We start from the raw sequence: 42612 nt of genomic DNA, 5'->3' as shown, positions 1-42612 counted from the left end.
CTTCCCGAACTCAGAGGTGAAACGCTGCTGCGGCGACGATAGTTTAGGGGTAGCCCTCCGTGAAAATAGCTCGATGCCAGGTTTATTATTTAACAACAATGCCCCTTCTATTCTTTTAGAGGGGGTTTTGTTTTGGTTATTAAGTACCTGAGTAAAATTAATTGAAGATGAATAAGGTGTCAAGAAAAGGGATGTAACTAGTAGTCTGTCAAATTTATTTTAACGGGTTTTTGGTAGTGCGGGCATCTTGCCCGCGTGAGCGAGACGCTCACACTACAGTCCATCATTTTTATCTTGACAAACTACTAGTTACTGTTCCTTGATTTCAATTATTTTTCTAGTCACAAAAAGCAAAGATAAACTAATAGATAAAATAACCGCAAAGGGAGTGAGATAACTCCAGCGTCCGAACATTTTATCTAAAATATGCCAGGGAAGTATAAACAAACATAGATAGGTTAAATTGTGTATTTTTTTCCAATTTTTTTTAAGTTCTCTAACACTTTCGTCATTAGATGTTATGGCTAAAATAGTGAAAATGATAATTGATGATAAGCCTTGAAAGTATTGGAGGCAAGTATTGAAATCTAAGAAATTTAAAGATTTTTCCCAAATCAATAATGCAGCGTGATTCCAAGCAAAACAAAAAGCAGTAACACCTGTGTAACGTCGGTTTTTCATCAAGCTTTTCCAAATATATTGTTGCTTATAAAAATTCGGAAAAAGTGTTTTTATTATAGTAGGAATAATAGTCAGCGAATAATATATTAAAGACAAAACACCGATAATATTTGCATAATCAATATATGGTATTAAAAAAAACACTGTGGCACTGAAAATGTAATTAATAAATACTAACGTGACAAAACCCAAAATGCCATTTATGTTGTTATGAGTTGTTATGAGTTTTTATGAGATAGAGGCTGCATTTCCAGATTCTTTAGATCGGAGAATACGGTTTCATTTTTCCACAATTAGTAAGAGATAGCAATCTGTCTTAAGATAGTTGACAAAATTTTTTAGTAAGCTGTTACGCATTTACTTTTTTTGCCCGAAAGCCTTACGGCAAGGACTCTAGGCTACGAAATATCAAATTTAGCTGCGTAACAGCTTATGGAATAAGTTTGTATAATTCCATCGGGCAGGATGCCCGCGCCACAAGATTTAGCCCGGGTATTTATTCTGCATTTATCGTCAAAACTTGCTCATTTTCGCGTATATATGTGTAATTTGGGTTAATAAACAAAACCCAACAAAATCTTAGAAATGTTGGGTTTCACTTTGTTCTACCCAACCTACAATTATTTTTAACTGAAATCTATCGGTTTTAAGTCAATTTACTGATTTTAACAAAACAAAAAAAGGCAGATTATACAGAGTCTGCAATTTTTATTCAAGATTCCGATTGCAATATTATCCAACTGAGTCAATTTATGGAACAATGATTTTATTCTCCATGACAACAGTTACAATAGTTGCAGATTTGTATATGATTTTAGTGACCATATATTAGTTTTCAATAATACTAATATATATTTGTTGTTTGCTATTGTCCTCGTCCTGGTTTGCAGTCTGCGAAACCTAATGCTTCGCTATCTAGGAAACTAGCGATCGCCATTTCAATAATAGCTTCTACTGGATAGTCAATTTCAACAGCACGGGCAATTAAAGCTGCTTTGATTTTTTCTGGTAAGCATTCTAAGATAATTTTAGCGTCAGTAGCGGAAAGTTGCTCTAAAAGTTCTACTTGCATAATGTTACTGCTCACTTGGTATTTGAACGTTGTAAGGAGGTTCAGTAGCTCTGAGGATAATTGCTTCTAACTCCAATAATAGCCCAGGATTTTCCCAATGAGAAATTGGTTGTACTGCAATACGCACATCTTCGTCTCTATATTTATCTAGCCATGCCCATAAAAAAGCTTTGTGACCTCCACTGAAACGACTACATAGATTTTGTGCTTTACCAATGTAAAGTAATCCTTCAGTTTTGTGTCTAATAGCGTAAATGCCAGGACTACGGGTATGTTATCAAACCTGCGGTTTAAGGGTTGACATTGCTCAAAGGGAGTAAAAGCTATTGCATCTAATATTACTTGAGCCTGAATTTTTAGATCAGATTCTTTTGCGGACATAAAAACAATTAGGGTAATTCCACAAGAATTATTCCACAGTTTAACGTTATAATAAGTAGTGGTACAAAATAAATTGCATATTTAGGAAAGGGAATGTCAAAATTGATGATGATTTAATAAAAAATATAGGTCGTATTTCTTTATATATTTTTAATCAATTACATAAGTCCTAATTTGACAGATAAAATTGTATTATATTTAAAAAAAAATGCAAATTATACAGAGTCTTCACACTGCTATTCTAGTAACTGATTTAGAACGTTCGGAATATTTTTATAGCCAGGTATTAGGATTAAATAAAGTAGAACGTCCTTTAAAATATCCCGGTGTCTGGTATCAAATTGGTAATTATCAACTGCATCTGATTGTCGCACCTACTGTACCCACAGATAACCAACAGGAAAAATGGGGGCAAAATCCTCATATTGCTTTTGCTGTGGTTGATTTGCAGGTTGTGAAAGATGAGTTAATCACTAAAAATTATCCTTTTCAAGCTAGTGCTTCTGGTCGGGCGGCGATTTTTATTAAAGATCCAGATAGAAATATTATTGAACTTAGTCAACAATGAGATTATTCTCCATGACAAAAGTTAAAATGGATGGATTGTGAAAAGATAAATAGCAAATGTTTTGGGCTGATAAAATCGCTGCTGATGCAGTAGGCTACCAGGTAGTTAATGATTCTAAGACTCCATCAGGAAGAGTACACGTTGGATCTTTGCGGGGTGTGGTTATCCATGACGTGATTTACCGGGCTTTGAAACACGCAGGTAAGCCCGTCAAGTTCTTGTATGGTGTGGATGACTATGACGCACTGGATACAGTTCCAAAATACTTAGATCAGGAAAAATTTTCTCCTTATTTGGGTTTTCCGCTATGTAATGTGCCTTCTCCTGGTGATGATGCTAGTGATTATGCTAAATATTTCATTGGTGAATTTTTTGAAGTTTTCGAGTATTTAGGAATTAAACCAGAAACTTATTTTCTCCGGGATTTATATCGTTCTGGAAAGCTTAATTCCTATATTGATACTTTCTTGAAAAATGCCCATTTGGTGAGAGAAGCATATAAAGAAGTAAGTAAAGCTGACCGTCCAAATAACTGGTATCCCTTTCAAGTTATTTGTGAAAATTGCGGTAAGATTGCCACAACTGTCACTACAGATTATAACGGTTCAGAAGTATTTTACACCTGCAAACCCGATGCAACTGACTATGTAAAAGGTTGTGGACATTCTGGCTGGGTTTCTCCTTTTAATGGTAATGGTAAATTACCTTGGAAGGTTGAATGGGTAGCGAAGTGGGATGTGTTAGGTGTAACTATCGAAATGGCTGGGAAGGATCATTCTCAAAAAGGTGGTTCTCGTGATGTTGCTAATGCGATTAGTCGCAAGGTTTTACAAAAGCAACCTCCTTTCCATTCTCCCTATGAATTTATTCTTGTGAATGGGACAAAGATGAGTTCTTCTAAGGGTGTAGGTTCGGGTGCAAAAGAAATTGCGGCTTTACTTCCTCCTGAATTACTGCGCTTTTTAATGTTGCGGACTCAGCCAAGAACTGTCATTAATTTCGCGCCAAATTATGAAACTACTACTCGTTTATTTAGAGATTACGATACTTTAATCAACAAGTATTCTAAATCTCCCGAATTAACGGAGGAATTAATGCCGTTATTTTACGCACAGCTAGGGGATGAAGTTAAAACTTTCCAACCTTTTGATTTTAGTACCCTGATTTCTTTGTTGCAAGTTCCGCGTTTAAATATTCAGGATGAGGTTGTTCAACGTAGTCCACAGCCTTTAACTGAGTATGATCAGCAAATTATTAATCAAAGGATTGCCGCTGCACAATTGTGGTTACAAGATTATGCAGATGAAGAAGAAAAGTTAGTTCTTTATTTGGAACAAGTTCCCGAAAAAGCTAATGATTTTAATGCGGAACAAGTTGCTTATTTGCAAAAATTGATGGAGAATTTGCAAAATATTCCTAATTGGGAAGCTGAGGAATTACAAACTATAATTTTCTCGACTACTAAGGAGTTAGGGATTCAACAACCAATTGCTTTTAAGGCTTTGTATCTATCTTTTTTAAATAAAGAAAAGGGTCCAAAAGCTGGTGGTTTGTTTTCTTATCTGGAGAAGTCTTTTGTGCTTTCGAGGTTACAAGATGTTGTGGCTTTGAATGCAGGTAAGGAAAAACTAGAAGTTTAAATTATTCTTGTTCCTTGTTCCCTGTCTCTGACAGGGAATACGGTTAATGAGGCTCTGCCTCATATTAATGTTAGCATAAGGCAGAGCCTTTTGATTGCATTCCCAGGTAGAACCTGGGAACGAGGAAACGAGGAATAACCATTAAATCCCTCGACGAAATTCTTTGATTGCTTCTAAGGGGGAAGATAACAAAAGACAACGATTCAATAAAGATAAATCTAATTTTGGCAACAATTCACTATTATTGACTTTCTCATATTCTTCTTGTCGTAAACAGTAAATTCCTAAAGTTCCATCTTCCCAAAACCAAACTTCTGGAACTTGCATTAATTTGTATTTCTTCAGTTTGATAGGACTTCCGCTAGTAATAACAATTTCAATACATAAATCTGGTCTATTTTTATCATTTTCTAAACAATAGGATAAATCGGCTTGATACTCAACTATACCAGGAACAATTTGCGAATAACTACCACTGGGGAAAAATTCAATTTCCTCTATTTCAAAGTGTTTGGTTAGTAGTGCAGCCATTAAACTACTAATTGCTTCATGTGGTTTACTAATACTCACGATTTCTAAAACTCCTTCACAATAAAATAAACGCACTCCTGGGACATTTTCAAATGCTTTTTGAATTGCTTGGAACTTTTCCCAAGTTACTCCACGACGGTAGAATCGTTGTTCTTCTTCTCCTAAATTAAGAGCATTTTCTAAAGTTTGAGTCATGATATCTCTCACTTTCCTTAGTTATTAGGTTGATGTTGTTAAATATTACAAGAAGTACATTTTTAAGGTGCGTCAGATGTCAAAATCTATTTATGGCTGGCTAAGTTATCGAGTCTGACGCACCCTACGATATTTTGGTTTTGGTAATTTCACCGTTTAGCTAATTCAGGAGTTTTTCCCTTTAATCCAATCATTAATTTCAGAGCAAATATTTTAACAATGGGAACTCGTTGCATAATCCATAGACCCAAACGGCGAATTATGACTATTGGTAAGAAGTTGTTGGAAAAAACTCGATCTAATAAATCGGTGAAACCTAAAATTGCGAGGTTTTCTTTTTTTCTCCAACTTTCATATTGCTTGAGAATGGAAATATTGCCAATATCTTGACGATGTTTATGTGCTGTTTGGATAATTTCAGCTAATGCGGCTGCGTCACGAATCCCCAAATTTAAACCTTGTCCACCGACGGGATGACAATTATGGGCGGCATCACCAATTAATGCTAATCTAGGGAGAACATAGCGATCGCTCTGCATTAACTGTACCTGAAAAATAAACCTCTCTCCCAATAATTCCAATTTACCCATTTGCTGACCATAGCGTTTAGTTAGTTCCGCTAAAAATTCCTGATCATTCAACGCACACAAAGCTTTTGCTTCTTCATGGGGTGCAGTCCAAACAATGCGACAACGGTTTCCCGGTAAAGGTAAAATGGCAAAGGGACCACTAGACCAAAATTTTTCGTAAGCGGTGTTATTGTGGGATTTTTCTGGTTTCACAAAGGCCACAATACATGATTGCCAATATTTCCAACCTTTAGTTTTAATTCCCGCAGCTTGACGAATGGGAGATTTTGAACCATCAGCAGCGACTAACAATTTACTGCGAATTATCCGATTTTCGTCGCCAATTTTGATATTAATAGTAACTATATCTCTCTCATTTTGCTTACTTACTACTTCCGCTGGACACAAGATAGTTACATTTGGACAACTTTGCACAAATTCCTGTAACGGTTCTAACAGTGCATAATGTTCCGCTACAAAACCTAACTCTGGTGTCCCTAAATCAGCAGTTTGGAAATTGACTACATCGGGATAATCAGCATCAGAGAGACGAACTTGGTTATATTTGGCAACATTAGGGAGAATTTTATCCCATAAACCAATTCCTTGGAAAATTTGTGCGGACAGCATATGTACAGCATAAGCCTGTCCTTTAGCCACTGCGGCTGATGCCACTCTAGCTTCAATGAGGAGGATATTTAAACCAGAGTCTTTCAAAGCAGCGGCTAAGGTTAAACCGACAATTCCACCACCGACTATAACCAAATCATAATCATATCCCCAGTAGGTTTCTGTGGGGGTGTGGGGAGAGGAAAGAGTGGGGGTAAGCTGGGAGAGGGACATTGTGAAGATAAATTACATAGTTTTAATTATTATTGTGACGCATAATCTGGCATTAATTCCCGCATAGCTTGGATTTCACTGCTGGTTATTTGCATAGCTGATTGATATTTCTGACTGGGTGGTGTCAAAATTAACTACATTACGGAAAGGCTTTAGTCATTAAAAAAAGATAAAATACCCCAAATACATACAAAAAGTTTGTACTTTTATAGGAAAATAGGCTGAAAACCCCGGAATTAACCCCTAAAAATTTTTAGGATTTTTAGGGGTTAATGTCTTTTAAGCCGGGGATGAAAGCCAATTAGAGGCTGTCTTCCTCCAGTGACTTGTGTTACACTACTTGTAACAGGAATGGTAATCAACCTGTATAAAAACCTAACTGCCTAAGGGCAATCTGTACCTTGACAATTAAATCTATGCGGTTCTACTGCATTGTTCTAGCTTCCTCCTAGCAGGCAACTACGGTCGGGCAGACCGAAAGTTAACGCTTGGGGAGAGTCCCACCTCTGAGCTAGATAACGCAAGGAGTCTAGTTTAAGTGGTCTCATTGAACCAGGAATCCCCGTGTCTTTAGACCGGGGAGTGTCAAAAAGTATAATTAAGAAAAAGATCAATAAATCTAGCTAAATAGGCTTATTTCTTCACCTATTGCTCCTAGATCCGGTTAAAGTTTCTTTCTAAACTAAAAAGTACCATTTTCCTGTGCCAACAACTAAGTTAGCATTCATAATCAAGGCGACGGTGTAAATTTCCCAGTTGAAGAGGCAAATAAAGGCGTGGGTCAGTATCAATCTGATGAATTAAAGCAGTATAATCCAGAAGCGTTGCCCTGGGCAAGCGCAGCTACCAATCGTTACTTTCGCTACCGTCCCTGGTTAGTATGGGGGCGACTACTGAGAATAATCTGGTCTTTTGCCGGATTTATATTCAGTCTCAAGTGGGACGACTGGCAAGACGAGGTAGAGGAAAATCAAGGGAAACGCGCTACCCAGTTGCGAACCCTACTTACCGATCTGGGTCCGACATTTATTAAAGTTGGTCAAGCCCTCTCGACTCGTCCCGACTTAATCCGCAAAGATTTCTTAGCAGAACTAATCAAGTTACAAGACCAGTTACCACCTTTTGATAATGATCTGGCATATCAGATCATTGAAACAGAATTAAATCGCTCAATTGGCGAAATCTTTCGGGAACTTTCCCCTCAACCTGTAGCAGCGGCTAGTTTGGGTCAAGTCTACCGGGGTCGCTTACTCAGTGGCGAGGAAGTGGCAGTCAAGGTACAACGCCCCAATTTACGCCCGTTACTGATAAAAGACCTGTATCTCATGCGTTGGGTTGCCAGTTGGCTTGCTCCCTGGCTACCGCTCAATCTCGGTCATGATTTAACTTTAATTGTGGACGAGTTTGGCACAAAGTTATTTGAGGAAATTGATTACATCAATGAAGGTCACAATGCGGAAAAGTTTGCCCATAATTTCCGTAATGACCCCCAGGTAAAAATTCCCAGTATTTACTGGAATTATACCAGCACTCATGTTTTAACTCTAGAATGGATTAATGGCTTTAAACTCACAGATACTCAGAATATTCAATCTGTAGGTTTAGACCCAGAATCAATCATTCAAATAGGTGTAACTACTGGTTTACAACAACTATTAGAGCATGGTTTTTTCCATGCCGATCCTCATCCTGGGAATTTGTTCGCTATGGCCGATGGTCGCATGGCTTACATTGATTTTGGTATGATGGATCAGTTGGAGGAAACCACTAAGGAAAGTTTAGTTGATGCTTTAGTGCATTTGGTAAATAAGGATTACGCTGATTTAGCGGCAGATTTTGTCAAATTGGGCTTTTTGGCAGCTAATACTAATATTGCCCCTATTGTGCCGGCATTAGAAGCGGTATTAGGAAATGCTATTGGTAAAAATGTCCAAGATTTCAACTTCAAAACCATTACCGATGAGTTTTCGGAATTGATGTATGAATATCCTTTCCGTGTACCGGCAAAGTTTGCTTTAATTATTCGTTCTTTGGTGACACAAGAAGGAATTGCGCTGAGTCTAAACCCCAATTTCAAAATTGTGGAAGTTGGTTATCCCTATATCGCCCGACGATTATTAACTGGGGAATCTCCCGCATTAAGGCGACGGCTATTGAATGTGTTGTTTAAAGATGGTAAATTTCAGTGGCAAAGGTTAGAAAATCTGATTACTATTGCTCGCACTGATAGCAATTTCGATGTTTTACCAACAGCGAAGATGGGTTTGGAATTCATCCTTTCCGAAGAGGGTAAATTTATCCGTCGTCAGTTGGTTTTAGCTATCACTGAAGATGACCGTTTGCACACAGAAGAAGTCCAACGTTTGTGGGATTTAGTCAAGGACGATTTACCCCCAAATCGTTTACTAAATGTCGCCATTAGCCTGTTAACAGAGTTCTCTAGAGAAGGTGTAGCAGCTATTTTAGCTAAATAATCTGTTACCAAATAAAAATGAATTTTCATAACAACCAGGAGTTTTAATGTACTATTACCCTCTGCAACCGCCTTATTTTTTACTATTAGTTGGTTTTCTCACTGCTTTCACTTCTGGGTTAGCTTTATCTGGAACATTGAAGGTAATTGTCCAACAATGGCCACAGGATAAATCTCCTAAAGAAAAGACTAATACTCGTTCTTTTTATAAACAATTATTAGTACCATTTATTGGTATTACTGGTGGTTCTTGCTTATTTCTTTGTTCTGGTTTTGAGATATTTGGGTTTCCTTTAGGAATGGCTTTAAGTATCGGTTTACCTATGAGTCTGCTAACTTGTTTCTTTATTTGGCGGCAGTTGGGAGGTTTGTTAGATTATGTTAAAAGCGAAGGAATGCAGTCTTTGGATTTAGATTCTTGGTCTTAGTAAGATTATCTTGTCTGAATCAGGATGTCCATGATTCAAGGATTTACAGGATGGAAAATACATTGTCTGAATCAGGATGTCCATGATTCAAGGATTTACAGGATAAAGAAATTAAATTCATTGTCTGAATCAGGATTTCCAGGATTAAAGGATTTACAGGATGAAGAAAATAGGTATCTTATTACCAATTACCAATCACCAATTACCAACTAGATAACTAGCAACTTACTATTGCTGATGATAGTTTTTGAGGAGAAAAAGCTAATGCAGATAATCCGTTTACCGGTACTTTCAGATAATTATATATTTTTACTGCATGATCCAGTGCGGAATATTGCGGCTGTTGTTGATCCTGCGGAAGCACAACCAGTTTTAGAGGAATTGACGAAACTCAAGGCTGAATTAGTAGCAATTTTTAATACTCATCATCATGGCGATCATGTGGGTGGAAATACAGGGTTGATGAAGGAATTTCCCGATGTGAAAGTTTATGGAGGTGCGGAAGATCGGGGAAGGATTCCGGGACAACAGGTGTTTTTGCAGGAAGGCGATCGCATCCAATTTAGCGATCGCACTGCTAATATATTCTTTGTACCTGGACATACTCGCGCTCATATTGCCTACTATTTCCCCCCAGCAAGTCCAGGAGAGCCTGGAGAATTGTTTTGTGGTGATACATTGTTTGCGGGAGGTTGTGGTCGTTTATTTGAAGGTACACCGGGGCAAATGGTAGATTCTTTAACTAAACTCCGGGCTTTACCTGATCATACTCGCGTCTGGTGCGCCCATGAATACACTTTAAGCAATTTGCGTTTTGCGGTGACTGTGGATGCTGAAAATGCAGATTTACAAAAACGCTACCAAGATGTTAAAGCTCAACGGGATGGGAATGAAGCGACAGTTCCATCAATACTAGGAGTGGAAAAACTCACAAATCCTTTTTTACGTTGGGAAGAACCATCTCTACAAGCAACAGCGAAAAGTAAAGAAGGAGTCCAAACCTTTGCTCGAATTCGAGGGATGAAGGATAATTTTTAGTCATTGGTCAGTTGTCAGTGGTTAAGAATTTTCTGGTTATCTTCTTTGTGTGTCCCTTCTCAACTCCTTTTTTGATATTTCTGACATTTGGTATTGCGATCGCTCCCCAAACTTCGCTAGAATCTTGAGGCTGTGGGTATGTTCAAAGTCGCTGAGGATCAAGCTACAATTTTGTGAGCCACTCTGATGACACCCAAATAACTAAGATTTTACAAAGAAAAGCGAAAAACAATGGCGAAACGTGTGCAATTAGTTTTAACAAAAGATGTTACCAAGCTGGGAAAACTCGGTGATTTGGTGGAAGTAGCTCCCGGTTATGCTCGTAACTACCTCATTCCCCAGAGTTTAGCCGCTCGTGCTACACCTGGTCTGCTCAAACAAGTGGAACGCCGACGCGAGAAAGAATATCAAAGACAATTAGAACTCAAACAACAAGCAACTGAGCAAAAAACAGCTTTAGAAAATATTGCTGGTTTAAAAATTGCCAAGCAAGTTGGGGAAAATGAAGCTATTTTCGGAACTGTTACTACTCAAGATGTTGCAGATGCAATTCAAGCAGTAGCTAGTCTAGAAATAGATCGTCGCGGGATTACTATTCCCGATATTAGCCAATTGGGTACTTACAAAGCTGAAATTAAACTCCATTCTGAAGTAACAGCAGTAATTAACATTGAAGTCGTCTCTAACTAACGGTGACTTAATTAATCACCACAGATGATATATCTGTGGTTATCAATATTTTCCTATCGGTTTTGGATGATTAGGTAAAAATCCAAAATCGCTAAAATTTAAAATTCTATGGCTGAAGAACTAAGTTTTCAAGGTGATGGTAGTAATCGCGTCCCACCTCAAAACATCGAAGCAGAAGAAGCGATTCTAGGAGGTATTCTACTAGATCCAGAGGCAATTGGTCGAGTGAGCGATCGCCTAGTTCCCGAAGCATTTTATATTAGCGCCCATACAACCATCTATCAAGCCGCCCTGCGTCTGCATACCCAGCAAAAACCTACAGACTTACTTTCTATAACTAGTTGGTTGACAGACAATGATCAATTAACACAAATTGGTGGCAGAAACAAACTAGCAACATTAGTGGACCGCACAGTTTCCGCAGTCAATATTGATGCCTTAGCAGGGTTAGTCATGGAAAAATACCTGCGTCGGCAATTAATCAAAGCTGGGAATGAAATTGTTCATCTTGGTTTTGAAACAGAAACAGAATTACCAATTGTTCTTGATAATGCCGAACAAAAAGTTTTTAACGTCACCCAACAAAAAACCCAATCGGGATTAGTTCATATTGGTGACACTTTAACTAATACTTTTCAAGATATTGAAACTCGACATCAAGGAATTGCTTTACCAGGAATACCCTGTGGTTTTTATGATTTAGATGCTATGACCAGTGGTTTTCAGCGTTCTGATTTAATCATCGTCGCTGCTAGGCCGTCAATGGGAAAAACAGCATTTTGCTTAAACCTAGCTCATAATATTGCGGCTGTTTATCAATTACCAGTGGCGGTATTTAGTTTAGAAATGTCTAAAGAACAGCTAGTACAGAGACTATTAGCTAGTGAAGCAGGAATCGAAAGCAGTTATTTAAGAAGTGGACGCATTAGTCAAACGCAGTGGGAACCTTTAATTCGTGCGATTCATCAGCTATCAGAAACTCCAATTTTTATTGATGATACCGCAAATATTACAGTTACCCAAATACGAAGTCAAGCGAGAAGATTGCAAGCTGAACAAAATAAAGATTTGGGATTAATAGTAATAGATTATTTGCAATTAATGGAAGGAGCAGGTGATAATCGTGTCCAAGAATTATCAAGAATCACCCGTTCTTTAAAAGGTTTAGCCAGAGAATTATCTGTACCAATCATTGCGTTATCTCAATTAAGTCGTGGTGTAGAAGCCAGAACTAATAAACGTCCTATGTTATCGGATTTGAGAGAATCTGGTTGTTTAACAGGAGATTCTTTAGTAACATTAGCGGATGATGGAATACCAGTCGCAATTAAAGATTTAGTAGGTAAATCTGGCTTTGCCATTTGGGCATTAAATGAAAATACAATGAAGTTAGAGAAAGCTATTGTTACTAACGCATTTTCTACAGGCATTAAACCAGTATTTACATTAAAAACTCGATTAGGTAGAAAAATTCGTGCTACTGCCAATCATCAATTTTTAACTATTAATGGTTGGAAAAGATTAGATGAATTAAATTTGCAACAACATCTCTGTTTGCCTAGATATATTCCTAGTGCAGCGAAAGAAACGATGACTTATGCTGAAGTTGCATTATTGGGACATTTAATTGGTGATGGTTGTACATTACCACGTCATGCTATTCAATACACAACGAGAGAGATAGATTTAGCAGAAAATGTTGCCTTTTTAGCAAAAGAAGTTTTTGGAGAATCAATTATTCCTAGAATTTCACCTGAACGTGGTTGGTATCAAGTTTACCTGTCAGCATCAAAACACTTAACTCATAATGTAAGAAATCCAATAGCTAAATGGCTGGATTATCTTGGTATTTTTGGATTAAGATCCTATGAGAAATTTGTTCCTCAAGCACTACTTCAACAGTCCGAAGATTTAATAACCTGCTTTTTAAGACATTTATGGAGTACAGATGGGTCTATCAAATTATTAGATGGAAAACGTCCAAGACCGATTGCATATTATTCAAGTAGCAGTGAAAGACTAGCTTTTGATGTCCAGACACTTTTGTTGAGATTGGGTATTAATGCAAAACTCAAAATGATTCCTCAGCCTGGTAAGGGTAGAAATCAATATCATGTAACAATTACTGGTAAGCCAGACCTTGAGTTATTTATTCAAAAGGTTAAGGCAGTAGGAGAATACAAACTAAGTTCATTGCAACAAATTTCTGATCATCTTGGAAAAACTATTCATAACACCAACAGAGATATAATCCCTAAAGAAATATGGAAAACACTTGTTGTACCATCAATGCAAGTTATTGGCATGACAACTAGAGAATTACAATCTTCGTTGGATATGTCCTACTGTGGTACTACTCTTTATAAATCAAATTTAAGTAGAGATAGAGCCTTTAAAGTTGGCAATGTTGTTCAATCTCCAAAATTAATTAACCTTGCCAATAGTGATGTTTATTGGGATGAGATTATCTCAATTGAATTAGATGGAGAAGAAGAAGTATTTGATTTAACAGTTCCTCATTTGCATAATTTTGTTGCCAATAATATCATTGTTCACAATTCAATTGAACAAGATGCAGATATAGTAATGATGTTATACCGCGATGAATATTATTCACCAGATACCCCAGATAGAGGTATTGCAGAAGTACATTTAGCTAAACATCGGAACGGACCAACAGGAACAATTAAACTATTATTTGATCCACAATTTACAAAGTTTAAAAATCTCGCTAAACCAAATAATAATTGGTAATATGTCAAAAAAGAATTATTTCAGCTTGATATTACTATTTGTTTCTATTAATATTGGTAGTATTCAAAAAATAGCTAAGGCACAAACACCAGTTCCAGAAGTTACGAATATAAAATCAATTTGTCCTGCTCAATTATCATCTGCTATTAATACTATTATCAATCATCCTCAATTTAGTCGAGTCCGTTGGGGGATTTTAATTAAAACATTATCATCAGAAAAAATTCTTTATAGTCAAGATTCTCAAAAATATTTTATTTCTGCTTCTAATATGAAGCTATTTACTACCGCAGCAGCATTACAAAAATTGGGGGCAGATTTTCGGATTCGTACCTCTATTTATGATGAAGGTAATGGTGTTTTGCGTGTAGTGGGAAGGGGAGATCCTAGTTTCAAAAATGCTCAATTAACAATATTATCAAAACAACTATATACGCAGGGAATTCGGCAAATTAATCAGTTAATTGCTGATGATAGTTATTTTCAAGGTGAAGTAGTTAATTCCAGTTGGGAATGGGAAGATATACAGGCTGATTATGGCGCACCTGTTAATAGTCTAATTGTCAATGAAAATGCTTCTACTTTAACTTCTTTACCCCAAACTATTGGACAACCATTAAAGATTCAATGGAATGATCCTACAGAAACATATCACTGGAAAGTTGAAAATAATTCCGTCACCACTGAAGCCGATAAACCTGGTTTTGTAGAAGTAAATCGTGACTTAAAAGGACAGATTATCAGAATAAATGGACAATTAGCTGTAAATTCTCAACCAGATATTACGGGTTTAGCTGTATTTGATCCAATTGCCAATTTTATCAGACAGTTTCGCCAAAATTTAGCTAAAGAGGGAATTACAGTTAAAGAAACTGTAAATAGTAATCTGAGTAAAAATGACAAAGAAATAGCCGCAGTAGAATCTCCACCTTTAGCGGAATTATTGATAGAGACAAATGTGAATAGTAATAATTTATATGCTGAGGCTTTATTAAGAAGTTTAGCTATAAAAAAACCAAGAGAAAAAAATCAAAATACGGCCGATATTGGATTACGAGTTGTCAGAGAAACTTTAACTCAATTGGGAGTTGAACCAGAAGGTTATGTAATTGTAGATGGTTCTGGTTTATCTCGGAAAAATTTAACAACTCCAGCCGCATTGGTGCAAGTTTTACAAGGAATTGGTAAATCACCTCAAGCAGAAGTTTTTCGGGCTTCCTTGCCTATTGCAGGTGTAAATGGGACTTTAAAAAATCGGTTTCTTAATACTGCTGCTGCGGGAATGGTGCAAGCAAAAACAGGTTCAATGACAGGAATTTCTGCTTTATCTGGATATATGAATGCACCTAATTATGAACCGTTGGTTTTTAGTATTATCGTGAATCAATCTGAACAACCGGGGAAAGTTATGAGAACAGCAATAGATGAAATTGTAGTTTTATTGGCGCAGTTAAAACGATGTTAAACCTTCAATCAAGTTATTACAAAATCAAGCGATGCTACCCCGTTTTCTCGCTTCTTTGGAGGAAATGCCGACATTTTTTATCCCAGCTTTAATCATTTGTCGTTCTAAAAGGGCAAAGAACCGAGTTCTATCACCACCTCTGACTACAGCCTGATTATGGGCTTCCGCGATCGCTACAGGATAACCATATCCTTTTTGTACCTGTGCCAACATTAATCCTAGTGCTTGATCAAACATGATGGAATTTTCTGCCACCCAAGCGGGAACTTCAATCCGGGCAATTTCTGTCCCGACATGGACGTAACAAAAATAAATAATTTGCTCGTCATACAATTCTAAAATTCGGGCATTACTCCGCCATAATGGTCCGCGTTGTCCAGGTTGAAGTTGGCTTGTCCATAAGGTTGTGTCTCGCAATGTATCAAATTTTTTACAAGGTACGTATTCTAGTTGATTGGGACAATGGGTAATACAATCGGGGACAGGATGAGGACAAGCTAAAAAGCGTAAAAAGTTGGTGGCTTCGGTGCTACGAGAGGCACTAAGATAACCCATGAGGGGGATTTGGGCTTGTTGGAGTTTTTGCCAAGCTTCTAAAACCGGAGGTAAAATCATATCCCTGGCATCCATCGGTAACTGATCTAAAAACCAGTATATCAACGAACCATCTGTCATTGCTAAGACTGGGGCTTCTGTCCTGGTACTACAAGCCAGTTCCGCTAATACGGTAGCCTCAGAGGCTGTGCGCCGATAACCCATCCATTCATCCGTTCTAATGCCCCACTGACGCGATATATATAAATCTTCAGGGCGATAAAATACCTCCGGTAAACTATCGAGAATCGGGTGAATATCTTGACCATAGTGTAAAACAACTCTGCCGATATTCAGTAAGTAACAATACGCAATTTCGTGATGATTTGGGGCAATTTGCGAACCATCTGTAGAAATAACAGTATGAACTTTGGGGGGAACAGGAATAGTAATACAGGTTTCGAGAGGTTCAATGGGTGTAGCATTCGCAAAAATAATCCGATTTCGCCATTCTTCTTGACGTTTAACTAACTCTTCTTGACACTCAAACGCCTTTTTTAAATATTCTTGTGCTAATTCCAACCGCTGATGACTTGCAGCCACTTCTGAATTTAAATGTTGACTGAAACCTTGCATTTGTCTCGATATTTTTGTTAAATCAAGCATATTAGTTGAGTCTATTTGTGTTGATGTAAGTAAATGCCATATAATTAATAACTGTATGCTAATAATTGGAAAAATAGCGTCATGAAAAAATGGAAATTAACAATTACAACTCTCATATTAGGAACTATATTATATAGTCCAAAGGTGAGCGCTAAGAATTTGGCAAATATTTCCGATTTTAGAATAAAATCAGCACTGTTAGCACAATCTGATCCGAAAGAGGCTATAGTATATTTTCATCGAGGCATTAACCGCCATACATCAGGAGATACAAAAGGGGCAATTGAAGAATATAATCAAGCCTTGCAGTTACATCCTAATTTTCCTGAAGTTTACTATAAAAGAGGGATATCTCGCCATAAATTGGGAGACTTGAAAGGAGCAATTTTAGATTATAATAAAGCAATCAGTCTTAATGCTAACTATCCTGGTATCTACAATCATCGCGGATTTACTCGTCATAATTTGGGAGATTTAAAAGGTGCTATTGCGGATTTTAACAAAGCATTAAGTCTTAATCCTAACTTTCCTGAAGCTTACCAGAATCGGGGTATTACTCGCAATGCTTTGGGTGATAAACAGGGAGCAATTACTGATTTGACAACAGCAGCTAACTTATTTCAACAACAAAAAAGAATCACTAATTATCAAGAGGTAATTGATTTAATTCAAAAGATTAAGATCCCCGACTTCTTAAAGAAGTCGGGGATCTAGATTATAACCAAGTGGAAAAATCGTGAGCAAAATGGGAAAGTGATATTAGCTGAATGCGTGGATCATTTTTTCCTGCTTCCCGTTCTGGTTGAGTGTTATAACCCCAATCAGCTAAGAAAAGTTTGACATGATTTAAGTCGGATTGCTGTTGGACTAATTGTAATGTTTTTAATCTATCTTCCACAAACCATAAACTCGCAGGTTGGATATTTGCTTTCTTGATTAATTCGCGCAGAGTTTCATATTTTGGGCGTTTTACTTCCTTCCCAAAAATATTTTCTGGGGGTAAATTAACTCCTTCTTGTTGTAACAATTGCTTGACAAATCGCCCTTCTTTGGTAGTAACAATATATAACTGGACTTCACTTTCAAGAGTTATTTTCAGTCGTTCTATCACACCAGGATAGAATTTATGCAAACTTAACCAACCATTTAAATCTGTCTGAATCCATTCATCTCGCAAATGATCTAATTTGCTAGAAACTGCTTTTGCTTCTAGGTGATCTGCGGCTAAAATTTGGGGAGTGATAGTTGTCCATGATTGCAGAATTTGCTCATCATCAAAACCTTCAATTAAGGCTTTAATTAAAACAGGCATTTCCCAACCAGTTTCAATTACAGGACGTAAGCGATAGAATCTCAAAGCTAAATCATCTGGTGGTGTATCGTTAATCGGCGACCAAATTTGACAGTAGGTACGCCACGCTACCTCAAAATACTCAATTAGTCCATCGCAAACCACTCCATCAAAGTCTAAAGCCAAAATCGTGGGACTATTTGCTGTCATTGTTCTGAGGGTAAAAACTGCTTTTGTTAGCTTACCGCACCTTTATCTATGGATATGTAGCAATTATTAGTTGTAGTGAGAATTAATTACTAACTTTGTTGATATTTTCTATAATAAGATTTATTACAAAAGTTCATTCGCTCAAAAAAATAAGGATTTTACTGTGATTATAGATACTAAGTTGTCAGAGGATATGGGTGAAACCATTAACCAGTTGCAAGAGGATGAGGGACTATTCCAATGGACGAAGCAGTGGTATCCAGTCGCAGTTATAGAATTTTTAGATGCGTCACGTCCTCACGCTATGCAGTTACTAGGTAAAGATATTGTTTTATGGCGAGATGGTTCTAGTAAATGGCGTTGTTTTGAAAATTTTTGTCCTCACCGACTAGCGCCTCTATCAGAAGGGCGTGTTGAACCAGATGGAACGCTGATGTGTGCGTATCATGGTTGGCGGTTTGATGCGGATGGTAAGTGTGTGAGTATACCGCAGTCCATAGATAAAGAAACTGAAGCCAAGCATTGCGCTAATTCTAAATCATGTGCGATCGCTTATCCTACTCAAGAACTGCAAGGACTTCTCTGGATATGGGCTGAATCGGGTAATCAAGCCCAAATTGAAAGTAAATTGAGAAAACCGCGTCTAGTTCCCGAACTTGAGCAAAATTCAGATAGGGTAGTTAAATTATTTTGGAATTTTCGTGATTTACCCTATGGTTGGGATTATTTCATGGAAAATGTGTCAGATCCAGCCCATGTTCCCGTTTCTCATCATGGACTTGTAGGCGATCGCTATCGAGATGCTAAATACTATGACATGATTCGACTTCGAGAAATATCTACCCAGGAGGGGTTTTCTTTTGCAATTCAACCTCCAGCGCCCAATATTCAAGAAGCGGTGCATGACTTCCAGCCACCTTGTCAAATGAGAATTGCTTCCACATTTAAAGATGGGGGACAACTAATTTTAGTCTTATATGCCACTCCAACTCGTCCGGGTTGGTGTCGTCATATAGGTTGTCAAGTATTAGTTAAAAATGAAGCAGGTAAAAAACCAGGTGGTTTAGCAATCTTTGGTTTACCAATGCCAATTTGGTTAGGTCATGTTTTAGCTTCTCTATTTTTACATCAAGATGCAGTATTTCTCCATTACCAAGAAAAGATTATCGCCCAACGTAAAAAAGGTGCATGGTTGAATGAAGTTTTTACCCCAAATCCTCAAGATAAAATGGTGATTACATTTCGCCAATGGCTAGAAAAACGCGCAGGTGGAACTATACCTTGGGCAGAAGAATGTAATTCGGAACTACCATCAGCAGAGTCAGATAAAAAGAAATTATTTGATGTTTGGACAACTCATACTCAACATTGTCAAGTTTGCCAAGATGCTTTAAAAAATATTCAGCGACTCTCTTTATCAGCTTATATAATGAGTGCTGTATGTTTGTGTTTAGCAGTGATTTTAGATGCTAGAAATATAGCCACACAAGGAGAAACAGCATCTATTTTTAGTGTTCTTCCTCCCACACAATTCTGGTTAGCAATTAGTGGAGGAATTCTATTAGCAATTCTGGGATACTTCCTGAAAAAATTCACCAATCTTTTTCACGTTTATGAATTTGAACACGCCAAAAATAATTAAGAAAATTGCTGAAAAGACAACGGCAATATAATTCATGACTAATAGAAAATCCTGATTTTTCAAATCACATAGGTAGCCTTCCCCCAGGGAAGGCACTTTTCGTTTTATCTGTGTGGATGTGATTTATAATCGCCCAGTCTAGTATTAATTGAAATATTTGCGTAAAGATACGTGATAATTGTGATTACTTATCAATAAGTCTACAAATAGGTTAGGAGTATAGAGAATGGGACTGTGGAAATTGTTGACAACCAATGTTCAGGATTTGAAATTGGGACAAGGGGTAGAAGTGGTTAAAACTGGCTCTGAAGCCGCCAAAGCCGTGTTAGACCTGGCAAAGGCTGTAAATGAGCAAAAATCAAAATTGTCCGACCTCAAGCCCTATGTAGAACAAATATCCTCGCTTTTAGATGTCCTCAATAGTCCACTTGGTCAGGTTGCTGGTGCAGTCATTCCTTTTGCACCTATTGCGTTGACTATGATTAAGTTGATTATTGACCAGACGCAAAAAGAGTTAAATTTAGAACAGTGTGTAGCACTTGTCAGCCAAGCTGCTTATTTAGAAAGCTTTCAGGCACTTCTCAAAGAACAGCCAGAATTAATAGATAAATTAAATCAATCTCCTGCTTCTGATGCAGTTGCACGACAGATTAAAAAATTGGGTGAACAGGAATTAGATGAACGGGAAGCGAAAAAAGCCATAGTTTATTTCCATGAATCCAAATTAGCAGCATCATTCAATGAAGTTTTACAACAACGTTTACAAGAAGCAGGTTTAGAAGCAGCAAAAGCCGAAATATTAACTGAACAGGTAGCACGAAAAACCGATGAATATCTGTTATCTTCACTGGTAGAAACGGGAGATAAAGTTAAGCAATTAGTACAATGGTATAGTGCTGGCGGAAAGGAACAGCTAGAGAAATACCTGAGTCTTGAAGATTATTTAGAACAGCAAATTAAACCTAAACCCGAAGAAAAGATTTTTGACGAAAAAGAAATCACCTTTCGAGATTTGTATGTTCCTCTGCAAGTGCGACCAGTAGATGATAATGGTAAACCTGTTGGAGATGAAAAAGAGCAAATAGAGGAATGGGTCATAAAAATGCTTAATGACCCAGATAAAAATCAAAAAGTTTTGTTTATTCAGGGTGAAGCAGGAAGGGGAAAGAGTGTCTTTAGTCGGATGTTTGCTGATAGGGTGCGGCGAGAATTACACCCCAACTTTACACCAATTTTAATCCGCTTGCGGGATTTGCGGGTGTTAGCGAATAATCTGACGGAGACGCTGGAGAACCAACTAGAAACTTTTGATTTTGTTAGTAGTGATTCTGGTTGGTTGACGGATAAAAAAACTCGATTTTTATTTTTGTTAGATGGGTTTGATGAACTTTTGTTAGAAGGACGAGCAACCGGAGGACTACAAGAATTTTTACAGCAAGTAGAGAGTTTTCAAAATAATAGCCATCATCGGTTTTTGGTTACAGGTCGCCCTTTAGCATTGCAAGGAATTGAGCGGTTGCTTACTCAAACTAAAAGTTTGGCACGAGTTGAACTTCAGCCAATGGATGATGCAATTAGGGAAACATGGCTGAATAAATGGAAGGCTAAAGTTGGTAATCAGGAAACAACTGAATTTAAGGAATTTTTACAAGCTTGCCCAGAAGAAATTAAAGACAACCTAGCGCGAGAACCCTTACTGCTTTATCTCTTAGCAAAAATGCACCGGAAAAAACATTTTAATGCTCAGATGTTTGCAGGTGCGGAAGGAATTAAAGCCAAAATTCTTATTTACGATACGTCAATTAACTGGGTGTTGGAAGAACAGCGTCAGGATAAAGAAAACCTGCGTTTAGCTGGACTAGAAAGCGAAGATTTGCGAGAGTTTTTAACTGAGGTGGCTTTGTGTGTGGTGCAGTCTGGTAATGAATCTGCCAATATCAAAATGTTAGAGGCGAGAATTAAAGATAATCCACCCATTGCCAATTTACTTCAGCAAGCCAGAGAGGAGATACCCTACGAAAATCTGAAAGAAGAGAAAGCTTTAAATAACCTAGTAACAGCTTTTTACATTAAACCTGCTTCTGGGAAAGAAGGCGGTTCAATGGAGTTTGTTCACAAAAGTTTTGGCGAGTTTTTATTTGCAGAACGTTTGGTAACAAGTTTCCACAACTGGACAAAGACAATACTTAATGGTAGGCGTGAAAAAGATTTAATTTCAACAGAGGTGATGGATAAACAAATTTATGATTTGTTGGGTTATGGGAATTTAACGCCGGAAATTGTTGAATATTTAATGGGTTTATTAGCTGAAAAATCAGAGTTTGATGCTAAATGCTATGTAAAACTGTTTCAAAGATTGGAGGATTTTTATCTGCGTTGGTGCGATGGGGAATTTATTGATGCACCTCCAGAAACAGAAATCTTGCCTCTGTTTAAAAAAGAGCAGTTGAAGAAACTATTACCGGAGCGAGAAAAACATTTGGGACTGCGACAGGTGGATGTGTACACAGGTCTGAATGTGTTGGTTTTGTTACTGGAGTTGCATCGTTACGCTAAATCAAAGGATGACTTGAAAGACGAAATCAGCTTTCATCCTTGTGGTCAGCCTAATACAGAAGGGTTTGATGACAAACGCTTACTTTGCATCATTGGCTATAGTCTGTGCCTGGGGGCTTATACCTATCAACAAATCCTGAGATTCTTTTTTATCGGTGCAAACCTCAGCAATGCCGACCTCAGCGGTGCTGATCTCAGCGTTGTCGACCTCAGCAATGCCTACCTCAGCGGTGCTGACTTCAGCAATGCCTACCTCAGCGGTGCTGATCTCAGCGGTGTCGACCTCAGCGATGCAAACCTCAACGGTGCAAACCTCAACGGTGCAAATCTCAACGGTGCAAACCTCAGCGGTGTCTACCTCAGCAGTGCAAACCTCAACGGTGCAAATCTCAACGGTGCAAACCTCAGCGGTGTCTACCTCAGCAGTGCAAACCTCAGCGGTGCAAACCTCAGCCGTGCAAACCTCAGCGGTGCAAACCTCAGCCGTGCAAACCTCCAAGAAATTAAATGGAATGATAAGACAAATTGGGTAAATGCTAGAGGTTTACATCAAGTAACTGATATTTCTTCAAAGTTGGTGCAACAACCATTGTTTTCTGCTGCGGTGACGTTAAGTGAGGGGATGAGTTTGGCAGAAGAAGGTAAGGTTGCAGAAGCTATTCAAGCTTACAATCAGGCGTTAAACATAGACCCTAATTTACCGATTTCTGCCCAATCTTGGAATACTTTGGGTTGGTTTGGTTGTCTACATGGTTATACGGGTGATGCTCTTTACGCCTGTGAAAACGCAGTCAGCCTAGAACCTGATAATCCAGAGTATCAAGATAGTCGGGGACTGGCTAGGGCATTAACAGGTGATTTAGTTGCGGCATTGGCAGACTTTCAAACATTTGTAGAAAGCAAGAGATTTAATAATTTGCCCGAAGCTATGAAACAGCGCCGACTTCGTTGGATAGAAGCACTCAAAGCTGGGATAAATCCCTTTACTTCAGATGAATTGGAGGAACTGCGAAGGAGTGAGGGTAACTCTCTTTTCACATCTTAAACTCTAGTTTTGGCGATTTCTATCGCCAGACTTTCTATTTCCTATTCCCACTAGGGATCAAAATCCCATGTCGAGGACTAAACAACAAAGCCAACGTAAACAAACCCGAAACTACTAACACAATCGCTGGACCAGAAGGTAAATTATAAAAGTAGCTGAAATACATTCCGCTAATGCTGGAAATTACCCCAATTACCGCCCCTAAAATCATCACTTCATGTAAACGTTTCACTAATAAAAAAGCAGTTGCCCCTGGAGTAATTAAAAGTGATAATACTAAAATCACGCCTACAGCTTTCATACTGGCAACAATTGTTAAAGCAATTAACAACATTAAACCAAAGTTTAAACGATTAACTGGTAAACCCGCAGCTTGTGCGCCTAAAGGATCAAAAGTGTAAAATAACAGTTCTTTATATAATAGAAAAACTACTATTAAAACAATAGCTGCAATAATAGCTGTATCTCGTACTTCGTCCCCGGTTACGCCTAAAATATTGCCAAAAAGAAAATGATTCAAATCAATTTTATTATCTTTTTGAATAACTGTAATTAAGGTGACACCAAGGGCAAAAAAGGCAGAAAAAACTATGCCCATAGCGGCATCTTCTTTGATAGGAGATCGGGTTTTAATTACGGCGATCGCCATTGTACTTAAAACACCAGCAATAAATGCCCCGACAAAGATATTAGCACCGATCATAAAGGCTATAGCAAGCCCTGGTAAGACTGAATGGCTAATAGCATCTCCCAGTAATGCGAGGCGTTGTACCATTAAATAACTACCGACAATGGCACACAATAAGCCTACTAATATGGCGATGATTAAGGAACGCTGCATGAAGCCATATTGCAACGGTTCTATTAGTGCTTGAAGCATAGATGAAAATGAACCACGAAGGAGCGAAGTAAGCGAAGGAAGAGAGGAAGAAAATACCAATTTTATGTGATGCTGCACAGAATTATAAAACACGACGATTCAGTTAAGCCTAAAAATCTTTTTTAAAACGAACCACAGAGACAGAGAGGACACAGAGACAAGAGAAGAACAAATTCTTAACTGAACTGTATTGAATTATAAAATCAATTAATTCATCCGCGTTTATCTGCGTTTATCTGCGTTCAATTATTCTTGAAATTTTATTCTATGCACCTTCATTAGAATTTGGTATTAGTCGTTATTATGCTGCGTCGGAAAAGTACATGACTTTGCCACTATAAGCACGATATAAGTTTTCTTCTGTTAAGACTTGTTGGCGTGAACCTGTGGCAATTAATTCACAATTAAGTAAGATTAAATCATCAAAATGGGTGATTGATTCACCTAAATCATGATTAACTACTAGGACGATTTTATTGTTTTTTGCTAGTTCTTGAAAAACTTCAAAAATGATAGCTTGGGTTTTTTGATCTATCCCTACAAATGGTTCATCAAAACAGAAAATTTCTGCTTCTTGAGTTAAAGCCCTGGCTAAAAATACCCGTTGTTGTTGTCCTCCTGAAAGTTCACCAATGGGGCGATTTTTTAATTCTCCTATTCCGACTCGTTCTAATGCTTGTTTGGCGATTTGGCGGCTAACTGTGGAAAAACTCCGTAACCATCCTGTTTTTTTGACACGCCCCATCATGACGACATCCCACACGGTAGCGGGGTAATTCCAGTCAATTTGGCTACGTTGTGGTATGTATGCAACTTTTTCTAGTTGCTGCATTAAAGGCTTGTTATCGTATAAAACTTGACCACTAATCATGGGAACTAATCCCAAAAGGGCTTTCATTAATGTACTTTTACCAGCCCCATTTGGTCCAAAAATGCCTGTGATTCTTCCTGGCTTAATTGTGCAATTAACGTCTCTCAATGCTTCTTGTGTGCGGTAATGTACGCCTACATTGGTGATGTTAATTGCTGTTGAGGAATTCATGTCAATGGATTTAATAACTTGTGTCAGTATATCTACTTGATTTTTGGGAGATAGGCTAAATTTTTGGTAAAAAGAAACGTTTTGCATAACCCTAATTAAAATACTTATTTTTTGAGTTTACTATAAAAATGAGAGAAATATGAAAATATATATAATTAGAAGTAATCACTGAGATAAATGAAACTAATGCTTAATATAATGTATGACTTATTACTGAAACCCCTCTCCAAACCTCTCCCCTGTGAGGAGAGAGGCTTTTATTCTTACTCCCCTTCCCTCGCAGGGAAGGGGTTGGGGGTTAGGTTCTCTTTACTTAATCCCCTTTGTCTAGGAATTTTCTTATCTTTGGCTTTAATGGGTTGTACTCCCAACTCCCAACCCCAGGGAAATACTCAGCCACAGGTTGTAGCAACAAGTACCATTATTGCTGATTTAGCTGAAGAAATTGGCGGAGAAGAAGTACAAATTACGGGAATTCTCAAACCAGGTGCGGACCCTCATGTTTACGAACCTGTACCCGCAGATAGTCGGGTTTTGGAAAAAGCTAACTTGATTTTGTATAACGGTTACAATTTAGAACCGGGACTTATTAAGTTAATGAATGCGACTGGAGGGAAAGCGAAAAAAATAGCTGTGGGAGAAGTTGTTAAATCTTTAAAATTAGATAAAGGTAAAGGGCAAATTATCCCAGATCCTCATGTTTGGGGCAGTGCAGAAAATGTTATATCTATGGTAAAAGCGATTCGAGATAGTTTAATTGAATTGTCACCAGAAGATCAAGAAAAATTTACTCAAAATGCCGAAAGGCTAACTGATGAATTACAACAATTACATCTTTGGATTATTCAAGAAATTCAAACTATTCCCGCAGATAAAAGGAAACTCATCACTACCCATGATGCTTTTCAATATTACGGAAATGCTTATAAAATAGCAATTTCTGGAACTTTAATTGGCATTAGTACGGAGGAACAACCAAGCGCCCAAACTGTAAAAAAGTTAGTTGAATCAGTTAAAAAAATAGGTGTTCCCGCTATTTTTGCCGAAACGACAATTAACCCAGCTTTAATTAAAACAGTAGCCGAAGAAGCCGGAGTAAAATTAGCACCTACTCCACTTTATTCTGATTCTATTGGGGCAAAGGGTAGTAATGGTGATACTTATATAAAAATGATGGCAGCAAATACCCGCGCTATTGTTGAAGCATTGGGGGGAAAATATACGCCATTTCCATTAAAGAGTCAAAAATAAGGATTAAATCCCCGACTTCTTAGAGAAGTCGGGGATCTGATTGATTAATTAACAAACTTGTTTACGAGTTGCTTCTGTGTCTATGGGTTTAATCAGAAATAGCTTGAACATATACCAAAAAATCATTAGAGTTAAGGGAATTTTTTGGATAAATTTCGCAATTTTCCAATCATTGATTTGATTGAGATCAATTATTTTCTGATTATAGACAGCACATTGTTCTAAATACCAGAAAAAGTAAGGGTGATTGGTATTTAAAATAATTGGAAATGCTTTAGCTGCGGTTTTGTTAGTTTCTTCAACTACTTGAGTATTGTATTGACGAGGATGAATCCCTAATATTTCATAGAAATTACCTCTTTCAAATACTGTCATAGTGTGGGTAGCAAACACAGTTATCAAGAAAAACCGCACCCATAAGCGAGATTTCCAATTATTCCATAATTGGGGTTGAGAACGTAACAAAGCTTTGAAAAAATCACCGTGTCTATTCTCATCTTGACACCAGCTTTCAAACTTCCGAAATAGGGGATAAAACTGGTATTCGGGATTTTTTTCCATGTGACGAAATACTAAAATATAACGCCAATAACCTATTTTTTCTGATAGGTAAACTGTGTAAATAACCCACTCAATTGGGAAAAATGTATAGGTACGATTTTTAGTGAGATAACTCAAGTCAAGAGAAAGGTTAAAATCTGCCATTGACTTATTCAGAAATCCCGCATGACGGGCTTCATCTCGCGCTAAATAAGCAAATGCTTCTGATAGTAAAGCGTTACTGTCTTTAAGACGACGAGATAATTCTTTAAACAGTAAAAACCCGGAAAATTCTGAAGTACAAGAACGTTCTAAAAAGTCAATGAAAGCCAGTCGTTTTTCACCAACAATGTGATCCCAACCTTGCTTAAATTCATCATCGCGCACAAAGTGATGACGGTTATAATCAGCCTTGAGTTCGTCAATTACAGACCTTAATTCCGTTTCATACCCAGAAATATCCATTTTTGCCACTGTGTCAAAATCAGTGGTATAAAAACGGGGTGTTAATAATGTTTCTTGAACTGGCACTTTTACACCTGATTTCGATAAATCAAGTGGGGGTTTATCGAACGATTTAACCATAAGTAGTCCCTTTACCATTGTCTGCCTTAAAATTATATAAGCATAAATATTTGTTATTAGTCATCAGTTAAATTATTGAAACTAATTCTTACAAAAATACTGAATTATCTTTAATTCTCCCATAGTTTAAATACCTATTTACTAAACAAATGTATTTATGAAACCATAAATAAATATGAATACTCTTATAGTTATACAAAGAATAATAGTTAAATGATTTCAGGAGCAGTAAAACTAGCCGAAATCTGCATCGGTAGTAATTTGTGCTGGAGAAATTATTCTCAAAACCCTATTCCCATAGAATAGCAATTTTTCTGTGATCATAACGACGGTGAACTGATAAACAAGTCGTTGAAATTTGCAAACCCTGACACGTAAAGAAGAAGGAACTAAGAATGAGTAATGATTTGGCAATGAAACTGCGTGTAGGAACTCAACAAGCACATACAGATTCAGAAAATCTGGGTTTCATGAAATGTTTTGTCAAAGGAGTTGTAGATAGAGATTGTTTTATTCAGTTGTTGAGGAATTTCTATTTTGTTTACAGTGAACTAGAAACAGCAATTGAGAAACATAAACAGCATCCTGTCATTAATTTGATTTATTTTCCCGAACTAAATCGCCAATCTTCCCTAGAACAAGATATGTTATTTTACTATGGGAATCAATGGCACAAACGCATCACCCCTTCACCCGCTGCTCAAGCTTATATTGCGCGTATCCAACAAATTTATACTCATGAACCTGCACTATTGTTAGCTCATTCCTATACTCGTTATTTGGGTGATCTTTCTGGTGGGCAAATGCTACAAAAAATTGCTCAATCAGCCTTAAAACTGTCTGGATATGAAGGAACATCCTTTTACAACTTTCAGCAAATTCCAGACAAGCAAGCTTTCAAAGAAAAGTATCGTCAAGCATTAGATAAACTATCTATTGACGATAAAACCACTGACAAAATTGTGGCAGAAGCTAACCATGCTTTCAAGCTAAATATGCAGATACTTAAAGAGTTGGAAAGTATTTTAATCCAAGCTCTGGGTAGAGCTACTTACAACGAATTAACTTGAGTCTCTGCATCATTTACAAAAATATAATTCATCACCCAATTAATTTTGACAATGATGAATTATATAAAAATCCTAAACAAGATGCAAACATCTATTTATTCTCTTCCTCTGTGTTCTCTGTGCCTCTGTGGTTCGTTAAAAATAATACTAACCACAAACAAATAGGATAAAAATATTCTATTTGCTAATAGCTAAATCCTAAATTACAACATTAAATTGGGAAAATTAATTGTGATTATTCCCAACTAGTAAGGGCGAAGCATTCGGATTGAAAATTAATGGTTTTAGCGATAGTTTATCGGCCGAATGCTGATGCTTCCAGCACGCTCCGCGAACGCCCCTACAAGGACATATACCCACATTCATTGGAGGCTGTAATGGTTTTTCTATTACCTGGTGTTAAGTTTGATTTTGATCTAATTCAAAAGTATGATACTCGCGCTCCTCGATATACGAGTTATCCCCCAGCAACGGAATTAAGTGAAAATTTCACTGCAAGAGATTTCCAATCTGCAATTACCGCTTCCAATCAAAGACAAACACCTCTATCCCTATATTTCCATATTCCTTTTTGCCAAAGTGCTTGTTATTTCTGCGGTTGCAATACCGTGATTACCAATAATAAGAAAATGGCTATTCCATATCTAGAACATTTGGAACAGGAAATCAAAAATACCTCAGATTTAATTGACAAAGATAGAAAAGTCCTTCAGATTCATTGGGGTGGAGGTACACCGAATTATTTAGAACTTGATCAAGTAGAATTTCTATGGAAAAATATTACCCGTAATTTCCCAATTGCTTCAGATGCAGAAGTATCCATTGAAATTAATCCCCGCTATGTGACTAGAGACTATATCTTATTTTTGCGAGATATTGGCTTTAATCGCATTAGTTTTGGGATTCAAGATTTTAACCCAGAAGTACAAAAAGCGGTGAATCGGATTCAACCAGAAGCACTACTTTTTGATGTGATGAGTTGGATTAAGGAGGCTAAATTTGATAGTGTCAATGTAGACTTAATTTACGGTTTACCTTATCAAACTCTTGACACTTTTCGGGAAACATTACACAAGACAATGGCATTGGATGCTGATAGAATTGTCGTGTTTAATTTTGCCTATGTTCCTTGGATTAAACCTGTACAAAAAATGATTCCCCAAGCCGCATTACCGGGAGCAGAAGAAAAGTTAGATATTCTCAAAATGACGATTGAGGAATTAACTAATAATGAGTATCTGTTTATTGGGATGGATCATTTTGCTAAAAATAACAATGAATTAGCGATCGCTCAACGTCATGGTACACTAAAACGTAATTTCCAAGGTTATACTACCCACGCGGAAACGGAATTGTTTGGGTTTGGTGCAACATCTATTAGTATGTTAGAAGATGCCTATGCTCAAAACCACAAGGAATTAAAGGATTATTACAAAGCAGTTGCAGCAGGTGTAATTCCTACCAGTAAAGGTATTAAACTCACTCAAGATGACATTATTAGACGGGATGTAATTATGTCAATAATGTCTCACTTTCAATTAAATAAGTCAGAGATTGAGCAGAAATATCATATCAATTTTGATAAATATTTTGGCTATGAACTCAAAGAATTAGCACCACTACAAGCGGATGGATTAGTAAATGTATTAGCAGACGAAATCCATATTACTGATATTGGTAGATTGCTAGTTAGAAATATTGCAGTTGTTTTCGATACTCATACAAGAACTAGAGAGACAAAATTCTCTCGTTCTATTTAATGAGCATTGGTATGTAGTGATGATTTATGAACAGAACAAAACTACATACCTTTTGATTTATACAGTTTATGTCATTAGGTAGAAATAAATAATATTAAGCTTTGATAAATTTGACATAACCTAAGTCAATTTTTTGAGGCAATCAATGAATATTATTACTTGGATAATTTTGGGACTATTAGCTGGTGTAATTGCCAAATCAATCTATCCTGGTTATCAAGGTGGGGGGATGATATCCACCATGATCTTAGGTATTGTTGGTGCTTTTATCGGTGGTACTTTATTTACTCTTCTCCGCACAGGGACTTTACAACTGACATCGGCATCTTTAAGTATTCCTGGAGTAATAGTGGCAGTTCTTGGGGCAATTATTGCCATTTATTTGTGGGGATTATTCCAAAGAGGCAGCAGGGCATAACTTACTAATAGTTATGCTGATGGATTTTGTTGTTTGAGTTGAAATCAAAAGAGCTAAAACTATGTTTTTTCATAAAAAAGAACCGATTCATGCTGTTAAAGTTGATGAAGCAAATCCCCGTTTTGCTCAGTTGATGTTAGAACAATTTGGTGGTGCAACTGGTGAACTTTCAGCAGCTTTACAATATTGGGTACAATCTTTTCATGTAGAAAATCCTGGAATTAAGGATATGCTCCAGGATATTGCTATCGAGGAATTTGGTCATTTAGAAATGGTTGGAAAACTCATCGAAATGCACACCAAAAATACTGACCAAACAGAAGCATATAAAAGTACCTTATTTGCGGTTCGAGGTATTGGACCCCATTTTCTTGATAGTCAGGGAAGTGCTTGGACAGCAAGTTATTTGAATGAAGGTGGTGATGTTGTCCGCGATTTACGTGCTAATATTGCCGCTGAAGCCGGTGCTAGGCAAACTTATGAAGCGTTGATTAAACTAGCAACAGATGAGGGAACTAAACAGACTTTAGTACATTTATTAACGCGAGAAATTTCTCATACTCAGATGTTTATGAAGGCTTTAGATTCTCTAGGTAAGTTGACTGAACCTCTTTTTGGTAATATCAAACCCGATGAAACCGTCTCTCTTTATTATAATTTATCAACAGACGGAGCGACTAAAGATCAGCGTGGTCCTTGGAATTCTGAACCAACATTTGAATATATCTCTAATCCTCTAGAGATGGTAATGAATGCTCAATAAAAATTTTATTGTCTGAATCAGGATTTACAGGATTAAAAGATTAACAGGATGTGATATTTATTAATCCTGTTAATCCTAAAATCCTGGGTATCCTGATTCAGACATTATTATATTCATTAATTCTGTTCGCGTAGCGTGGCGTTAGCCATAAATCCTCAAATCCTGGATATCCTGATATGGCTACGCTATCAGACAATTTCATTTTTCCACAGACTTCGCTATTACCCCTAATTGTAAACCTAGAGGAAAACTCCCTTCTTCCTTGATGCGTTTAATTTCCGCAGCAGTAATTGGTAAATTTAACCTTTGTGCTAATGCTTGGACAATATCCCCTCTATCAATGACACCAGCAACAGCATCCGCAGGAGAAAGAACAGTAATCTGAGGTAATTGTTCAGTTTCTAATTTCTTAATTACCTCTGCTAAAGAAGTAGATTCAATAACAGTAGGAATTGTATTTAGGGGATGAACAATACTTTGTAAAATTTGGGTTTCCCATTCACTTCTTCGGGTAGTTCGCAAATCATTAATATTAACTAAACCGCGATAACGACCATCAGCAGCCGCAAAATAAACTTCTGGTGTAGTAGTTTCTAAAAGATAAGAATCAGCGAATTCTCGCAATGTTTGATTAGCATCAACTACCCGAAAATTACGAGTCATACCATCAGATACTACTAACTTTAGTAAAGTTTCTTGTAATGTAGTTACCCGGTCATAACTGTTAGCATTACGAACCGCAAACCAACCGATCAAAACAATCCATAAACCCGTGATAAATTCTCTGGTGAAGAAATCAATCGCAAATCCCAAAGCGATCGCAGTATAACCTAAAATTTGTCCAGCTTTTGCAGCCCAGTGTACAGCTTTAAAGCGATCGCCTGTAATTTTCCACAAAGCCGCTTTTAACACCTGTCCCCCGTCCAAAGGTAAACCAGGAATTAAATTAAATAAAGCCACAACTAAGTTAATTCTTGATAAATCTCCCATCATTTCATGCAAAGGATTACTATCAGGAATAACACTCGCACCCAGACGCAGTAAGAAAAATAGGATAACACTTACCGCAGGTCCAGCGATCGCTACTTGAAAAGCTTTACCAGGAGTTTTTGATTCCTCCTCGATGGCCGCAACTCCCCCAAACAAAAACAAAGTAATAGAATTCACCTTAATTCCTTGGGACTGTGCCACCAAGCTATGTCCCAACTCATGCAGTAGCACCGAAGCAAATAACAACAGTGCCATAATCAAACCAGCACTCCAACCCGCGACAGTCCCCCATTGTTGGTAAGCAAATCCAAAATTCAGAGTAGTTAACCCCAAAATTACAAACCATAAGGGGTCTAAAAATAAAGGAATACCAAATAAAGAACCTATTTGCCAATTAGTTTGCATAACATCAATTTATCTAGTTTTTCAATACCTTCAACAAAATCCTGAACCCCATTAATATCCTAACGATTTTATTGGTTTTCGGATCTATATTTGCACAGAATCATAAAATCCATTAATTCATCCGTCTTTATCTGCGTTTATCTGCGTTTATCTGCGGTCAATTATTCTGAGAATTTAATTCCTCAAAAACCAAAAATTGTGAAATAATTATTCAATCTTAAATAAAACAGACGAGTCAATATTTTCGGCTCTACCGCTCCCTTTATGATATTTTCGGTAAAATATCCCTGAAACCCCTACACCGATTGGATTTGAGGTCGCTTATTAATTTAGATTAAACCCATGTACACCAATGGTTTTGGATATATTAAAAGGATGTTTGATCATAAGGGGAACGGTAGAACCATATTTTCTAAGCTAAAAAAAGCTGAACAACTTCTAATTACTGCCATAGAATTACCAAATATTTGCGTCCAAAATCTTAATATAATAAAATACAAAGGTGTTTGCTGCGGTTCTTTTTCAGCTAGTCCTTAATTATGAGACAGATCAGTAAATCTAAAAAAAATGCTAATTGCTACCAATAGGATCAATAAAAATTTAACTGGAAAATATTTACTATTCAATTTTGATTTGAACATAGGTATGAATATTAATTATGTCAACCAGCAAAGTGGTTAGGACATTAGCGGTAAGTAATTTGATTTTTACCTACCGCTGAATTTTTACTCTCTATAGCAAGAGAGGATGAAATCGAACTTACAAGCGACCAATATTAGTTAGTCCTAACACAATACCAATACCAATCACATGACCAAAAGCCATTGCCCCAATGAATCCTGGTATACTCACAGGTAATACAGGCATCCTTGGTCCGACTTTAGCAGATTTGAGTGCAAAAGTGAATAAAAGTACAACTGCGCTGCTGGCGCTGATAATGATACCGACTGTAGGACTCCACACTGGTGTAACAGGAACGGATGCTGCGGCTAATAAAACTGATAACATGAAAGTGTGTTCTCCTGATTGAAAAAATGAATATAATCCTACCGAATTATAAAATTACTAAGGACAAAGCAAAAGTTTTTAACTTGAATTAAGATACTTTTGTGATTATTTGTAACTTTTCAGATGAAAATTCGGGTTAAAATTTGCGGTATTACTCAACCAGAGCAGTCTCTAGCTATAACTTCCCTGGGTGCAACAGCGCTAGGATTTATCTGTGTTCCCAGTTCCCCTCGCTACGTTAATATAGCTCAAATTCAGGCAGCTATCGCTCCAATTCCCCCAAATATTGATAAAATCGGCGTTTTTGCTAACACCACTATTTCCGAAATTACTCAAATAGTTAAAAAGTCTCGTTTAACTGGTGTCCAGCTACATGGAGACGAAACACCAGAATTTTGCCATCAATTACGTCAATCTTTATCCCAAGTAGAAATTATTAAAGCTATACGAGTCCGCAGTTTAGAGCATCTACAAACCACCACGCATTATACAGATTATGTAGATACCCTACTACTTGATGCCTACCATCCCCAACACCTAGGAGGAACAGGACAAACCCTAGATTGGCCAATGTTAAATCAGGAATTTAGCCCCTCTCTTCCTTGGTTCTTAGCCGGAGGACTCACACCAGATAATATTTTGACTGCTTTAAGTCAAATTAAACCCCATGGTATTGATTTATCCAGTGGTGTCGAACACTCACCAGGTAACAAAGATTTAGACAAAGTAGCTCTATTATTTCAAAATCTAGGGAATAGGTAATTGGTCAGTTGTCAGTGGGGCGAAGCATTTGGAAGATAAATTATCGGTCATTGCCAAAAATAGTTCTCCAAATGCTTCGCCCGTACAGTTGTCAGTTGTTCGTTGTCAGTGGTCAGTTGTCAGTTAAAAAAATCTGTTCCCTGCTCCCTGTTCCCTGTTCCCCGTTCCCTGTTCCCTGTTCCCTGTTCCCTTTTCCCCGTTCCCTGTTCCCTCATTAAAAGAATGACGGTTGGTGACGAATCAAGCTGAAGAATTCTTCACGGGTTTTCTGTTCTTCCTGGAATACTCCTACCATTGAACTGGTAACTGTCCAAGAACCAGGTTTTTGCACTCCACGCATTACCATGCACATATGACTGGCTTCCATGACGACAGCAACACCTTTAGGTTCGAGAACGGTTTGCAGTGCTTCAGCAATTTGTCGAGTTAGTCTTTCTTGGACTTGTAACCGGCGAGAATACATTTCCACAATCCGTGCTAGTTTACTTAATCCCACCACTTTTTGATTGGGAATATAAGCCACGTGCGCTCTACCCATAAATGGCAACATATGATGTTCGCATAGGCTAAAGAAGTTAATATCTCTAACTAACACCATTTCATCATGTCCTTCATCAAAAATAGCACCATTGATGAGGTCTTCTAAAGATTGATTATAGCCACTGGTAAGAAACTTCATCGCCTTAGCTACGCGCTTGGGTGTTTTCAGAAGTCCTTCCCGTTCAGGATCTTCTCCTACTCCCACAATCATTGTTCGCACCGCTGCCATCATTTCATCCATGATTTCCTCAGATGGTGGATGTATTTGTGGTTCTTTGCCATTATGGGTATTGCGGTCTGGTCGGACATTGATAGCTTCTGCTAAATCAGGAATGAGAGGTGATTGGGAAGTGTTAGAACCGTTTGAACCAGCGATAGTCATGATTGAATTTTAGTAATTTATCAGTTGTCAGTTGTCAGTTGTCAGTAGGGGCGAAGCATTTGGAAGATAAATTATCGGTCATTAGTAGGGGCGAAGCATTTGGAAGATAAATTATCGGTCATTGCCAAAAATAGTTCTCCAAATGCTTCGCCCGTACAGTTGTCAGTGGTAATTAAAGAGATAAATGATAAAATCACCAATTAGAGAACACCAGCATTGGACATAATCGTCAATTCTTGAATTACTGCTTCTTGTGGTAATAAGACAGTGTGCAGAATTGTTGCCGCCACAATTTCTGGAGTTAACATTTGGGAACGGTCAAAGTTAGCTTGGACTGTAGGTGTATCCCAAATTTCTGTATTCACAGAACCAGGACAAATGGCAATGACGCGAATGCCATTAGCACGTTCTTCTTGTGCGAGGGTTTGGGATAGGAAAAGAAGTCCTGCTTTGCTGACGCAGTAAGCGCCCCAACCCGGAAAAGCTTGTTTGCCAGCTATAGAAGCAATATTAATAATTGTGCCTTGGCCTTGTTGGCGCATTCCTGGCAAAATTCCCATCATGCACTGAAAGACACTGGTGAGATTTAAATTAATTACCTGTTGCCAGTCTTCTAAAGGTGTTTCACTCAGGTTGCCCGTATATCCAATCCCAGCGTTATTGATGAGAATATTTATGTTGCCAAATTCCTCAGCTATTCCTTGAATTTTGGATTTAACCTGGGTAACTTCAGCTAAGTCTACACAAAAGGCTTTGGCTTCTACTCCTAACTCCTGTGCAGCTTTAGCTACGGACTCTAGTTTATCCTGAGAACGGCTGACCAATGCTACATCTATCCCAGCCTTGGCAAATGCCAAAGCTGTTGCTTTGCCAATTCCGCTACTAGCACCAGTAATTAAGGCGCGTCTTTTTTGCTCAAAATTCATGATATTTTCCAACTTTTTGGCAATGCTGTCAGCCAACAGATGCTCATAAAACCAAGTAAATACAAATGCTTATAGCTCTTGAAGATTGTTAAAAATCTTTAAGCAGCCATAGGCAATTATAGCATTGCTGTAATTCTATGCCATTTTCTTGAGTATTTTTAGTGAGCAAGTTCTGTGAAAACGCCGATATTACGGAATTTATCATAACGGAGTTGGCGACGTTCAGCAGGTGTCAGACGGTTCAGTTCGTCTAAGTTTTCTAGCAAGGCTTGTTTCAAGTTTGTCGCTGCTGTTAAAGGGTCTGAGTGTGCGCCACCCAAGGGTTCAGGGAGAATTTGGTCAATAATGCCCAAGTTTTTGAGGTCGTGGGAGATAATTTTTAAGGCTACGGCGGCCAGGTGAGATTTACTGGCATCTTTCCACAAAATTGCAGCGCAGGCTTCCGGGGTAGCGACGGTATAAACTGAGTGTTCAAACATCAATAGGCGATCGCCTACACCAATACCTAACGCCCCACCAGAACCACCTTCACCAATAACTGTGCAAATGATGGGTACGTCAAAGCTGAACATTTCCCGCAGGTTATAGGCGATCGCTTCTCCTTGTCCTTGGTGTTCGGCTTCTATGCCTGCCCAAGCCCCAGGAGTATCAATAAAGGTCAAAATTGGCATACTAAACTTATTGGCGTGTTCCATGAGGCGCAGAGCCTTACGATAGCCACCAGGAGCAGCCATGCCAAAGTTACGAGCCACGTTATCTTTAGTATCCCGGCCTTTTTGATGTCCTAACATCATCACAGGTTGTCCAGCTATGCGCCCGACACCACCCACTAAAGCCGGATCATCTCCGCCACAGCGATCGCCATGCAACTCCATCCATTCATCACTAATAGATTGAATATAATCTAAAGTGCTAGGGCGGCGGGGATGACGGGCTACCTGCAATCGTTGAGATGGTGTCAGACTACTAAAAATCTCTTCCCGTAATTGCGTCGCCCGTGTCTCTAGTTGGCGAATTTGTCCAGAAACATCAACACCATTTTCTTCAGCCAGTTGGCGAATTTGGTCAATGCGAGTGGCCAGTTCTGCTAAAGGCTTTTCAAAATCTAACAGTAGCGGTTTGCGCTCAGTGGTTGCCATAGTTATCTTAGTTGTCAGTTGTCAGTTGTTGGTTGTCAGTTGTCAGTCGTCCGTTGTCAGTTGTTAGTTGTCTTTTCTTTGCCACTGACCACTGACCACTGACTAATGACTAAACTAGCAATGGTCTAAAACCGTGTTTAATGGACACACGACCAATTTGCTCCATTTTGTCTACGGTAATCTGATTACGCCCCCAAGAAAAGTTTGTATATAACTTCTCAAATTCCAATAACATTGATTCTGCAAAACAAGCAAATAATTGCCGACCTGGCACATCCATATTGACAATTTTCATAATTTTCCAGTCAATATCTAGGGAATGCTCCACAATGCCACCATTTAACACATACACCCCTGGGTGCTGAATTTTTGTGCCTAAGTTTTTAGGATAGCCACCATCAATCAATAGACAGGGTTGTTTTAATGTTGTCGGGTCAATTTCTACGCCTTTGGGCATACTCGCCACCCAGACGACAATATCTGCTTGGGGTAATGCTTCCTGTAATCCCATGATTTTACCGCGTCCTAGTTCTGCTTGCAGTTCTTGGAGACGTTCTTGATTTCTAGCAATTAATAGTAATTCTTGGACATCTGTTTTTTTATCTAGCCAGCGGGTGACTGCGCTACCAATATCCCCCGTTGCACCGCACACAGCTACAGTTGCTTTGGACAATTCAATCCCTAGTTGTTTAGAGGCTTCTTCTACTTGCCGACAAATAATGTAAGCTGTATGAGTATTGCCTGTGGTGAAGCGTTCAAAATCTAGGTTAATATTGCGGACTTGTTTGAACTGCTCTAAATTAAAGTTCTCAAAAATAATTGAGGAAAATCCTCCCAAAGCTGTAATATCAATGCCATGCTTTTGAGCATGAGCCATAGCGTTGAGAATTTTCCGCGTGGCAGCTTTAATACGACGATTGGCCAGCATTTCTGGCAAAAAGCAAGATTCTACATACTTTCCTTCTATTTTCTGCCCGGTGATACTGGTGACAGTGATATGATCAACTATTTGCGGCGGGGCGCTACACCAAAAGTCTAGCCCTTGATCGGCATATTCTGGATATCCCAATTCTTGAGCTACTGATTGAGCGTGTTCTAAACTAGTCAGATGTCCAATTAAACCAAACATGGAGTGATATATTAGGCGTGTGCTGTCGTGCAAAACTGTGGAATTAGTGGGCAATACCAACTTTGGATTTGAGATTTTGGATTTTGGAGAAATCGCAAACTATAGTATCTAATTATTAAAAATACTACATAAGGGGTCAATGTTCACAGTTGACGGTTGACTACAGAACTATTACTCCCCTACCTCCCCTACCTCCCCTACTTCCCCTACTTCCCCTACCTCCCCTACCTCCCCTACTTCCCCTACCTCCCCTACCTCCCTGGGGTAACAAAGTCGTCACCCCTGTGGGCAGTTATTAAACGGTTGCCAGTCCGTAGGCAGAAAGACGCATGATGTCACGGGTGGTAAAGCCAATGTTACTTAATGCTTCACCGTATTGAATCATAAAGTCTTCTACTAAAGCATCTTTTTCCATTGCTAAGACTTTGGCATCGTCTGCTACTTCGTTCAGCATTTTCCAGACAATGGGCAGATTTTGGCGGTTTGCTGCTTCTAATTCGGCTTGAGATTCTGTAAAGTTTTCTTGCAACCACACTTCACCAAAGTTAAGATGGCTGTATTCTTCTTTTACAACTCCTTCTGTGATTTTACGAGCAAAATCATCAGCTACGGGAATGTAGATATTATAGGCAGCGATCGCAAAACATTCGATAATTAAAGATTGAATCAAAAGGCAAGTAACTACTTTACCTTCTTTGGCTGCGGCTTGGAAATTCTCATGTAGTCCCAAGAAAAACTTTTTCGCAAATTCTAAATCTGGAGTCACTTTTAAATTCCGTCCACAGGCTTCAAAACCTTTTTTGTGGCGACTTTCCATTTTCGAGAGACGAATTAATTCCTCTTCCTGTGCTGGCAGCAGTTTCGCTAATGTAATGTAATTTTCGTGGGCTTCTTGTTCCCCTTCAATGACAATGGCATTGATGCGGCTATAAGCATCTTTATATATTTCGCTTTGGAAATCAATTTTTTCAATTTGGTCTACAAGCTGCTGCATATTCGGTGTTACTCCGTTGTCCATGAATCATTTAATACAAAAACTTAAATTACCCGATCAATTTGGGGTAATTATCACTGTGATTTAATTTAACTTAACAAGAAACTATAGTTATTAAATTAGTTTTTACTGATGGTTGTACCAACAGAAAAACAAATGTATGGAGTCATAGCCAATGTCCAAGCTAAACTGGAATCTAAAAAAATGCCAATTTGTTGAGCCTGTTAGTAGCGCTAACAAGTGCATTTATAGGGTTACTGCCGCTAATTGTGGTTTTTCTGACCTCTTTGGGGGGGTGAGAAACAGCAGGGGGTTGCCACAATAATTGGACTTTAGCCAATTACCGGGGGGTAGGGACAAGGGAAGTTTTTACTGGCCCTTGCTAATTCTACCTTAGTAGCGATCGCAGTTATGGCTTTTCCAATTTTCACTTTCAGTTCTAAACTTGATATAGCGGTATGCACTTGTATGAGATACATCATAGTCTCCTCGCACCCCCTCAATCCCCCCCGCGGCGGGGGGAAGAAAAGGATAAACTTGTATCTTACTCAACCTATAACCGCTATAAGCCATTCTTTGTCCGTCTGGGCGAGACAAAATTCTAAAGACTGTAGATTAAATCACTCCAGCCACAGATATAAAAATACTAAACTCAGATTCCGTCATCATCATCAAATATGCAAAAGTTTGGTTTAGTGTTAATTATCATCTCATTTTTACCGTGGCTGATCATTGCTGTAATTGTACCATTTATACCAATTTCTCTCGCCCAAAAAGCTATATTAGTCCCAGCGTTATTAGTTTTAGCTGAAGTTCTTTTTTGGTTAGGTGCATTGCTGGTAGGAAAAGAAGTAGTGCAAAAGTATCGCCGTTATTTAAATTTCCGTTATCTAAATATACTCGTCAAAAGATGGAAGCGGAAAAATAGAAAAAGATGATAATTAGATAGAATCAGTATTTATAAATCTCTATGTAGGTTAGGAAAATGGCAGCACAAAAACTCAGCGAAGCAGAACTAAAATTAGCCCTCAATAGTTTACCAGGATGGCAAATTAAAGAAGGCAAATTATACAAAGAATATAAATTTAGCTCCTTTGCAACTGCGTTAGGTTGGATGGTTAGTGTGGGTGTTCACGCGGAAAAACTTGGACATCACCCGGAATGGTTTAATGTTTACAGTACAGTCAAGGTAAATCTTATTACTCACGACATCGGTAATGCTATCAGTGATTTAGATTTAGAATTAGCGCAGAAAATGGAAGAATTAGCGCCGTAAGATTGGGGAAGTTGGGGAAGTTAAGTTGGGGAAGTTGGGGAAGTTGGGGAAGTTGGGGAAGTTGGGGAAGTTGGGGAAGTTGGGGAAGTTGGGGAAGTTGGGGAAGTTGGGGACTGAGAAAGAGTTTGACTAATTACCAATTACCAATTACCAATTACCAATCACCAATTACCAATTACCAATTACCAATCACCAATCACCAATCACCAATCACCAATTACCCATTACCCATTACTTAACTCGTTTCCTGAATTTGTAAGCGGATAGTGTGTTCTGTTGTACCGCTTAATTGCAGTTCCATGATTTCCCCTCCTAGAGGTTCTATGCAGGTGAGGAGCGATCGCAAATTGGGCGTACTTGCACCAGTATCCACATATAACCTATCCGCTAAACTACTAATTTTTTTCCAGGTCATGTACAATTTGCCAATGGTTTGTTCAATTTGTGATGCTTGATTTACCAAGTCAGCGGCGATACTTAAACAACCGACTCGTTGAGCTTCTTCTAGTGCAGTTTCAATATCTACATCTTCCGCTATTAACGCTTGCACTTGGGCAGCAGATTTGAGATATTTGGCTAATTGTCGGGCTTCTGAGGTAGCTTGTTTAACAGTATCAACATCAGGATTGGCGGCTATATCCCTTTGTAAGGCCTTTTGGTGCAATTCGGGTAGTTTTTCCATTTCCTTGACCAGAGGGGCAATGTAGCGCGGTGGCAGACTGTTATCTGCGGCTTTTTCCCTAACTTCTTCTGGTAATAAATCGGAGGACATGGCTGTCCATTCGTCACTGAGTTGACGGACTTCTCTGCGGGTAATGCGATCGCCTTTCTCCGCAGCTTCACTGACCATCTGTTGTACTTCTGGAGACGCTTTGGCGGTTTCTACAAATGCCCGTTTACTAAAGTTATTAACCGTGTCTGGGTTCAGTTTGCCATCTGATATCAAGGTATCAGCACTATTGGCTAATTGAATCCAACTATAGGCTTGAGTCTTACTGATTTCGCGCTCTTTGAGCCATTTAAGAAAACCCGCACCGCGTCCATCTCCGCCCTTTTTCTCTCGGTCACGGATAGAGCGTAAAATGCGACCACGCCAAATTTCTGTTTGTAAATCAAAGCGATCGCATACCTGCCATGCTACATCAAGTTGTTGTAAAAAATCGGACTCAGGAATTTGTTCATCTTCTGGATCAGGTAATGCAAAGTCTAAATCTGCTGGCTGTTGGAGTGCAGCAGCAATGTCATTCATAGAGTCGGTATCTTGCACGATGGATAGCTGGTTGGGGTATGCGATTTAGCTTATATTCACGCAATTTACTATTTTGACAATTGGTGAATCAAGCAAGTAAGTATTTTACTTTAAAAATTAAATTTTAGGGGACTGGGAAATTGACACTCTCAGGGAGCCAAGCCACTGAGATTCTACTGACAGAATTAGATTAAAGGTTTAGCCTAATCTAATCTCGCTGCGACCGTCAAA

Annotated in this window: 41 protein-coding genes; 22 read left to right on the top strand and 19 right to left on the bottom strand. The window is 38.2% G+C overall.

What is annotated here, in order from left to right; translation table 11 throughout:
* Positions 1 to 309 precede the first annotated feature (309 nt).
* The 3 genes from AN490_RS08780 to AN490_RS08770 all read right to left on the bottom strand — a co-directional run bounded on the left by AN490_RS08780 (position 310) and on the right by AN490_RS08770 (position 1970).
* The gene (locus AN490_RS08780; protein ID WP_300001874.1) at positions 310 to 873 is read right to left on the bottom strand and encodes a ferric reductase-like transmembrane domain-containing protein; all 564 of its coding nucleotides are present in this window, start codon (positions 871 to 873) and stop codon (positions 310 to 312) included.
* A gap of 673 nt (positions 874 to 1546) precedes the next feature.
* The gene (locus AN490_RS08775) at positions 1547 to 1753 is read right to left on the bottom strand and encodes a hypothetical protein (RefSeq protein ID WP_213711729.1); all 207 of its coding nucleotides are present in this window, start codon (positions 1751 to 1753) and stop codon (positions 1547 to 1549) included.
* Positions 1754 to 1757: 4 nt separating this feature from the next.
* Positions 1758 to 1970, bottom strand: coding sequence for a hypothetical protein (locus AN490_RS08770; RefSeq protein ID WP_300001894.1), 213 nt, complete (start codon positions 1968 to 1970; stop codon positions 1758 to 1760).
* A 372-nt stretch (positions 1971 to 2342) separates the two neighbouring features.
* Between AN490_RS08770 and AN490_RS08765 the strand changes: the two genes are divergently transcribed.
* Together AN490_RS08765 and lysS are read left to right on the top strand one after the other, a co-directional pair.
* Positions 2343 to 2702, top strand: a complete 360-nt coding sequence (locus AN490_RS08765; protein ID WP_300001869.1) for a VOC family protein — start codon at positions 2343 to 2345, stop codon at positions 2700 to 2702.
* A gap of 56 nt (positions 2703 to 2758) precedes the next feature.
* Complete coding sequence (gene lysS / locus AN490_RS08760; RefSeq protein WP_300001866.1) at positions 2759 to 4342, top strand: lysine--tRNA ligase; 1584 nt, start codon at positions 2759 to 2761, stop codon at positions 4340 to 4342.
* Positions 4343 to 4483: 141 nt separating this feature from the next.
* Here the strand turns inward: lysS and AN490_RS08755 are convergent, their stop codons facing one another.
* Positions 4484 to 5068 (bottom strand): Uma2 family endonuclease, encoded by a 585-nt coding sequence (locus tag AN490_RS08755; RefSeq protein ID WP_300001863.1) that lies wholly within the window; start codon positions 5066 to 5068, stop codon positions 4484 to 4486.
* A 149-nt stretch (positions 5069 to 5217) separates the two neighbouring features.
* Entirely contained in the window at positions 5218 to 6480 is a 1263-nt protein-coding gene (locus AN490_RS08750; RefSeq protein ID WP_300001860.1) for an FAD-dependent hydroxylase, read from the bottom strand.
* Between the two features lie 776 nt (positions 6481 to 7256).
* Between AN490_RS08750 and AN490_RS08745 the strand changes: the two genes are divergently transcribed.
* From AN490_RS08745 to dacB, 6 genes are all read left to right on the top strand, one after another.
* Complete coding sequence (locus AN490_RS08745; protein ID WP_300001858.1) at positions 7257 to 8954, top strand: AarF/ABC1/UbiB kinase family protein; 1698 nt, start codon at positions 7257 to 7259, stop codon at positions 8952 to 8954.
* 46 nt (positions 8955 to 9000) lie between these two features.
* Positions 9001 to 9381, top strand: a complete 381-nt coding sequence (locus tag AN490_RS08740; protein ID WP_015079123.1) for a hypothetical protein — start codon at positions 9001 to 9003, stop codon at positions 9379 to 9381.
* Between the two features lie 264 nt (positions 9382 to 9645).
* Positions 9646 to 10419 carry a hydroxyacylglutathione hydrolase gene (gloB, locus tag AN490_RS08735; RefSeq protein ID WP_213717840.1) on the top strand — a complete coding sequence of 258 codons (774 nt, stop codon included), beginning with the start codon at positions 9646 to 9648 and terminating at the stop codon, positions 10417 to 10419.
* Positions 10420 to 10650: 231 nt separating this feature from the next.
* Entirely contained in the window at positions 10651 to 11109 is a 459-nt protein-coding gene (gene rplI / locus AN490_RS08730; RefSeq protein ID WP_015079125.1) for a 50S ribosomal protein L9, read from the top strand.
* Positions 11110 to 11217: 108 nt separating this feature from the next.
* On the top strand, positions 11218 to 13863 hold the full coding sequence (locus tag AN490_RS08725) for a replicative DNA helicase (protein ID WP_300001855.1): 2646 nt from the start codon (positions 11218 to 11220) through the stop codon (positions 13861 to 13863).
* 1 nt (position 13864) lies between these two features.
* Positions 13865 to 15328 (top strand): D-alanyl-D-alanine carboxypeptidase/D-alanyl-D-alanine-endopeptidase, encoded by a 1464-nt coding sequence (gene dacB, locus AN490_RS08720; protein ID WP_300001852.1) that lies wholly within the window; start codon positions 13865 to 13867, stop codon positions 15326 to 15328.
* Between the two features lie 24 nt (positions 15329 to 15352).
* On the opposite strand, the gene AN490_RS08715 is transcribed toward dacB, so the two are convergent.
* Positions 15353 to 16528, bottom strand: coding sequence for a DNA double-strand break repair nuclease NurA (locus AN490_RS08715; RefSeq protein ID WP_300001849.1), 1176 nt, complete (start codon positions 16526 to 16528; stop codon positions 15353 to 15355).
* 81 nt (positions 16529 to 16609) lie between these two features.
* On the opposite strand from AN490_RS08715, the gene AN490_RS08710 reads away from it, so the two are divergent.
* On the top strand, positions 16610 to 17242 hold the full coding sequence (locus tag AN490_RS08710; RefSeq protein WP_300001845.1) for a tetratricopeptide repeat protein: 633 nt from the start codon (positions 16610 to 16612) through the stop codon (positions 17240 to 17242).
* Between the two features lies 1 nt (position 17243).
* Here the strand turns inward: AN490_RS08710 and AN490_RS08705 are convergent, their stop codons facing one another.
* The gene (locus AN490_RS08705) at positions 17244 to 18029 is read right to left on the bottom strand and encodes an HAD hydrolase-like protein (protein ID WP_300001842.1); all 786 of its coding nucleotides are present in this window, start codon (positions 18027 to 18029) and stop codon (positions 17244 to 17246) included.
* Between the two features lie 193 nt (positions 18030 to 18222).
* Between AN490_RS08705 and AN490_RS08700 the strand changes: the two genes are divergently transcribed.
* Together AN490_RS08700 and AN490_RS08695 are read left to right on the top strand one after the other, a co-directional pair.
* Positions 18223 to 19671: a Rieske 2Fe-2S domain-containing protein gene (locus tag AN490_RS08700; RefSeq protein ID WP_148766935.1), complete on the top strand. Its 1449-nt coding sequence runs from the start codon at positions 18223 to 18225 to the stop codon at positions 19669 to 19671.
* 226 nt (positions 19672 to 19897) lie between these two features.
* Complete coding sequence (locus AN490_RS08695; RefSeq protein WP_300001839.1) at positions 19898 to 23272, top strand: pentapeptide repeat-containing protein; 3375 nt, start codon at positions 19898 to 19900, stop codon at positions 23270 to 23272.
* A gap of 34 nt (positions 23273 to 23306) precedes the next feature.
* Here the strand turns inward: AN490_RS08695 and AN490_RS08690 are convergent, their stop codons facing one another.
* A complete protein-coding gene (locus AN490_RS08690) occupies positions 23307 to 24152 on the bottom strand; it encodes a metal ABC transporter permease (RefSeq protein WP_300001836.1) in 846 nt (281 codons plus the stop codon).
* A 301-nt stretch (positions 24153 to 24453) separates the two neighbouring features.
* Entirely contained in the window at positions 24454 to 25281 is an 828-nt protein-coding gene (locus AN490_RS08685; protein WP_300001833.1) for a metal ABC transporter ATP-binding protein, read from the bottom strand.
* Between the two features lie 267 nt (positions 25282 to 25548).
* On the opposite strand from AN490_RS08685, the gene AN490_RS08680 reads away from it, so the two are divergent.
* The gene (locus tag AN490_RS08680) at positions 25549 to 26445 is read left to right on the top strand and encodes a metal ABC transporter substrate-binding protein (protein ID WP_300001890.1); all 897 of its coding nucleotides are present in this window, start codon (positions 25549 to 25551) and stop codon (positions 26443 to 26445) included.
* Positions 26446 to 26493: 48 nt separating this feature from the next.
* Here the strand turns inward: AN490_RS08680 and acsF are convergent, their stop codons facing one another.
* Positions 26494 to 27570: a magnesium-protoporphyrin IX monomethyl ester (oxidative) cyclase gene (gene acsF, locus AN490_RS08675; protein WP_300001830.1), complete on the bottom strand. Its 1077-nt coding sequence runs from the start codon at positions 27568 to 27570 to the stop codon at positions 26494 to 26496.
* Between the two features lie 395 nt (positions 27571 to 27965).
* Here acsF and AN490_RS08670 point away from each other — a divergent pair, with 395 nt between their 5' ends.
* The 4 genes from AN490_RS08670 (at position 27966) to AN490_RS08655 (ending at position 31581) form a co-directional block, all read left to right on the top strand.
* Positions 27966 to 28640 (top strand): heme oxygenase (biliverdin-producing), encoded by a 675-nt coding sequence (locus AN490_RS08670; RefSeq protein ID WP_300001827.1) that lies wholly within the window; start codon positions 27966 to 27968, stop codon positions 28638 to 28640.
* A gap of 377 nt (positions 28641 to 29017) precedes the next feature.
* The gene (gene hemN / locus AN490_RS08665) at positions 29018 to 30400 is read left to right on the top strand and encodes an oxygen-independent coproporphyrinogen III oxidase (RefSeq protein ID WP_300001887.1); all 1383 of its coding nucleotides are present in this window, start codon (positions 29018 to 29020) and stop codon (positions 30398 to 30400) included.
* 145 nt (positions 30401 to 30545) lie between these two features.
* On the top strand, positions 30546 to 30818 hold the full coding sequence (locus tag AN490_RS08660) for a GlsB/YeaQ/YmgE family stress response membrane protein (protein ID WP_148762930.1): 273 nt from the start codon (positions 30546 to 30548) through the stop codon (positions 30816 to 30818).
* Positions 30819 to 30879: 61 nt separating this feature from the next.
* Positions 30880 to 31581, top strand: coding sequence for a manganese catalase family protein (locus AN490_RS08655; RefSeq protein WP_300001821.1), 702 nt, complete (start codon positions 30880 to 30882; stop codon positions 31579 to 31581).
* Between the two features lie 198 nt (positions 31582 to 31779).
* Here AN490_RS08655 and AN490_RS08650 read toward each other — a convergent pair whose 3' ends face one another.
* Positions 31780 to 32976 (bottom strand): site-2 protease family protein, encoded by a 1197-nt coding sequence (locus AN490_RS08650; RefSeq protein ID WP_300001818.1) that lies wholly within the window; start codon positions 32974 to 32976, stop codon positions 31780 to 31782.
* 342 nt (positions 32977 to 33318) lie between these two features.
* Here AN490_RS08650 and AN490_RS08645 point away from each other — a divergent pair, with 342 nt between their 5' ends.
* Positions 33319 to 33513 (top strand): hypothetical protein, encoded by a 195-nt coding sequence (locus AN490_RS08645; RefSeq protein WP_300001815.1) that lies wholly within the window; start codon positions 33319 to 33321, stop codon positions 33511 to 33513.
* A 222-nt stretch (positions 33514 to 33735) separates the two neighbouring features.
* Here the strand turns inward: AN490_RS08645 and AN490_RS08640 are convergent, their stop codons facing one another.
* Positions 33736 to 33984 carry a photosystem I reaction center subunit PsaK gene (locus AN490_RS08640; protein ID WP_300001812.1) on the bottom strand — a complete coding sequence of 83 codons (249 nt, stop codon included), beginning with the start codon at positions 33982 to 33984 and terminating at the stop codon, positions 33736 to 33738.
* A gap of 129 nt (positions 33985 to 34113) precedes the next feature.
* On the opposite strand from AN490_RS08640, the gene AN490_RS08635 reads away from it, so the two are divergent.
* Positions 34114 to 34746 (top strand): phosphoribosylanthranilate isomerase, encoded by a 633-nt coding sequence (locus AN490_RS08635; RefSeq protein ID WP_300001884.1) that lies wholly within the window; start codon positions 34114 to 34116, stop codon positions 34744 to 34746.
* Positions 34747 to 34960: 214 nt separating this feature from the next.
* Here AN490_RS08635 and folE read toward each other — a convergent pair whose 3' ends face one another.
* The 4 genes from folE to AN490_RS08615 all read right to left on the bottom strand — a co-directional run bounded on the left by folE (position 34961) and on the right by AN490_RS08615 (position 38862).
* On the bottom strand, positions 34961 to 35668 hold the full coding sequence (gene folE / locus AN490_RS08630) for a GTP cyclohydrolase I FolE (protein ID WP_015079151.1): 708 nt from the start codon (positions 35666 to 35668) through the stop codon (positions 34961 to 34963).
* A gap of 200 nt (positions 35669 to 35868) precedes the next feature.
* Positions 35869 to 36594, bottom strand: a complete 726-nt coding sequence (locus tag AN490_RS08625; protein ID WP_300001808.1) for an SDR family oxidoreductase — start codon at positions 36592 to 36594, stop codon at positions 35869 to 35871.
* Positions 36595 to 36752: 158 nt separating this feature from the next.
* Entirely contained in the window at positions 36753 to 37733 is a 981-nt protein-coding gene (locus tag AN490_RS08620; protein ID WP_015079153.1) for an acetyl-CoA carboxylase carboxyltransferase subunit alpha, read from the bottom strand.
* Between the two features lie 109 nt (positions 37734 to 37842).
* Entirely contained in the window at positions 37843 to 38862 is a 1020-nt protein-coding gene (locus tag AN490_RS08615) for a long-chain acyl-[acyl-carrier-protein] reductase (RefSeq protein ID WP_015079154.1), read from the bottom strand.
* A gap of 149 nt (positions 38863 to 39011) precedes the next feature.
* Between AN490_RS08615 and AN490_RS08610 the strand changes: the two genes are divergently transcribed.
* Positions 39012 to 39161, top strand: coding sequence for a hypothetical protein (locus AN490_RS08610; RefSeq protein WP_300001804.1), 150 nt, complete (start codon positions 39012 to 39014; stop codon positions 39159 to 39161).
* Here AN490_RS08610 and AN490_RS08605 read toward each other — a convergent pair.
* Together AN490_RS08605 and AN490_RS08600 are read right to left on the bottom strand one after the other, a co-directional pair.
* Complete coding sequence (locus AN490_RS08605; protein WP_271823539.1) at positions 39158 to 39856, bottom strand: aldehyde oxygenase (deformylating); 699 nt, start codon at positions 39854 to 39856, stop codon at positions 39158 to 39160. The genes AN490_RS08610 and AN490_RS08605 overlap by 4 nt on opposite strands.
* Positions 39857 to 40188: 332 nt before the next feature.
* Positions 40189 to 40338 (bottom strand): hypothetical protein, encoded by a 150-nt coding sequence (locus AN490_RS08600; protein WP_271823531.1) that lies wholly within the window; start codon positions 40336 to 40338, stop codon positions 40189 to 40191.
* A 195-nt stretch (positions 40339 to 40533) separates the two neighbouring features.
* Between AN490_RS08600 and AN490_RS08595 the strand changes: the two genes are divergently transcribed.
* From AN490_RS08595 to AN490_RS08585, 3 genes are read left to right on the top strand one after another with little or no spacing between them, the layout of a single operon-like run.
* Positions 40534 to 40794: a transporter suffix domain-containing protein gene (locus AN490_RS08595; protein ID WP_300001799.1), complete on the top strand. Its 261-nt coding sequence runs from the start codon at positions 40534 to 40536 to the stop codon at positions 40792 to 40794.
* A gap of 47 nt (positions 40795 to 40841) precedes the next feature.
* Positions 40842 to 41132, top strand: a complete 291-nt coding sequence (locus tag AN490_RS08590) for a 4a-hydroxytetrahydrobiopterin dehydratase (RefSeq protein WP_300001796.1) — start codon at positions 40842 to 40844, stop codon at positions 41130 to 41132.
* 11 nt (positions 41133 to 41143) lie between these two features.
* A complete protein-coding gene (locus AN490_RS08585; RefSeq protein ID WP_300001793.1) occupies positions 41144 to 41371 on the top strand; it encodes a hypothetical protein in 228 nt (75 codons plus the stop codon).
* On the opposite strand, the gene AN490_RS08580 is transcribed toward AN490_RS08585, so the two are convergent.
* The gene (locus tag AN490_RS08580) at positions 41368 to 42399 is read right to left on the bottom strand and encodes a hypothetical protein (RefSeq protein ID WP_168634303.1); all 1032 of its coding nucleotides are present in this window, start codon (positions 42397 to 42399) and stop codon (positions 41368 to 41370) included. The two genes, AN490_RS08585 and AN490_RS08580, sit on opposite strands and share 4 nt — an antisense overlap.
* Positions 42400 to 42612 lie beyond the last annotated feature (213 nt).

Source organism: Anabaena sp. AL09 (genome assembly GCF_001672255.1).
Taxonomy (GTDB): domain Bacteria; phylum Cyanobacteriota; class Cyanobacteriia; order Cyanobacteriales; family Nostocaceae; genus Dolichospermum; species Dolichospermum lemmermannii.
Note: the sequence above shows the minus strand (reverse complement) of the source record. Positions and strands in the feature narration are given on the sequence as shown.

Excerpts from the sequence above, each read along its gene's own strand:
- hemN (WP_300001887.1), top strand. The coding sequence starts at position 29,018 with ATGGTTTTTCTATTACCTGGTGTTAAGTTTGATTTTGATCTAATTCAA.
- AN490_RS08755 (WP_300001863.1), bottom strand. The coding sequence starts at position 5,068 with ATGACTCAAACTTTAGAAAATGCTCTTAATTTAGGAGAAGAAGAACAA.
- AN490_RS08775 (WP_213711729.1), bottom strand. The coding sequence starts at position 1,753 with ATGCAAGTAGAACTTTTAGAGCAACTTTCCGCTACTGACGCTAAAATT.
- AN490_RS08710 (WP_300001845.1), top strand. The coding sequence starts at position 16,610 with ATGAAAAAATGGAAATTAACAATTACAACTCTCATATTAGGAACTATA.
- AN490_RS08595 (WP_300001799.1), top strand. The coding sequence starts at position 40,534 with ATGCAAAAGTTTGGTTTAGTGTTAATTATCATCTCATTTTTACCGTGG.
- gloB (WP_213717840.1), top strand. The coding sequence starts at position 9,646 with ATGCAGATAATCCGTTTACCGGTACTTTCAGATAATTATATATTTTTA.
- AN490_RS08660 (WP_148762930.1), top strand. The coding sequence starts at position 30,546 with ATGAATATTATTACTTGGATAATTTTGGGACTATTAGCTGGTGTAATT.
- AN490_RS08655 (WP_300001821.1), top strand. The coding sequence starts at position 30,880 with ATGTTTTTTCATAAAAAAGAACCGATTCATGCTGTTAAAGTTGATGAA.
- AN490_RS08620 (WP_015079153.1), bottom strand. The coding sequence starts at position 37,733 with ATGGCAACCACTGAGCGCAAACCGCTACTGTTAGATTTTGAAAAGCCT.
- AN490_RS08615 (WP_015079154.1), bottom strand. The coding sequence starts at position 38,862 with ATGTTTGGTTTAATTGGACATCTGACTAGTTTAGAACACGCTCAATCA.
- rplI (WP_015079125.1), top strand. The coding sequence starts at position 10,651 with ATGGCGAAACGTGTGCAATTAGTTTTAACAAAAGATGTTACCAAGCTG.
- AN490_RS08700 (WP_148766935.1), top strand. The coding sequence starts at position 18,223 with ATGGGTGAAACCATTAACCAGTTGCAAGAGGATGAGGGACTATTCCAA.
- AN490_RS08590 (WP_300001796.1), top strand. The coding sequence starts at position 40,842 with ATGGCAGCACAAAAACTCAGCGAAGCAGAACTAAAATTAGCCCTCAAT.
- AN490_RS08695 (WP_300001839.1), top strand. The coding sequence starts at position 19,898 with ATGGGACTGTGGAAATTGTTGACAACCAATGTTCAGGATTTGAAATTG.
- AN490_RS08765 (WP_300001869.1), top strand. The coding sequence starts at position 2,343 with ATGCAAATTATACAGAGTCTTCACACTGCTATTCTAGTAACTGATTTA.
- AN490_RS08740 (WP_015079123.1), top strand. The coding sequence starts at position 9,001 with ATGTACTATTACCCTCTGCAACCGCCTTATTTTTTACTATTAGTTGGT.
- AN490_RS08690 (WP_300001836.1), bottom strand. The coding sequence starts at position 24,152 with ATGCTTCAAGCACTAATAGAACCGTTGCAATATGGCTTCATGCAGCGT.
- AN490_RS08625 (WP_300001808.1), bottom strand. The coding sequence starts at position 36,594 with ATGAATTTTGAGCAAAAAAGACGCGCCTTAATTACTGGTGCTAGTAGC.
- AN490_RS08640 (WP_300001812.1), bottom strand. The coding sequence starts at position 33,984 with ATGTTATCAGTTTTATTAGCCGCAGCATCCGTTCCTGTTACACCAGTG.
- AN490_RS08725 (WP_300001855.1), top strand. The coding sequence starts at position 11,218 with ATGGCTGAAGAACTAAGTTTTCAAGGTGATGGTAGTAATCGCGTCCCA.
- AN490_RS08670 (WP_300001827.1), top strand. The coding sequence starts at position 27,966 with ATGAGTAATGATTTGGCAATGAAACTGCGTGTAGGAACTCAACAAGCA.
- dacB (WP_300001852.1), top strand. The coding sequence starts at position 13,865 with ATGTCAAAAAAGAATTATTTCAGCTTGATATTACTATTTGTTTCTATT.
- acsF (WP_300001830.1), bottom strand. The coding sequence starts at position 27,570 with ATGGTTAAATCGTTCGATAAACCCCCACTTGATTTATCGAAATCAGGT.
- AN490_RS08650 (WP_300001818.1), bottom strand. The coding sequence starts at position 32,976 with ATGCAAACTAATTGGCAAATAGGTTCTTTATTTGGTATTCCTTTATTT.
- AN490_RS08750 (WP_300001860.1), bottom strand. The coding sequence starts at position 6,480 with ATGTCCCTCTCCCAGCTTACCCCCACTCTTTCCTCTCCCCACACCCCC.
- AN490_RS08705 (WP_300001842.1), bottom strand. The coding sequence starts at position 18,029 with ATGACAGCAAATAGTCCCACGATTTTGGCTTTAGACTTTGATGGAGTG.
- lysS (WP_300001866.1), top strand. The coding sequence starts at position 2,759 with ATGTTTTGGGCTGATAAAATCGCTGCTGATGCAGTAGGCTACCAGGTA.
- AN490_RS08600 (WP_271823531.1), bottom strand. The coding sequence starts at position 40,338 with ATGATGTATCTCATACAAGTGCATACCGCTATATCAAGTTTAGAACTG.
- folE (WP_015079151.1), bottom strand. The coding sequence starts at position 35,668 with ATGACTATCGCTGGTTCAAACGGTTCTAACACTTCCCAATCACCTCTC.
- AN490_RS08605 (WP_271823539.1), bottom strand. The coding sequence starts at position 39,856 with ATGCAGCAGCTTGTAGACCAAATTGAAAAAATTGATTTCCAAAGCGAA.
- AN490_RS08680 (WP_300001890.1), top strand. The coding sequence starts at position 25,549 with ATGGGTTGTACTCCCAACTCCCAACCCCAGGGAAATACTCAGCCACAG.
- AN490_RS08685 (WP_300001833.1), bottom strand. The coding sequence starts at position 25,281 with ATGCAAAACGTTTCTTTTTACCAAAAATTTAGCCTATCTCCCAAAAAT.
- AN490_RS08715 (WP_300001849.1), bottom strand. The coding sequence starts at position 16,528 with ATGCTTGATTTAACAAAAATATCGAGACAAATGCAAGGTTTCAGTCAA.
- AN490_RS08645 (WP_300001815.1), top strand. The coding sequence starts at position 33,319 with ATGTACACCAATGGTTTTGGATATATTAAAAGGATGTTTGATCATAAG.